We start from the raw sequence: 55,546 nt of genomic DNA on the forward strand, positions 1-55,546 counted from the left end.
GGCCCCAAAAAAGCTGGGAGCGCTGCGCACTCCAGCGGGAGCAAGCTCCCTCGCCACGGGCTCAGCGCGCCAGGAACTGGGTGATCAGCGTGGTTATCTGCTGCTGGATCACGGGCCGTGGCCGCGCGCCTTCGCCGTCCTGGCAAATGATGCTGTCACCGGGCACATCAGCGTCAAGCACCGCTGCCGCGCCCGGTTTGCACTGAGACATAAAACTGAAGTGGTTGGCGTCCTGGATCTCCACGTACTGAGTCGACATTTTTGGCAGCCGCTTGGCCATGTCAGCCGATTCCATTTGCGCCGGCAAATCCGCTGACGGCACACCGGCAGCGATTACCAACGCCGGCACCGGCAATGCCGCTAGGCTCGCATCGGTAAAGCCGCGCGACAGGCCCAAGTCCAGAGACACCACAGCGGTCACGCGCTTGTCACGCAAGTCCGCGGCCACTTGAGCCTTCCCGCTCGGCGTACCTTCAGGGTTCATCTCACGGTAGGCCTTGCACGCCACCAATGTCGGATGGGTCTCGCAGTCCCGGGCAAACAACGCCGGGTCAAAACGCGCCCCCGCGCTCTCCATGACCGTCCAGCCACCCAGGGAATGGCCTATCACCGCGATCCGCCCGCTATCCACCGCACCGAATGGCTCGGGCTGCGCCAACAGCGCATCGATGGCCCGGCTTAAATCCCTGGGCCGTTGCCACAACTGCGCAGCGGCTTGCGCGCTGCGATCCTGGCTGGTGGTGCCAGGGTGATTCACTGCCGCCACGATATACCCCTGCCGGGCCAGCGCACTGGCCAACCACGCCTGCTTGCCCCAATTGCCACCGTAGCCGTGGGAGAGCACCACCACCGGATGTTTACCGGGCGTCGGTGCGGCATCAGGCACCGCAAGCACACCGATGAACACCAGGTTGTCAGCGATCAGCTTGGGTTGGGCGGTGCTGGTGGAGGGGTACCACACGGCCATTTCCAGTGGGCGAATGTTGTGAGTGTCAGGGATGGTGGTGGTTTGGAAACCGATGGGGTCGTTGGCGAGTGCAGGCCCAGTCAGGCTGATCAGGAGCAGGGCGGCGAGGGGGGCTTTCATTGTTTTTATCGTCCTTGAAATGAAGGACGCAGCATGACCTGAAACGAGCGGTTCAGGTAGAGGGGAGGCGGTCACCCGCCCCCCCAATAATCAATCAGCTCCTTATAAACGCCAGCAAATCCGCATTAATCGTATCGGCATGGGTAGTAGGCATGCCATGCGGGAAGCCCGGGTAGATTTTCAGCGTGCTGTTTTTCAACAATTTGGCGGACAGCACCCCGGCATTTTCATGGGGGACGATCTGATCATCGTCGCCATGCATGACCAATACGGGAATCTGGATGCTCTTCAGGTCTTCGGTGAAATCGGTCTGGGAAAACGCCACGATCCCGTCATAGTGCGCCTTGGCACAGCCCATCATGCCTTGCCGCCACCAGTTCAGGATGATGCCCTCGGACGGCTTGGCGCCTGGGCGGTTATAGCCGTAGAAAGGTCCGGCGGGAACGTCCTGATAGAACTGTGCGCGGTTGGCTTTCAGTTGCGCCTGCAAGTCGTCGAACACTGACTTGGGCAGGCCACCAGGATTGCTCGGGGTCTGGACCATCAAAGGAGGGACGGCACTAATGATGGCGGCCTTCGAGACGCGCTCTTCACCGTGGCGGGCGATGTAATGAACCACTTCACCGCCGCCGGTGGAGTGACCGACATGCACCGCAGTTTGTATACCCAGGTGCTCGACCACCGCCGCAACGTCGTCGGCATAGTGGTCCATATCGTGCCCGTCCCAGACCTGGCTGGAACGCCCGTGGCCACGCCGGTCGTGGGCAACGACCCGGTAACCTTCGCCCAGGAAAAACAGCATTTGCGCGTCCCAATCATCTGCGCTCAGTGGCCAGCCATGATGGAAGAAAATGACCTGGGCATCGCGTGGGCCCCAGTCCTTGTAGAAAATTTCAACACCGTCTCGCGTGGTGACGTAGCCCATGTTCGCCTCTCCCAAATGAAATGATGGCCTGATCGAATCGCGATCATGGCGCTGGATTGACCCACTGCGGCCCATGCGTGTCTGGCAAGCGCGCCGCCTACCAATTGCCGCCTTGGCCGCCCAATGACTTTAGGTTTAAAGTCAACTTTAAGGTCAATGGTTTTTTGTGGGTGGTACATGAGAATAGGCGAGTTGGCAAAAATCAGCGGGTTGGCGGCCTCACGCATCCGCTTCTACGAGGCGAGCGGTCTGATCCAATCGGTTGAGCGTAAATCCAACGGCTATCGGGACTATACGCCCGGCACCGAGGCGGTGTTGGAGATCATCAAGGGTGCCCAGGCAGCCGGTTTCTCTCTGGAAGAAATCCGGCAGTTAATGCCCCGCAGTGCCGGTGGTTGGCAGCATGACGAGCTGCTCAGCGGGCTCAAGCACAAGGTCGAGGAAATCGAGGTTCTGCAACAACGGCTGGCCCAGAACAAGGCGCAGTTGCTGAACGTCATCAAGGGCATCGAAGGCAAGCCCGAGGGCATGGCCTGTGCCGAGAATGCGCAGATGCTGATAAACCGTCTGCGCGAGGAAGGGGGCGCTCCAGCCTCATCCACAAAAAAAAGCGCCCGCCGGGCCCCGAGGGCCTGACCGGCGCACGAGGTTCAGCGTTCGCCAATCAGGTTGACGAGCGGCTCTGGCGCATAGAGTGCGCTCTGGAACTCGGGTACGTATTCGTACTTCACCATTTTCCCCAGCTTGAGGTCGCGCAGGTAATCGGACAGGCTGCCATCGCCTAGCGTGAGGGTGGCTGAGTCTGCGTCACGGCTGGAGCCATGGCTGAGCTGGCGGGAAACCGCATACCCATAGGCCAGTTGGCCGTGGTGATCGAGATTGGTGAAACTGCTGGTGACCAGGTCCATATCACGGGACAGCTTCTCAAGCTTTTTAGCCTTGAACGACACGTCCAGTTTGCCGGTCTTGCTATCGGTAATGTCATACACCACCGAGTGCCCATCCTCTTTGCGATCAATGCCGGTCAGCCATTTCGGCAGGTTGTAACCGACCACCCCGCGCACCCGCGCCAGCTCGGTATTCACCGGCAGCTTGAGCACATAGCCCCAAAAGTCCTGCGACATCGACTGGCCCACCAGCGTAAAGGGGCCCAGGTTGGCTTTGCCAGGTTTGTTCGTGATGATCGACACGGCGACTTCGTTATAGGCGTCGTTATCGCAATGCTCATAGGTGTACGCAGTAAACGCGATCAGCCCGCGACCCGGCCAGACTTGCAAGGGCTGCACGGCGGCCAGTACCTGCGGTGGCATCAACGCCCGAAGCTTATCGATGTCGGCTGTATAGACTGCTGTTACCCGACTGTTCTGGTAGTAAAAATTGGGCGAGTAGGATTCAAAACCGATGTCGACCTTGTGCTTTTGCAACCCTTTGAACCAGCTTAAATCAACCCCGGGTAATTCTGCTGCAACCACCGACAACGGCGGGTTGGAGCGAAAGCGGTCGTACAAGCCACCCTTGACGACGGGCACCTGCTGGCCGGCGATATCGATGTGGGTTGTGTCGTTGGGGCTGGGCATCTCGGGCGTTCCGGCCAACGCAAGGTTGGCAAAAGGGGTGAGCAGCAATCCGGTTAAAATGGCGCTTGGAATGTTCAATCGGTTTTCTCCAGAGAGGGGCTAGGCGCTATCGTTCGTGGGACAGCTCGGTTATTACGGCGAGTGCGACGGCCTTGGGCGATTGCGGGTTCTGGCCCGTGATCAGGCGGCCATCGGTGATGACAAATGAGGTGAACGGCACCCAGCCCTTGCGGTAACGCGCCCCTTGGCTCAGCAGCCGGTCTTCAAGCAAGAACGGCACCTCACGCTTCATGCCCGATAGCAGTTCTTCGCGATTGGAGAAGCCGGTGATGTTTTTGCCCTTGATGATCGCGTTGCCCTGTTCATCCTTCAGATCCAGCAGGCCCGCCACACCGTGGCACACGGCCGAGACGATGCCGCCCTGGTTGTAAATGGTTTGGGCGACACGTTGCAGGTCGAGGTTGCCAGGGAAGTCCCACATGACACCGTGGCCGCCGGTGAAGTAGATCGCGCGAAATTGCGACGGATCGACATTGGCGATGGGCAGCGTGTTTTGCAGCCGGGCGCGAAAGGCCGGGGACTGCAACTGTTCACGCGCCGCCTTATCCATGTACAGCCAACCGAGGCTGCGCTCGTCCAGAGGCACAGCACCTCCTTTGGGGCTGGCAAATACCGTCGTGTAGCCAGCCGCTTCCACGACCTCGGTGAAATGCGTCAGCTCTGTCAGCCACAGGCCCGTGGTATCGGGTCTTGAGGGGTAGCTGGCGTGGTTGGTCATGATCACCAGGATCTGGCGATTGTTTGCAGCGGCCGTGGAAGGGCCGGGTTCAGCCTGTGCAAATGTCATAAGCGCGCCACCTATCGCTACCAACGCAAAAGAAATAAGGGTTTTGAGCATGATCCAGGGTCCAGTAATCCTGTCGGTTGGTGCATGCTCACCTTAAACCTCGCTTTAAGGTCAACCCCTGCTTTGGCAAAAAAAAACCGAGTCGTCTTGGGGCGCGACGGCTCGGCTTTTTTTGGGCGTGTTGAACGTTTAGCCAGCTGCTACAGCCGCCTCGCGCTCCATCAACTTATCGACCAACAACATTCCCAGCTCACTTAACTGATGAATCGCCAACGCGACGTCGCGCTGTTTACCGGTCAGTTCATCCGACAGGTCGAGCAGCAGGGCGGTTACTGAGGAAAAGGTTTCATAGCTATTGGCGACGAGCATTTCATTGCTGGCATCGTCGGCAACGCTGAACAGCGGTGTCGAGGGTGGAGGAGAGGGTTCGGCGTTGGGGTTGAGGGCGTGATCGATCGCACGACGGGCTGCCTGATCAAGCTTCAGGTTTGGATCGTTTGGAGGGTTTGGGGTGACTTTGTACATATGCGTAATTCCTGAATGGGGCCGACACCGTTTCGCTACTAAACGAAAGGGTGGCAGCTGTACGCAGGTTAGTAGACCGGGGAATTACACAAAGCCGGCGCGCCCGAAGGCGCCCTACGCACAGCCACCATCAGGCACAGACAGGAACGTCTGATAGATGAAGCTCATGCACTAAATGTAATTGACCCTCGGGCTACTAAACCCGATCACTGAGTTGTCAGCGACCGAGCCACCTTAGAGACGCCCATCCAAGCGCACAAGCCGGCGGATTCTGACGCAACTGTAGGCAATGGAGCAAGGTGGTGCAGCTTGCTGTAGGACGGGTCTACATCAACGCCGGCCCACTCACTCACTCCCTGTAGGAGCGAGCTTGCTCGCGAAAAACCATAGGCGCCGCGTTCATTCTGGATGAACACATTATCTTTACGTTCTTCGCGAGCAAGCTCGCTCCTACAGAGAGGATGCCTCAGTCGCGACGCAACGTTTCGGTCTTGAGGACACAAGCGCTAATAGTATTGCTCGGCTGCCTGCGCGGCGGCTGGACTAGGATTTTTTCTGGCGGTGCACACCGACATTAAAAATTCACTGGCATCTACAAGGAGTAGCCAGTAGGCTACATTTGAATCTGTGACCAATACGATCGGCAGGACGCCCGAGTTCGATACATGGCTCGACGGTATGAAGGATGTGTGGGGTAAGACGGCTGTACTGATCCGCCTGGATCGAGCCGAAGAAAACAATTTTGGCGATTGCCAGCCTGTAGGCGATGGCATGAGTGAAATGCGTGTGTTTGTCGGGCCCGGCTACAGGATTTACTTTGTGCGCACGGGCATCACCGCTTACCTGATGCTGTGGGGAGGCGATAAAACCGACCAGAAACGAGGAATCAAGCGGGCAAAAGAGATTCTCGATGCCCTGAGAGGTCAATGACATGAGTAAGTCGACATTCAAACCAGAGGACATGCCGATCCTCGAGCTGGATACATCAGGCACCAGCGCCTATGAGGCTTCACGTTTCCTTGATAGCCCGCAAACCATCAGTGCCTATCTTGCGCAAAGCATGGCGTGCCATGACCCGCAAGTCCTTATGAAGGCGCTGGCCGAGGTTGCCAAGGCCCAGGGAGTGAACAAGGTTGCCGAAGCGGCGGGGGTGAATCGGGAGAGTCTGTATAAAACCCTGAAAGGCGGCTCAAAGACGCGTTATGAGACGGTCCAGAAGCTGATGCTGGCATTGGGGGTGGAACTGACGGTGCGACCGATTACCGCGACTACCGCTAAAAAAACGGCTGTCATCGGCAAAACCTGATGGACCAAACAGAGGACGGTTTTGATGAAAATAGATACGTCCCTTTTTTTCGACAGAGCGCCCATCCCTTACGAAGGGGATAAAGCCATTTACGAGAGAAGCGTGTTGATATGCGCCTGGTCTTGTAGGAAATCGACCTCTAGTAGCGTAAGGCTTCCTCTATAATACTGGTTGTATATCCAGTATTTGCGGGTCTGCGCGCTCACGAAACGAAAATGAGTGAAAAATGGGCCTGTGGCAAAAAAAAGCAACTCCGTTAGGTTGAGGTCCTCTCCTTCAAGAAAGGAGAGTTCTTAATCAAGTGAATGGAGTCACAAAATGAACAAACCACAAACCCAGACACCTCTTCGCCATGGTCGTGTCACATCCCCTTCCAGCCGTGGCGCAGTCGCCGTGGATCTTGGCCTGCTGGAGACCTGGCAGGTCAACGAAATGGAAGGCGGCAAGAACTTCCCGGCACTGACGGCCGGTCCGTTCCCGGCGCCTTATCAAACCGACAGTGACAGCGTCACCCCGCCAGCCGACGGCTTTATTCTCAGCGGTGGCAAGACCGATGCCCGTGACTGCATCAACTTCACCCACGAGGAAATGGCCAAGAAACTCGGCCGTGCTTTCACTTGGCCGTTGCTCAATGTCGAGCCGGGCCAGACCTTCAAGGTCACCTGGGCATATACCGCGCCGCACACCACCCGTGGCTATCGCTGGCTGATCACCAAGGATGGTTGGGACCCGAAACAGCGCATCACCCGCGCACAACTGGAAACCCAGCCGTTCGCTGAAGACTTCTATGCCCAGGTGCCGTACTACAGCCATGCAGGCGAACTGAAGGCCAAGGTCAATCATGAAGTGAAACTGCCGGCCAACAAGAAGGGCCAGCATGTGATCGTATTGATGTGGATCGTCGCCAACACCGGCAACGCCTTCTATCAAGCCTTCGATGTGGACTTCAAATAAGCCCGCGCCGTTAAACCCACACGTTCTGAAGGATTAGAACATGTCAAAGATTGACTTTACCTCACTGCAATCGCCGCTCAACGATGCCGCTTCGCTGATGCCGAGCATTGCCGGCAAAAAGATCCTCATGGGCTTCTGGCACAACTGGCCTGCCGGCCCGAGCGATGGCTACCAGCGTGGCCAGTTCGCCAATATCAGCCTGGTGGATGTCCCAAAGGATTACAACGTGGTGGCCGTGGCCTTCATGAAGGGCAACGGTATCCCAACCTTCAAACCGTACAACCTGTCCGATGCCGAGTTTCGTCGCCAGGTGGGCGTGCTGAACAGCCAGGGCAGGGCGGTGCTGATTTCCCTTGGCGGCGCCGATGCACACATCGAACTGCATAAAGGCAACGAACAGCCACTGGCCAGCGAAATTATCCGCCTGGTGGAAACCTATGGCTTTGATGGCCTGGATATCGATCTTGAACAGAGCGCGATTGATTTCGCCGACAACAAGACTGTCCTGCCCGCCGCGTTGAAGCTGGTCAAGGACCACTACGCGGCTCAAGGCAAACACTTCATCATCAGCATGGCGCCGGAGTTTCCGTACCTCACCACCGCCGGCAAATACGTCGGTTACATCCAGGCGCTGGAAGGCTATTACGACTTCATCGCCCCGCAGTATTACAACCAGGGGGGCGACGGCATCTGGGTGCAGGAGGTCAACAATGGCAACGGCGCCTGGATTGCCCAGAACAACGACGCGATGAAGGAGGATTTCCTGTTTTACCTCACCGAAAGTCTGGTGAGCGGAACGCGCGGGTTTACCAAGATCCCGGCAGACAAGTTCGTCATTGGCCTGCCCGCCAACGTCGATGCGGCTGCCACCGGTTATGTAGTCAACCCGACAGCCGTGACCAATACATTCAAGCGTTTGCACGACAAAGGATTGTCGATCAAGGGCCTGATGACCTGGTCGGTGAATTGGGACAACGGGATCAACAAAGACCATGTGCCCTACAACTGGGAGTTCAGCCGCCGTTATGGGCCGATGATCAATGGCACTGATCTCGCTGGCCTGGAGCAGGAAGAGGCGGATCTGGAGATCGCCAATCGGCAGTAGCGCAAAAGGGGCCTCTGGCAGACGTGCCAGAGGTCAAACAGCTAAGCTTCTGATCTGACTAAAATCCGATGCCTGTTTGGGCATCGGATTTTTTGCGTCACGCTCAAATTGCGCTGAGCATTCCTAAAGCCGATTTACCGCACCAGACAAGGCCGCTTGTTATCAAAGCCCCAACCTGGGATCAGAAACTGCATCGCCACACTGTCATCCCGGGCTCCAAGGCCCATGCCTTTGTACAGTTCATGAGCCTTGGCCACCGCGTCCATATCGATATCCACACCCAGGCCAGGCTTGGCCGGCACCTTCACATAGCCCCCTTCAATCTTCAACGGCTCCCGCGTCAGGCGCTGGCCGTCCTGCCAGATCCAGTGGGTGTCGATGGCGGTGATCTCGCCCGGTGCGGCCGCCGCCACCTGGGTGAACATTGCCAGGGAAATATCAAAGTGGTTGTTGGAATGCGAGCCCCAGGTCAGGCCCCACTCGTTGCACATTTGCGCGACGCGCACCGAGCCCTGCATGGTCCAGAAGTGCGGGTCGGCGAGGGGAATGTCCACCGATTGCAACTGGATGGCGTGGCCCATTTCGCGCCAGTCGGTGGCGATCATGTTGGTGGCGGTTTTAAGGCCCGTGGCGCGGCGGAATTCGGCCATGACTTCGCGGCCAGAGTAGCCGTTTTCTGCGCCGCAAGGGTCTTCGGCGTAGGCCAGCACATGATGCTGGTCGCGACATAGGCGGATGGCTTCTTTCAACGACCATGCGCCGTTGGGATCAAGGGTGATGCGCGCATCGGGAAACTTTTCGGCCAGCGCAGTGACGGCTTCGATTTCTGCGTCGCCACTCAATACGCCGCCCTTGAGCTTGAAATCGTTGAACCCGTATCTGGCCTTGGCCGCTTCGGCCAGGCGCACTACCGCGTCGGCGGTCAGGGCTGTTTCATGGCGCAGGCGGAACCAGTCGTCATCGGCGTTGGCCTCGTTGCGGTAGGCCAGGTCGGTGGCGTTGCGATCCCCCACATAGAACAGGTAGCCGAGCATCTTCACCGCATCGCGTTGCTGGCCTTCGCCAAGCAAGGCGGCCACCGGCACTTCGAGAAACTGGCCCAGCAGGTCGAGCAGCGCGGCCTCCATGGCGGTGACGGCGTGGATGGTGATGCGCAGGTCGAAGGTTTGCAGGCCGCGACCCGCGCTGTCTCGGGACGCAAAGGTGCTGCGCATCTGGTTGAGGACGCGCTGGTACTGGCCAATCGGCTGGCCGATCACCAGGCCGCGTGCATCTTCAAGGGTTTGGCGTATGCGCTCGCCGCCGGGTACTTCGCCCACGCCGGTGTTGCCGCAGCTGTCCTTGAGAATGACGATATTGCGCGTGAAGTAGGGGCCGTGGGCGCCGCTGAGGTTCAGCAACATGCTGTCGTGGCCGGCGACGGGGATGACTTGGAAATGAGTAACGACAGGGGTATTCATGGCGCGTTCCTGGCTGAGTTCAAAGAGGTTTGCTGATGGCGGCGCCGCTGGGCACGGCCGGTACGGCAGAGGGTGAGGTCTTGGCAAAGAACACCAGGATGGCCGCGAGCACCGAGGTGCAGGCCAGGCCATACAGCCCGCCCTGAATCGAGCCGGTGGTTTGTTCCAGAAAGCCGAAGGTAGTCGGTGCCACAAAGCCGCCCAGATTGCCGATGGAGTTGATCAGCGCGATCACCGCGGCAGCGATGCGCACATCCAGATAGCCCTGGGGGATCGGCCAGAACAGCGACGACGCAGACTTGAACCCGATGGCCGCAAAACAGATCGCCACGAAAGCGAAGATCGGCCCGCCGGTGGTGGACATGAACATGCCGGCCGCCGCTATCAGCAGGGCCGCCGCGACCCAGGCCTGCTGGAACTTGAACTTGCCCGACAGCGACGCAAAGGCGTACATGGCAATGATCGAGATCAGCCAGGGGATCGAGTTGAAGAAACCGACCTGCACATCACTCAAGTCACCCATCTTCTTGATGATGCTCGGCAGCCAGAAGGTGGCGGCGTAGATCGTCAGTTGAATGCAGAAGTACAGAGCGCAGAACAGCAGGATCTGGCGGTCTTTGAGTAGCTTGCCGAGGGTGGGTTTCACCGTGGTCAGGGCTTCGCGATCACGCTGTTCCTGATCGATAGCGCCCACCAGCGCATCCTGCTCTTCGCGGCTCAGCCACTTGGCGTCATGGGGTTTGGAGTCGAGCCAGAACCACACGAAGAAGCCCAGCGCCACCGAGGCCAGGCCTTCGATGCCGAACATCCATTGCCAGCCATGCAAACCAAAGCCTTCGATCTGCAACAACGCACCCGACAACGGCCCGGAGATCAACGACGCCACCGCCGAGCCACTGAGAAAGATCGCGATGGCCTTGCCACGCTCCACACCGGGCAACCAGCGGGTGAAGTAATAGATCACGCCGGGGAAGAATCCTGCTTCCGCCACACCCAGCAGGAAACGCAGGATGTAGAAGTGGGTTTCGTTCTGGATAAACGCCATCAGCGTGGCGACGATGCCCCAGGTGAACATGATGCGGGTCAGCCAGATGCGGGCGCCGACTTTTTGCAGCAGCATATTGGAGGGCACTTCGAACAGTGCATAGCCAATGAAGAACAGCCCGGCGCCGAAGCCGTAGGCCGCTGCGCCGATTCCCAGGTCATGCTCCATGTGCGTGCGCACGAAGCCGATATTGACCCGGTCGATGTAGTTGAGGATGAACATGACCACGAACAGTGGGAGCACATGGCCCTTCACTTTGCTCACGGCGCGGGCGAGCGCTGAATCACTTTCGGGTACGGCAGATGCTGGGCTTGAATGCTTCACGAATGAAAACTCCCCCTGATTATTTTTATGCGGGTTTGGTGTTTTGTTGACAGACATCATACAAGTTGTTTTTTAAAGGCCGCAATCCTGTCAGGGCTGTTTTTGTTCTTATAAGCCGGTATTGAGGTTGGCTATTTTGGTTATTTGCCAGATTTTATTGGGTTTTGCCCCGCTAGTGACGGCTCGGGGTGTGCGCTTCTCTCGAAGCGAAGACAGGGTCGGGTGAGGTGGGATGAGTATGTTGTCATACAAGTTGGGTGTTTTTCGCCGCCACCCGTCGCCCCGTGCGTTCAGGGTGATAAGCTCCCCCAGCCCAACCCCGTGGACCCGTCTCGATGCCGATTAAAAGCACACCGCCTGTGCGCAAACGTTCCGCCAACCTGGCCCAAGGTGTGGTCGAGGCACTGACCCAGCGCATCCAGTTGGGGCAACTCAAGCCGGGTGAAAAACTGCCGTCCGAATCCACCATCGTGCTTGAGCATGGGGTGAGCCGTACCGTGGTGCGTGAAGCCTTGTCCAAGCTGCAGGCGTCGGGGCTGGTGGAGACGCGTCACGGCATCGGCACCTTTGTGCTGGAGCAGCACACGCAGCCGGGCCTGCGCCTGCATGTGGACACGGTCGCCAGCGTGCGCAACATGCTCGAATTGCGCCTGGGCCTGGAAGTGCAAGCGGTGGCCCTGGCCGCGCTGCGCAGAAGTGACGCGCAATTGGCCCACATGCGCCAGGCACTGGACGACTACCAAGCCTCCCTGGCCAACAACGACAGCTGTGTGGAGGAGGACAAGCGCTTTCACCAACTGATCGCCGAAGCCACCGGCAATACGTTTTTCACCGACATCATGCAGCACCTGGGCACGGCGATGATTCCGCGCACCCAGGTGAATGCCGTCGAGCGCGGCGGCGCGGACTTTGCCCAACTGGGGCAGTTGGCGAACCTGGAACACGAGGCCATCTACAACGCTATCAAGCGCCAGGACCCGGACGCCGCACGGGCGGCCATGGTGCTGCACTTGACTAACAGCCGGGATCGATTTTCCGGGCACTCTTAAGGAATCACCGTTGAACGAACACACCTTGTCCCAGCGCCTGGAGCGCGTTGCCGCGCACATACCGACGGGTGCCCGCCTGGCCGATATCGGCTCCGACCACGCCTACCTGCCGGTGGCGTTGATGCGCCGTGGCGCTATTGCGGCGGCCGTGGCGGGGGAAGTGGCCGCGACACCGTTTCAGGCGGCCAACCGTACCGTGGCCGACAACGGCCTGAGGCAGCACATCACCGTGCGCCTGGCCGATGGTTTGGCGGCGATCCAAGCCGGCGATGACATTACCGCCATCAGCCTGTGCGGCATGGGCGGCGAGACGATCCGCGACATTCTCGAAAGCGGCAAGGCGCACCTCAATGGCCGGGAACGCCTGATCCTGCAACCCAACGGCGGCGAGCAGCCCCTGCGCCTATGGTTGATGGACAACGGCTACCGGATCCTGCACGAGGAGCTGCTGCTGGAAAACCGCTTCTACTACGAAATCATCGTTGCCGAACGCGCCGAGGCGGTCACCTATACCGCCGAGCAACTGTACTTCGGCCCGCTGCAAATGCAGGCCCGCAGCCCGGTGTTTGTGGCGAAATGGCAACGGATGTTGCGCCAGAAGCGCAAGACATTGGCCAGCCTCGAACAGGCGCGGCAGGCGGTGCCCGAGCAGAAAGTGCAGGAGATCGTGCAGCAGGTGAAGTGGATCGATCAGTTGCTCGCCTGACCGCCACCGGTCCAGTGTGGGAGATGTGGAGCCTTAGCGAGGCTTCGAGCGGTGTATCAGGCAACATCCATGTCGTGAATGCCGCAGCCTTCGAAGCCTCGCTAAAGCTGGACATCTCCCACATTCGATCGTGCAGGCCGGTGCTGCCTGGCCACATTCGCGGCACTTCACCGCTACGCTGTAGTCTTCTCCTAAATCCCCCCAAGGTGTTGCCTCGATGATCACTGTTCACCACCTCAACAATTCCCGCTCACAACGTATCCTGTGGGCGCTTGAAGAGTTGGGCCTGCCCTACGACATCAAATGCTACCAGCGCGACGCCAAGACCAACCTGGCGCCGCCTGAACTCAAGGCCATTCACCCCCTGGGCAAATCCCCGGTGATCGAAGACGGCTCGCGTGTGCTGATCGAGTCCGCCGCGATCATCGACTACCTCATCCGCCGCCACGGTAACGGCCAACTGCAACCCGACCCGGCCACCGATGCCTACGACAGCTATGTGCAATGGCTGCATTTTGCTGAAGGCTCGGCCATGCTGCCGCTGATGCTCAACCTCTACGTCGGACGCCTGGGTGACGCAGGTGCACCGCTGCATCCTCGGATTGAGTCGGAGCTGGCCAACTACCTGGGCTACCTGAATGACGTGCTGGGCCAAACGCCGTACCTGGTGGGCGACGCACTCAGCGGCGCGGATATCCAGATGAGCTTTATCGGCGAAGTCGCCCAGGCCCAGGGCAAATTGCAGGCCTACCCGAACTTGGCCGCATGGCTGCAAAAGCTCCAGGCGCGCCCGGCATACCGCAAGGCGGTGGAGCGGGGCGGGGAATACGCGTTCGCCAAATAGCGGGCCCACCGACACCGCCTCCTGTAGGAGCGAGCGTGCTCGCGAAAAACGTAAACGATAACGCGTGTTTCCTGGATGAACGCGGCGCCTTTGGGTTTTTCGCGAGCAAGCTCGCTCCTACAGAACCCGTTTCGGCAGGTGAACCTTCGAGTCTCCCAGCGCTCACTTAAAGGTGGCACTGGCTTTTCTCGAAAGGAATCTGCATGCACTCCACCTCGTCAGTCGCGCCCGTAGAGCGCGAACTGAGCCTGCGGGCAGTTATCACCGGGATCGTGCTGGGCATCCTGCTGACCCCTTCCAATGTCTACGCAGGCTTGAAGATCGGCTGGTCGTTCAATATGTCGATCATCGCCTTGCTGATCGGTTATGGCCTCTGGCAAGGCCTGGCCCGGCGTTCCGCTGAACACCTGCCGTGGACCCTGCACGAGAGCAATATCAACCAGACCGTGGCCTCTGCCGCAGCGTCGATCATTTCCGGCGGGCTGGTCGCGCCCATCCCGGCTTATACCTTGCTCACCGGCAACCAACTGGCAGCGCTGCCGATGATCGCCTGGGTGTTCTCGGTAAGTTTCCTGGGGATCTGGATCGCGTGGTACCTGCGGCCTTCATTGCTCAATGACAAGGCGCTGAAGTTTCCCGAAGGCATGGCCACCCTGGAGACCCTGCTGCACATCTACAACCATGGTCGCGAAGCCGCCACGCGCTTGAAAGTGCTGCTCGGCGCAGCGTTGTTGTCCGGGTTGGTCAAGTGGGTGGATACCTTTATGTGGGCCTTCCCACGCTGGTCGCCGAGCCCCGCGTTGGAGCGCCTGACCTTCACCGCCGACCCCTCTCTCCTGTTGCTGGGGTTCGGCGGCATCATCGGCATCCGCGTGGGCCTGACCCTGCTGCTCGGCGCCTTGCTGGCATGGGGCGGGCTGGGGCCGTGGCTGTTGGCCAACGGCCTGGTGAGCCTGCCCGCCGACAGCAGCGGCCCGCAGTTTGCCGCGCTGGTGGAATGGCTGCTGTGGCCTGGGGTGAGCCTGATGGTGTGTTCCACCCTGGCGTCCCTGGCGATTCGCCTGTGGGCGTTGCATCGCTCAACCCGAGCGGCTGGCGGCACGCCTTGGGCGGTTCCCAAGCCTGGGCCTGCCGTGGGGTTTGCCTTGGCGATTGCGTTGGTGGTGAGCCTGCAAGCGCTGTTGTTCGGTATCAACCTTGGGATGGCGCTGCTGACCATTCCCCTGGCGATCTGCCTGGCCGCCGTGGCGGCGCGGGTGGTGGGGGCGACCGGTATTCCGCCGATTGGCGCCATCGGGCAACTGTCTCAGCTGAGTTTTGGCATCGTTGCGCCGGGCCAGGTGCCGATCAACCTGATGAGCGCCAACACCGCCGGCGGTTCGGCGGGGCAGTGCACAGACCTGATGAATGACTTCAAGGTGGGCAAAGCGATTGGCGCGACGCCGCACAAACAGGTTATCGCCCAGATTCTCGGGATTTTTGTCGGCAGCGTCGTCGGCGTATTCGCGTACCTGGCGTTGATCCCCGACCCGCAAACCATGCTGCTCACCGAACAATGGCCAGCCCCGGCCGTCGCCACTTGGAAAGCCGTGGCCCAAACCCTGACCCACGGGCTGGATTCGTTGTCACCCAGCATCCGCTCGGCCATTGCTGTTGCAAGCCTGTGCGGCGTACTGCTGGGCATACTCGATAGCACGCTGCCCACCCATCGCGCCCGCTATCTGCCAAGTGCGGCAGCCTTGGGACTGGCGTTTGTCTTGCCTGCGTCGGTGTCGCTGATGATGGCCCTTGGCGCGATCATGACCTGGGCCGTGAGCTGTCGCTGGCCAAGTGTGACGCAGCGCTTTGCGATCACAGCAGCGGCGGGGCTGATCGCCGGTGAGAGCATTACTGGCGTGGGCGCGTCGTTATGGCAGATGCTGGGAAGTGGATAAATGGCCCTCGTGGATTTACAACTCTTCACGAATTCAAAAGGCTCATCGTTATAGGCTTGGCGCTGCCACGTCTGGATCAAACCCATTCAACTGACCGTTGAGCCTAGCCCATGAAACTGCCTGCCATCGCTGCCACGTTTCTCGCCGTTGCTACGCTGCATCCTTTACCCGTACACGGCGCAGGCCCCGTCACCCATGTCGCCATCTACCGAGGCCCGGCAGGCTGCCCCGACTGCTCGGAAAACGTGAAAACCGCCCTGCAGCGCCTGGACCCCAATTACCAGATCGACTTCGTCGGTGCCGACGAACCCATCGACATCACCCCGCAAACCCTGGCGCGCTACGATCTATACGTGCAACCCGGCGGTGGCCAGGACATCCCGGCCGCCCTCGACAGCCTGGGCGATGCGCGTGCCGAAGCCATCCGCGATTACGTCGCCAAAGGCGGCCGCTACCTGGGCCTGTGCATGGGCGCCTACCTGGCCGACGACAACAACCTCGGCCTGATCCCCCAGGCGCTTGATACCGAAGCTGGCCGTCCCGGTTTTGAAGTGTCCGGTATTGACGACGCCGCCGTGCGGGTGACGTGGGACGGGCAACCCGACTCTGTGTTCTATCAGGATGGCCCTTACTTCCCCAAAGCCAGCGCCGCGGCGCCCTACAAGGTCATCGCCACCTACCACAATGGTGACGTGGCGGCGGCGCGCTACACCTACGAACATGGCGTGGTGGTGCTGAGCGGGCCGCACCCGGAAGCCGGGCGGGAATGGTTTGAAAATGCCGATATCGAGCTGAGCAAGATGCCGCGTGGCGAGCTGTTCGGGTCGTTGATACGTAGCGCGCAAGAGTAGGGCGCGCCGCCCGTTACTTCAGGATGCCACTATTCCCCATGTCGATATCAGGCACGATGGTGGCGTAACCAGGCTACTTGTGCCTGGCCTCGGGCACTTAAGGTGAAGGTCATTGGCCGCCCGAGAACAACAAAAACAATGACTAGCCTCAACTGCAACGATTCCAACGGTCAGCTTGCGCAGGGCTTCAAGCCGCGCCATGTGACCATGTTGTCCATCGCTGGCATCATCGGCGCGGGGTTGTTTGTCGGCTCCGGACACGCCATCGCCGCCGCCGGGCCAGCGGTGTTGCTGGCTTATCTGTTTTCCGGCCTGTTGGTGGTGCTGGTCATGCGCATGCTGGGGGAAATGGCGGTGGCACGCCCGGACACTGGCTCGTTTTCCACCTACGCCGACCAGGCCATCGGCCCTTGGGCGGGGTTCACCATCGGCTGGTTGTATTGGTGGTTCTGGGTGCTGGTCATTCCCATCGAAGCCTTGGCCGCCGGGCATGTGCTCAATCAGTGGTTCCCTCAGGTTGATGCGTGGCTCTTTGCCTTGGTTTCAATCGTTCTGCTGGTGATCACCAATCTGTTCAGCGTGGCCAAATACGGCGAATTCGAATTCTGGTTCGCCATGGCCAAGGTGATTGCCATCGTCGGCTTTATCGGCCTGGGCTTCAGCGTCCTCATGGGCTGGATCCCGGATCGCGAAGCCAGCGGCTTGAGCCGCTTGATGGAGGAACACGGCGGGTTTGCTCCCAACGGCCTGTCGGCGGTGGTGGGCGCGTTCATTACCATCATGTTCAGCTTCATCGGCACTGAGGCGGTGACCATCGCTGCAGCCGAATCGAGCAACCCGGCGCAGAACATCGCCAAGGCCACCCGTTCGGTGATCTGGCGCATTGGCGTGTTCTACCTGTTGTCGATCTTCGTCGTGATTTCCGTGGTGCCCTGGAACGATCCGCTGTTGGCCTCCGTGGGTTCCTATCAGCGCGCACTGGAAATTATGAACATCCCCAACGCCAAATTCATGGTCGATGTGGTGGTGTTGATCGCGGTAGCCAGTTGCATGAACTCCTCGATCTACATTTCTTCGCGCATGCTGTTTTCCCTGGGCAAACGCGGCGATGCGCCGCCGGCGCTTAAAATCACCTCGAAGGCGGGCGTGCCCAGGGCGGCGGTGATCGCCAGCACCATCATCGGTGCGGGCGTTACGTTGCTGAGCTACTTCATGCCGGCCGGTCTGTTCCAGTTCTTGCTCGCCAGCTCCGGCGCCATCGCGTTGTTGGTGTACCTGGTGATCGCTATCTCGCAACTGCGTATGCGTCGCTTGCTGCTTCGGCAAAATGTCGAGCTGACCTTTCGCATGTGGCTGTTTCCCTGGCTGACTTACCTGGTAATCGTGTTCATCTGCCTGGCCCTGGGGGTGATGATGGTGACGCCGGAACACCGCACCGAAGTGTCCTCGACCATTGGCCTGGCGTTGGTGATTTCCTTCATCGGCCTGGTCACGTCGCGCCAGCACAACCGGGCACCCAAGCCGGTGGCGCTGGAACATTCCTGATCACGCCTGTGGGGTAGCGGTGATGGAAACCGAGGCACCTGTTTGCCAGACCATCGGCTTTTTGCTGCTGGACCAATTCACGCTGATATCGCTGTCATGTGCGGTCGAGCCGCTGCGCATGGCCAACCAATTGGCGGGCGAAGAACTCTACCGTTGGCAAACCCTCAGCCTGGACGGCCAGCCGGTGTGGGCCAGCGATGGCGTGTCGGTGACCCCGGACGCGTGCGCGCAGGACCAGCGCGGCTTCGATGCGGTGATCGTGTGCGGCGGCGTGGGCATTCAACAGGCTATCAGCCCTGCGCTCATCGCCTGGTTGCGCAGCCAGGCGCGCCTGTACTGCAAACGTCTCGGCGCGGTGTGCACCGGCAGTTGGGCACTGGCCCAGGCGGGGTTGCTCGATGGCTTCCAGTGCAGCGTGCATTGGGAGCTGATGGCGTCGATGCAGGAGGCGTTTACCCGCGTCAAAGTCAGCTCCAGCGTATTCACGCTCGATGGCAACCGCTTTACCAGCTCTGGCGGCACTGCGCCGCTGGACATGATGCTGCACCTGATCGGCCGCGATCACGGGCACACGCTGTCGGCGGCGATTTCCCAGATGTTCGTGTACGAGCGCATTCGCAACGAGCGCGACCACCAACGCGTGCCGCTCAAACACCTGCTCGGCACGCAACAGCCCAAGCTGCAAGAAGTGGTCGCCCTGATGGAGTCCAACCTGGAAGAACCCATCGACCTCGACGAACTGGCCGCCTACGTGCACGTGTCCCGCCGCCAGTTGGAGCGCATGTTCCAGAAGCACCTGTACTGCACGCCATCGCGCTATTACCTCAAGCTGCGCCTGACCCGTGCGCGCCAGTTGCTGATGCAGACGCCCATTTCGATTGTCGAGCTGGCGGTGATTTGCGGCTTTGTGTCCACGCCGCATTTTTCCAAGTGCTACCGGGATTTCTTCGGCGTTGCGCCCAGCGATGAGCGCTCGGACATGCGCCTGCATCCGCCGCCAGCGTTACGGCCAGAGGGGCAATCCCGGGCCCCGCAACAGCCCAGGAATACACTGGAGCAGGCGCGCGACGAGCCGACGTTTGCTACGGTGCAGATTCAAAGGCGATAGGACTTGCCCTCTTGCCCCCTGTAGGAGCGAGCTTGCTCGCGAAAAATTCACAGGCGCCGCGTTCATTCAGGAAGCACGCGTTATCGTTGACGTTTTTCGCGAGCAAGCTCGCTCCTACAGGGGCCAGCGGCATACTCAAATCCACTGGTCATTCAACGCGGTGCGCTCACCGCCTTCATGCCCGGTATTCAGAATGCCCCTAGGCTCGATCATCATCAGCCTGGCTTCACCTTCGGCCGCCGTCCTGTGCTCAATGCCACGCGGCACCACATACAACTCACCCGGCTTCACATACACCGGGCCCTCCGGCAGGTCGATACGCAGCGTGCCTTCAAGCACCAGGAACGCTTCATCGGTTTCGGGGTGCGAATGCCAAATGAATTCACCCTCGATACGCACCACCTTGAACTGGTAGTCGTTCATTTCGGCAACCACTCTTGGGCTCCATTGCTGATCGATGAGCGAGGCTTTGTGCGCGAGGTTTATCGGTTGGGCGGGTTGCTGTAGGTGAGTCATGCTGAGCCTTCCTGTCGGTGAGAAGGCCAGATTATCCGGGCCGACAGGTCATAGGCTTGTACGATCCTGCAACCCCCTCCACTCCTACGCCCCCGCATTCCCCACGGGAATGCAGCGCATAAAATTAATGCATTTTTCTTACTGCGACGGTTAACGTAATTTGCGTCAAGGCCACGGAGAACCGCCTTGAACTCATCCTCATCCAACCCTGCTGACAAATTCGATACCTCAAGAGCCAACGAGTACGCGCGACAAAGCCGTATCGCGTTGGCGGGCTATGACGCGTGCCAGGATCTGGCAGCCTGCATGCTCGCGGCGAGCCTTGGCGATGCCCCTTCGGCCAAGATACTGGTGGTCGGCGCCGGCGGTACGGCGCAGGAGATCATCGCCATGGCCAACCTTGAACCAAGCTGGCGCTTCATGGCGGTTGATCCCTCGCAGCCGATGCTGGACGCGGCAAGGCAGCAGTTGGAAGCCAACCACTTGCTTGACAGAACCACCCTGCATCTCGGGACGCTTGAAGACCTGGCAGCAGACGCGTCATACGACGCCGCCACCTTGATCGGTGTGCTTCACCATCTGGAGGGGGATGACGCCAAGGACCGGATGCTGCGGTCGATTCGGGCGCACCTGAAACCGGGGGCACCGCTGATCGTCGCGGGCAATCATTACGCGTATGCCAGCCAGCCGTTGCTGCTGGCGGCATGGGGCCAACGCTGGCGTCAGCATGGCGCCACCCCGGACGAAGTGAAGGCCAAGCTCGGCAAAATCCTTCAAGGCGCTGACCCGCCCCATTCCGAGGCCGCGGTTCAGAAGCTGTTGCATGACGCTGGCTTCGGCGACGCGACGCGTTTCTTCAGCAGCCTTTTCTGGGGGGCTTGGTTGACGTGCAAGGTGGGGTAGCGAGGTCTCCCGTTGCTCAGTGAGCCGTGGCGCGATTCAGTTCGCCCGGAGAGTAGCCAGCCGCCGACGCCAATCGCCGCCATGCCGAAGGTGGCATTCCTCTTCGGAGTCGAAACTGACGCAGCGGCCGATGTTCGGGACGTGCACGTCAGCGTCATCCAGCGCGGCGGTGGTCAGCTCGCGCATACGGGCGTCCGCGCCGGTCGCAAGGGCGCGAGCCTTGCTCGCAACGCTGTCGAACACCCAGATCACCCGCAGGCTTTGGGGAAACGCGTGGTAGTCGACGGTGTGGGTCAACCATTCAAAGCCTGGCATTTCGGTCTTTGCGATCTCGCAGGCGTCGGTCAGGGCCGCGATGAGACGGCGTTCGATACGGGCGTGGTCGCGTGAGGCAGGCGGCATAAAGGAAATCCGTGAATCCTGGGAGTGGGTTGGGGCATCAGGCGATAGGCTGATCAGAGCGGGCGTTATTGAAGCGCGGGGCGCAAGCGTTGCCACTCATTCAAGCAATCCTCGGCAACGATATCCAGGTATCCCCGTTTGTGTTCCATCGCTAACGCGGTGGAGAAGGGTACCGCAATGCAAGTGGCTTGGTCATTGCAGCGAAGTGTCATCGACCATCGGCCTGGTCACGGCGCGCCAGCATGGGCGGGCGATCAAGCCGGTGGTGTGGGAGCAATCCTGACAGCGCGGCCCTACCTGTGGGCCGCGTCACTTCAGTGCTGGCGCACCCCTCTTGTCATACGCCGCAGCACCTGCTTATCGCCCTGCCTATAGTGCATGACCACCGCCCCGACATGCCCGAGGATAAGCACCAGCATTGTCCAACCCAGCAAGCTATGAAAGTTGCTGCCCAGATCAACCATCCACTGGATTTTTTCCCCCTCGAACCCCTCCATGACCTGCACGCCAAACGCAGAAAAAGCCCGGCCGGAGCCGTACTGGCGGATCATCCCGATCAGCGGGATCAGGAACATCAGTGCATACAGCATGCCGTGCCCGGCGGCGGCGAAACGGCTGATGCTGAGTGGGCGCCGGTGTTGGTTCAGCAGACTCCAGCTGGCACGTAGGATCAGCAACACCAGTAATAACAACCCTACGGGTTTGTGAAAGGGCCACAGCCATTTATCCAGCGTTGAGTCTGACGCCAGGTAATGGGTTATGGCTGAGCAATAGATCCACGCAAACAACAAGAACATCAGCCAATGCACTGCTCGGCTTACCGAGTCGTAGTGTTCACGTGACCCAGCAGGGGGGGCGCAAGTCGTCATTGTCGTATCCTTCTGGCGAGTCGCCTTGCGTTCTTTTTCAAGCGCATTGAGGCGACAGATGATAAGCGGCCAGAATGAATCTGGCGGTGACCAGATCATATACAAGGAGACACAGGCAGCGGTCGTGTCGAAACATCAAGAAAACATGCATCCCTCAGGGTGTGATCTGGATGCCCAACGGCATGGGCGTAGCCTGTTCAAATCCACCGAGTATTTTCAGCCGTACGCTCCCCACCTTCATGCCCGGTATTCAAAATGCCCCGTGGCGAGCCTTCGAGCATCAGGAATGCTTCGGGCGCGTGTTCGTTCTTGCGCAGGGCGTGGAACGATCAAAAGCTGTGGCGAGGGAGCTTGCTCCCGTGACGGTCTAAAGCTGACGCGTTTATGGTCGATAACCCGTATGAACCCGCTAATCAAGGACCGATTAAATGGCACTTTCCGTTAGCCCTGCCTATATTCCACCGGCCAATCTCAACCTCACGCCTTCTGAGCAGAAGCTGGTACCCCAGGCGTCGACGGACCCCGCCAAGCAAGCCCTGGCAAACGCCAGCCCCGCGGCCATTTACCATCCCAGTGAAGCCGCGACAACCACCGCACAACCCCCGGAGGCCGTTGATACCTGGGTCGGTCGCTCCGAATCGCCGCACTTTCCTCGTTTCGTCGACATGTTCAATGGCGCGCAAAGTGCGCTGAAAGCTTCCTTCCAGACATTCGAAGCGAACCTGGCAGCCACTGCGCCCGACCTGGCCAGCACCGGGTACGGTTTTACCGTTGAGGCTGACGGACGGCTGAAAGTGCTCGATACGGCTGGCCAGCTCAGCCGTGAGGCGACCGAGAGGCTGACGGTTCTGCTCAATCAATCCGTTGAGCTGAAAGCCACAGCCGTGGCCTACCGCAACGCCGCCATCGACATGGTAGACGCAGGTTCACCCTGGTCGGGAAGCACCCTGGGCTACTACAGCCTGACCAATGAAAACTTCGCCAGCACTATTGATCTGGCGCCCTTGTTCAGAACGCATGACCCGTCGGATATTAAAGCGGGCAGAAACCAGTTTTTCATAAACCAATTGTCTTCCAACGGCGAGCGCGCGACGCAAGAGACTGAGCGGGCGATGTTGGAGCGGCGTGCCGCCCAGGGGTTCAGCACCCAGGCTTGATCGGCGCAGCCTGCGGCTGTCGTCGAGGACCGATCGGCGGCAGTCAGCTCGCGCATGCGTGCGTCTGCCTCAGTGGCAGGGGCGCTTATTGTTCAGGGTTGATCAACGATCTCAACGTATGGTCCTCCCAGATGCCACCGATTTTCAGATAGGCTCGCGCATGTCCTTCCTTCTCAAACCCCAGCGACTCCAGAAGGCGTTCACTTCGCACATTGCGAGGCAAATGATTGGCCATGATCCGATGAAGACCCAACTGCTCAAAGCAGTGTTGATTAGTGACCTGAAGCGTTCTTTTCATCAGGCCACGGCCTTGGGCTGATTCCGCCAGCGAGAAGCCGAGATGACAGGCCTGAAAAACGCCCCTCACAATATTCGTGTAGTTACACCGCGCTAGGACCTCTCCGCTCTCCGGTTCAAGCAAGAGGAAGCACAGAGCGTTGCCAGCGTGCATATTGTTGACCTGTTGCTCGACCCTGGCCTTTGCGTTGCCCGTGGTGAAATACTCCTCGTCCCTGAGCGGCTCCCAGGGTTGCAGATGCCTGCGATTGACGCGTTCGTAACGGCTGATCCTCTCGAAATCGTCGCCCCACAATGGCCGAAGGCAGTAGCCCTCAACGTAATACTCCATAAGCCCCTCCAGATTGATCAATGCCCCAATCTGACTGCGTAACCGCAAAGAATAGCGCCGCTGCGCGTAAAGCGACCCCTTTCATGACAAACAGGTCTACCATGCCAGCCCCGGCAGTGGTTCCACTCGCTCCCGAACTCCATTTTTCAAGGTAGCGATAATGTCCATCGACCAGATCTCCCTCCCCAAAGGCGTCGGCCCCCACGCCGCCAAGCTGCTTGACGCTATTACTGGCGCCTCCACCCATGAAGAACTCAACCGAGCCGGCGGTAAAGCCGAGGGTTTTGTGTTGGGTTTGGAGGCCACCAAGGCGATCAAAAGCCAAATTGCAGAGTCGCTGTATGTGGCGTATGACGACGCGGCGAGCAATCGGGCCAGTGAGCTGAAGGGCTAGTGCACGTCAGCCCATGGTTCCGGAATGAGCGCCAATCGCCGGAATAGGCTCACGAACATAATAATTGTCGAATTCACTGCTTTCGATGAACTGGAAGCCATGGCGGGTATAAAAGCGATTCGAAGCGCTTTCTTTGAGAGCCCCCACTTTGATAGGCAGCGCAGCCGCATCCGCCGCTTTGAAAATCTGAGTGAGAACAACAGACCCTACCCCTGAACCTTGCGCGCTCGGCCTTACATACAAATGGTCGAGCAAGAGTTCATTGGGGTGATGTTTGACCACTACGAAACCCACCCTCTCTCCAGCTGCCTCGATGTAGCGTGTGTTGCGAGCTTCAAAGCCGCCAACAAACCGCTCCCGCACACGCACTGGGTCAAATCGCCCAACACGCTCCAGACTGTCGCGCATGGCCTCGATTCGAATGGCTACAAGATTATCCAAGTCGCTTTGTTGAACTGGGGCCAAAGTGATGGGGGAATTTTGATTGGGTGCGACGGGCATATTGGGTGCTCTAGCTACCATCCTGGGGGCTCAGTATAGAGAGCCTGATACTGATGAAGCGACCCGCATGGTATGTTCACGGCATACATGGAGTAACGAACCTCAGGAAGGAAATTGCAATGCCAGTGGACACCCACGCGATCCGCATTCTCTCGCAACGCCTTTGCATCGAGCCCTTCTGCGAGCAGGACGCTGTTGAGTCTTTCTCTTGTATCTCACCGTCTCTGACTCGCTACATGTCCTGGGAACCGCCTGGCTCGCTGGAAGAGTACGCGCAAGTCTGGGGGCAGTGGCTGCCTACGATAGCGGATGGCAGCGATATCGTGTTCACGGTCAGGGAGCGGGTAGGTGCTCGTTTTACCGGCTTGGTCGGGCTGCACCATACCGGCAGTGAAACACCGGAGTTGGGTATCTGGATCCGTGAAGATAAACATGGGCTGGGGTTTGGTGGTGAAGCGGTGCGGGCGGTTGTTCAGTGGGCTAGCGAGTGGGTGGTGGCGAAGCACTTTATCTATCCTGTTGCGACGCAGAATCGTGCGAGTCGACGTATTGCCGAAGCTTTGGGGGGAGTGGTCATCGAGAGGCGGATGGCGGAGAAATATGAGTCGGTTGTGTATCAGATACCTGTGGTTTAGCTCTGGGTGTCAGGTTGGCCGATTGCTGTCCTTCACGAACGGCAGGAGTGTGCCAGAAGCGGACGTTTTCAAATGCCTCCTTCGACCCATAGCGAAGGAGTGGAGTTCCTTTGGTATTTCTTTTTTTCTACGATCCGCATCGTTTAGGGTACAACGCACACTTCAGAAATATCATTACTGCAACCTATGAAGTGATGTTCTGCGATCATCACAATTTGTTCGACCAAGGACCAGCTCTCACGTCACTGGTCATCAAAGCCATTTAGTAGCCGGAGTTTGAAATGCACTACAGAGACTCTCCAGGAGGGCGATTTGAGCAGCTTGTGGCTGATCTGATACAGGCGCTTGGATATGCCAATGTCCGTTCCAACGTTCGTGTCCCAGGAGCAAAAGGAGTATGGGAAGAAGTGGACGTCGTGTATGAGCAGGAAGGTTTGCTTCGTGCTGTGGAGGTGAAACATTACCGTTATTTATCTCCGCCTCGTGCTGAGCTTTTCGTAAACGCTATGCAACAAGCCTCACGCAAACAAAGTATGTTTGAGGCAAGTTCCGCGTTATTGGTGATCTCGTGCCCAATGAATGCAGCATTGAATTTGGCGGCGAAAGCATTCCCAAACGTTGAGATCTGGGACGCAAATGAGTTATTCCGGAGGGCTTCTGAGTTCCCCGATTTATCCAGAGAGCTTGAGAATTTTTTCGAGGTGTCTGCGCCAGCCCGCAGTCAGCCTGCAATCGCGATTGGATTGGCTCAAGAGTCCGATTTTAGCCTGAAACTGAAGACAGGTCGGTTGCTAGCGGATGCGCTATTATCTGTACCCCCTGGGAAGCAAAGTGCTTCAGATTTTGAAACTGCATGTATCAATGCCTTGAAATATTTGTTCGAACTTGATCTTCATGGCTGGCATGAACAGCTCAATACGGATGACGAACTGCATAGACGTGACTTGATTTGCCGGATTCTGCCCAAAGCTGAAGTCTGGAATCTGATGCTCACCGACGTCGGAAGTAGATACGTGATTTTTGAGTTCAAAAACTACACTAAAGAAATTACACAGAAAGAAGTCGTCACTACGGAACGATATTTATATCCCTCGGCGCTTAGGAATGTCGCTATTTTGATATCGCCAAAAGGATGCGCAGCTTCTGCTAAAAAGGTAATTCAAGGCGCCATGCGTGAAAGCGGGAAAATGATCCTCTCCCTGTCAGTGCCGGAGGTTGAAGAACTATTGCTCGCTAAAGACGATGGTGGAGACCCAAATACCTATCTTTTTGAGAAAGTTGATCAGTTTCTCATGCGCCTCGGTAGGTAGTGGGGAAAACGGGGCGGATTTATTTCTAGGAAAAGAAATCTGTCCCTTTTTCAGAGTGCGCGGTTGGCTCAGAGCATATTGAGATCGACCTCAAGTCCGGCCCCCTTAAGCTCCTTCGCGAGCGAGTAGCGCCAAGCTCCGCCATTGTCTAGCTCGATGTAAACGACTCCATAGTAGTCTGAAGGCAGTTCCACCCCTTTCTCATAGAGAACGCAGACGCGCCTGCGATTGATCTTGCCCATGAAGTACCCCAGTTCGAGGACGACGTTCTGTCTCGCACGATCTTTCAGCGTTTGGTCCGCTACATTCTTCTTACCGCCTACGTCGTCAGCCGTCATGAGCACCACGGCGAAATGGACATTGGCATATCGTTCCAACTTCTCAATGACGGTGTCGCTAGCGCTAGCCTGCTCATTGAGAATAATAACCTTCAGGCCCAGCTTTTCAAGCAACCGGGCCGACATCTCGCGGATAGCCTCGTTGTGCCCGTGAACCAAGAATACTGTGCTTGGACCTTGAGCGTGCTGGGCCGACGCCCCTGCTGAGAGGTCATCGCGAATGACGTTTTTTAGAACTTCGATCTCAATAATCGGAGAATTGGGTGGTGACCTTGTCACCGATCTTTACGAACATCTTCACTACGCGGCCAGATAGCAGTGACGGCAGCTCGATTGAAGCCTTGTCGCACTCAAGCGTGACGTACGTATCTCCCTGCAATAGAAAGTCCCCAGCACTGATGGGTTTCGATTACCACGAGGTCACCGATGCCTAAATCTGTTCCAGGCGAACAATCGGCCTCCAAGTCAGGACACAACACAATCTGCGTCTTATCGCTCACAATTCGCCCTCCTTGATTTAAAGCTAGCTCTGCATCTTCACAAGGGCTGTACGCGTTCAGAGAGACTGGACACAATCCACTGCTGTGCGTAAACACAGGTACGATTGGGAAGTTGTGCACCACTTGCCCACCCGTTCCACTGATCTGGTACCTCTCACGTCAGTCCTCAGCTGCACAGGGTGGTAATTGCACGGCCTGGCCGGCTTTTGGCATTCGCCCTGATCGGCCATCCTCATCTGATTCAATCATGATGATCGACCTCATGACCGGCCGAAATCGGCCAAGTGCAGACATTCACAACCGTTAGCCCAGCAACTAATCATCGTTTGAACTTAAAATAAAAACCCCGTTGGAACAATCCCGGCGGGACACTTTGGAAAAATCTCACAACCTGTGAGACTTACCGGCGATATAGCGTTCTTCATCGAAGACTATACTATTCGATGTGCCCTCTAGCTTTGGAATGGAGTGAACTCTGCTACAGGAGTTAGAATAGGTACAGTGGCAGGAGGTGGCGGCGCAGTAGGGGCCGAGGGAGTTTCAATGATAGTGGTTTTGTCGTCGGAATTAATTATAGATGTTTTCGAGCTATCAAGCACAGACTTATTTACTACGCCGACATTGTAAATTGAGTTACCAAAAATCCCAATCCATATCGTCTGCGCACCTACCGAACTACTGTTGTAGGTTGAGCCATCGAAACCAAAACCAGTACCTTTAACATCAAAGCCATTTGATACTTTCGAGTATCTTGAGGTGGTTACAGAAATTATATTTGCAGACTGAATCCAAATAACTTTTTTATAATTTCCAGGGCCGAAATTTTTTAAAATACAAGCCTTGATGCCGCCTATTCCAGGAAAGCCGTTTCCGTCGTCCGTTCCGGCGGTGCTAATAGAGGCAGTAGCCGATATAGATGCTTTAACCTCATCAATATAATCGGCACTTGATGGGGCCGATATGAAAGGAGTCGTAAGGCTACGGTTGTAGTTTTTGGTTATTATTGAATGGTATGCTGGTGACGGGTCAGTTACTGCTTTTACTTGTACGGCGGTACCCTTGGCCAAGCATTGGTTTGGTAACAGATTTTCAGTTTTGCATAGCCCGGTTTCCTCGTCCGCTAAACATATGGAGCCTGGAACTTTATTTAGCCCCTCTGACAATAAGCCATTATTAGACTCTATTATTGTTCTCGCACTGAAGTTTGAGGGTAGGTCCGGAACAACATCAGTTCTATCTGGTAGTTGGCAAGCCGACAAGGAAGCTCCGATTGCCACAATCATTAATTGCTTGATCATCTCAATGTCGCCTTGTTATTGAATTGTAATTGCTCGCGCATAATTTTCTGAGCTTAAAATCAGCCTTATACGCTAAGGTTTATGTGGCATGGCGTAATGCTAGTATTGGTTTGATATTTTGTCCAATCAGAAGTGATGCTTTTGCACGACACTTTGCGATTGGCAATTTCTCCGTACGAGAAGGGCCGCATCGTTGTACCTATGAGAGCCTGCTATGGGTCGATTTCCGCCCCTTACGACGGACAGCAATCGGCCAATCGCTGCCACTTGAGTTTGTCTAAGAAATCAGTGGCCGGCCACGGCAGAAAGGGGGAGCTTGCATAAAATCCCTTAGTTTGATCTATTAGATAAATCAACTGCATCTTTAGGAGGAAAAGTGCCAGCGACTATAGTGGGCGATTTGTCGGATGAAGAGACCATCTGGCGCTACATGACTCTGGATAGGCTTATTAATATATTGGATGATAAAGCGCTATTTATGACTGGCTTGGGTGCTTACAGCAAAAGTGATCCATATGAGGGGTACCCGCCGCCCGTCGTACTCAAGCAAGTCAAGGATCATTGTCCACCCGCTATGTATTTCTCCCATGATACCAGCAAATCGCAAGATCTAAATAACTTCAAGTTATTTGCTGAAAGACTTTTTCACTCGCGAGTAGTGTCGTGCTGGTTTCAAGGTGATGAAGAATCAGAAGCAATGTGGAAGATATATGGTGATGCCGGAAAAGCGATAGCAATCCGCACAACTGTCGGCAAACTCGCAAGCGCACTAGGTAACGCATTCGATGGAAAAATAGCAAAAGTGCTATACGTAAATTATACTAAGGTTACGCATGAGGACTATGAGGCCGTAATGGGCGCCCATGCTCAAAGTGTACTACTTGACCCCATTTACAAGAGGCATTCATACGCGCATGAAAGAGAAGTCAGAGCATATATGCAAATCAGAGATGCTAGAATAAACGAACCTGACACCTATAAATCGCATTTAGCCCCCATAGATTACTCTTCCATGATCGATGAAATTGTTGTCTCACCATTCTGTGGTGGGTCGTATGTCAAGGCGACTAAAGCGATTGCTACACAATTTGGCGTTGGAGATAGGATTAGGCAGTCAACATTGCTTTCTGATCTAGCGCCACTTTATTCAAAAATAGAAGGTGCCACTTAAAGTTGGCTGGTTAGTCTTTCTCAACGATGTTTAAAAATCAATATATTAAAACTCGAAAAGCATATGAAAACTTAATCTTAGGATACAGGAAATCATAGGTATGTTGACGAACGTTGATGAATGACTGCTTCTGGCCGATTCTGTTGAAAAAGTCGGCTTCGAATTCCACGCCGAAAAGGTACGCGCCTGAGATTGAAATCTGAACTTTTAGCAGAGGGTTCAGGCCCCGGATTTCTCGTAGCAGCGTGCAACAGAGGTGTTTTCATCCATCAATATTCGAGTGTCTTAGGAAAATCGAATTTTTCAACACAATCGGCCTGTTCCTGCTTCCCGCGAAAAGGGGACAGATTTATTTACGCGAAAAGGGTGCTTTGTCCGCGATAGTCACCTTGGATGATACGTTTCATAGGCAATCCTGCGTTATCACTTTGGGCAACCGTAGCAACGTTGGAAGACTCTTGATGTACTCTGATGCAAGAAAGTAATGCTAGTAAATTTGAAGCTTAAGGACCTGCCCATGGATGTGATTTCAGCGCACCTATTTTCTACAAATCACCGTACTCAAATTCAAGCAAGCGATCACTGTGGCTGTTTTTACTGTTTAAGTGTGTTTTCGCCCTCAGAAATCACTGAGTGGGTTGATCTAGATAGCACCGCTCTGTGTCCGAAGTGCGGGATCGACTCGGTCATCGGTTCAGCATCCAGTCTGCCGATTACCCCTGCATTTCTTTCGAAAATGCACGAACACTGGTTCTAGAAGATCCCGTCATTCGAGGGCATCCCTTCGGTTTGAGATCTAAAGACTAGCTTTACCTCAGTGCCGCACGTTCCTGCTAAGTATTTACATACTCTGGGCCGAAAGCAGTCGTCGCTCTCGTCATCGCAGATGGCTTTGTGCCGAGGCTGAATCCCCCAATGCCATCAAGCGCCAAATTGCCGAGTCGTTGTATGTGACTTACAACGACGCGACGAGTCATCGGGCTAATGAGTTGAAGAGCTGATCATCAGCCTGGGCAGGGCGCTTCGCGGTCAAGGAGTCTGGCGGTGAGGAGTACGCCCAGTTCGCTCAGTTGGTGGATGGCGAGGGCGATGTCGCGGTGTTTGCCGTTGAGGTCTTCGGACAGGTCGAGCAGCAGGGTGCTGACGCTGGTGAAGGTTTCGTAGCTGTTGGTGATGAGGGTTTCGTTGCTGGCGTTGGGGGCGACGGTGAAGAGCGTGGTTGAGTCTGGTTTGAGCATGTTTGAATTCCTGTTTAGGGCCATCATCCTTTAGCTACTAAACATAAGGGTGGCGGCTGTGCGCAGGTTAGTAGACCGGGGAATCCAAACAAAGCCGGCGCACCCGAAGGTGCCCTGCGCACAGCCACCATCAAACACAGACGCAATGTCTGATCGATGAAGCTTGTGCACGTTGTCTGGATTAACCTTCAGGCTACTAAACCCGATCACTGAACAATTCAGCGACCGAGCCACCTTAGAGACGGCCACCTCAGCGCACAAGCCGGCGGATTCTGACGCAGGCGTAGGCAATGGAGCAAGGTGCAGCAGGGGAATCGGATTTTGCCTTCAGGCGCTGCGTTATCGTTTGGGATTATCGCGAGCAAGCTCGCTCCTACAGGCGTGTTCGTCACCTCAGACGAAATTGTCAGCATTGAACGAGTTTCATATTGGAGGCAGGAATGGATGAACGATATGAGGTTCAACGGATCACCCACCTTCCGCGCCAGATACTGGCGCTGGAAAAGGAAGCGATTGGCGAGGGTTTCAGGTTTCTCACGCGTCTGATTAACGAATGGCACTCTGGAGCAAACCGCTTTGATGCACCAGGCGAGTGTCTGATGGCGGCCTATTTGAATCAGCAACTGATAGGCATCGGCGGTCTTTCAGTTGATCCCTATGCTGACAATAACGTGGCCAGACTGCGACGGGTGTACATCGCACCTTCGTCAAGGGGGCAACGCGTCGGACAGATGCTGGTAAAGGCGCTTGTTGAACGCGCCGCTCTCAGGTTTCAGGTCGTGCGTCTTTTCACGGATACGGTTGAAGGAAGCGCCTTTTATGAGCGCTGTGGCTTCAAGCGGACAGATGAGGCTCAGGCGACTCATATCATGCTGCTTGGCGGTTTCTGAGGCATTGGCTGCAATGGCAATGGCTCACGGCGTTAGGCGTGGCCGATAGCTTGTAAGTGACGGGATTAAGAGAGCAACCCCACAACACTGCAACATCGCCGCAGCACTGTGGGGTTGCTATGACAACGCCTACACCGACCCGAAACGTACCTCCACTGACAGACTGCCCTGGTTATCGCTCAGGCCAGCCCCGTAACGCCCGGCCAGGTCGTCATTGATGCACAACTGCAACTCCCCCTGCTGGCCACGCGGCAATTGCGCCTGGTTGCCGACCAGGAACGGCGCGCCGCTGGTGCCGATACGCCCGATCAATGCGCCTTCCGCTTGACCGGGCAAGGTATAGCCGGGCTTGGCGGTCAGGCCTGGGTGGCCCGCCGCACCAACCATGCCGGTGCCCGGGTTGGCCGTCCACTGCCCACCGGTGCACACCGCCAGTTGCCAGCTCTGTCCGTTGATCTGCACGCCGGTGCCCTGCCAGGGGTCTCTGGCCTGCACCTGCACGGTACGCTTGAGCAGATCGCTGGCGACCACGTCGGCGGCCTGGAAGGTCAGCGCGGTGATGGTCAAGGTCGGGTTGGCGGTGCCGGTGGAGGGGAACACGCCGTCGCCCACCAGGAACAGGTTGGGGTGGTCCCAACTGCGTTGGTCCTTGTCCACCACTGAATATCTGCGGTCCGAGCCCATGCGGTAGGTGCCCATCAGGTGGCCAGCGCCGTAGAAGGCGTAGTTCTGACCGTCGTACTCGAACACGGTTTGCGAGCCGGGCTTGAGCTTGGGCTTCAGGTCGGTCAGCTCGGTGGCGCCCATCAGTTTGGTGATGATATGCGTGGCGGCCAGGCGCGCCTGCTTGAAGCCCTTCATGGTGTATTCGGACAGTTCGTAGGCGATCTCTGGCCGAGGCAGGCCCAAGCCGTCGGTGAAATGCTTGCTACTCTCCACCCGGCACTGCGCATGCTCGGGGTCTTTCTCCACCTGCTCGATCAAGAAGGCCAAGCGGAACTGGCGGGTCAGCACGCTGTTGAGCTTCTGCACCAGCGCCACGCCGGACAATGCCTCGCTCTTGTGGTCGGCGCCGCCATTGTTGGTGCCGCCATTGTTGTCGCCGTCGATAAAATCGCAGACCGTGGTATACGGATCATTCGCCGACCAATTCCAGCCCTCGTTGCCGATCTCGATACGCCACGCGGCACGCTCGCAGCGGAACGGGCCATCGCGCATGTCTTCGATCCCCGAGGTGGACAGTGGCCCACGGAACGGGAACAACGGCTTGCCTTCAGGCATCAGGCCCCAGGCCAGGTACACCGGGTGGTCGGCCAACGACTTGCCGACCTGGCCGCTGCTGTTGGCGACCCCTTTTAGGCTGTGCGGGCCGATGGAGTTGAGCAGCAGCTTGGGCGTTTCGATCGCGTGGGCGGCGATCACGTAGCGCTTGCCCTGGGCCGTGCCGTTCTGTTGCGTGCCGTTGTTCTGGTACTGGATGAAATCGATACCCGTGACCCCATTGGCATCGACCTGCACCTTGCTCGCCACACACTGGTAAAGAATACGCACGTTGCCGGTATCCAACGCCTTGGCCATGGTCACGGTGGCGTCGTATTTGGCCTGGATCGGGCAGATCGGCGTGCAGCTGGTGTTGCCGGCGCATACCCGGCGGCCGTTGTCGTTCTGCGAGTTACGCCCGGCTGGCGTTTGCCGCACGTTGAGGGTGAAGCCCTGGTACTGCGTGCCATTGATGGCCTTGCCCACGCCCTGGTCGACCAACGATGGAGGAATGCCGCGCATGCTGTATTGGTAGCCTTGGGGGAAGGTCACGCCCAGGTAGCTCTGCGACGCCACATCGGCGGACACGCACATCTCTTCCTCGGCGCGGCAGTAGGCGGTTTGCAGGTCGTCGTAGCTGATCGGCCAGTCGACCCCGACCTTGTACTTGGTCTGCATACGAAAGTCGTTGGGCAACAGGCGCAGGGCCGTGCCCATCCAGTGCCACATAGTGCCGCCGCCTACCCGCTCGTAGGTGCTGGCGAACAGTCGCGGCCCGTTCTGTACCAGGTAGCTCTTCTGCACCTTGTCCTTGTCGTCGCTGCCGGCGGTGATCAAGTCCTGGATAGTCGCTCGCGGGGCGAACTGTTTGGCCGGGGTCTGCTCGCTCTGCTCCGGTGGGTAGGGGGACTCGGGCGCCTTGAGCACGGCGGTGTAGAAACGCTCCAGGTACTCGCTGCGGTTAGGCGGTATCGCCGGGCCCGACTCGAGCACCAGCACTTTCAAGCCGGCCAGGCCCAGCTGGTAGGCCATGACGCTGCCGGCCATGCCGGCGCCCACGACGATCACGTCGGCGGTTTCGATGTTCTGGGTGTTTAGAGTGCTCATGGCTGCTGCCCTTCCTTGGCGTCGACACCGGTGAATTGCTTGAGGGTCGGTGGCTGCTCGGCCCAGTAGCCGAAGTGGTACTCGCTGTAGCCCATGGGGTGGGATTGGGCGATTTTCCACGCCCAGCTTTCCTTGTAAGCCTGGTCGGAGACTACGCGGATGTCATGCTCTTTGGCGGTGCCCTGGTCATAAGGCTGGTACCAGCTGCCAAGCAGCCACAGCTTCATGATCGAGCGGGCGCCTTTGGCGATCTGCGGGTCCGAACTGCCGAGTATGGCGCTGGCGATCTGCTCATGGGGTTGGCCTTTGATAGGGACGTACAGGTTCAGCAGTTTGCTGAACGCTTCGGTGCCCATGCCTTGCTGGGCGGTGTCGAAGAACACCGGAGGCAGGTTGATCGGGTCGACGGCAGGCGCCAGCAGCTTGGCTGACAGGCCAGTGAGCTCGGCAGACAGGTCGATGAAGTCTTGCAGGTTCGGGTCGCTCATGGCATCACTCCTTGGCACCGGTGGATTGGGCACGTTCAAGCAGAAAGGTGAAATCGGCGAAGCTGGTGCGCGGTGACTGGGTCACCCGGGTGGTCGCGTTGTTGTGGCATTCCATGCAACTGGATGAAGCCTGCGGCGTAGTGCCCTGGTTGTAGGTTTCCAGCGTGGCGTTGGCCAGGAAGTTCGGCGCAGGCGTGCCCAGCGGGTTGGTTGGCGACGGCACCTGGCAGTCATCGGCGGGGGCGGTTGGCCATTGGGTGCTGATCAACTGGTAGTTGGCCCACACCGTGCCCTTGAGCGCGCCTTGCCACTGCGCGTTGAGCTGGTGGGTCGCGGCGGTGAGCGGAATTTCCCGCACGATCTGCGAGGGTGTGGCTTTCTTCGACGGGTCCCACGGCTGCGCGGGCGGCTCGTTCACCGGGAGGTTGCTGGCCTGGGCGTTGTAGAAGAGGTAGGGGCCCTTGCGCTCGTTCATGGGGGTGGTCTTTTCCGGTACGTTGCGCACGTGCTCGAAGCTTGACCACACCCACTGCGGCGCATCTTTGGTCTTGTGCACGATGTGCAGGCCGACCAGCCCGACCTTCTGCACGTTGCACGATTCGGGGATCACCGCGCCCTTGTTCGTGTCGGCGTTGCCGGGGGTATAGACCAGGGCATTGATGGCATGGAATTCCTGTGGGTTGTCGTTGCCGCCGAGCACCTTCCAGGCCGATTTGACCATGATCGCGCCGACATGCTTGTCTTGCTGCGAGCCGCAGGAGAAGGCGATGCGGTTCTCGGCCTTGGTGAAGAAAGCCTGTTGGCCTTCCTTGCTGTAGAGACCCTTATTAACGATGTCGTCGAACATCGGCTGGTTGACCATGATCGCGTTGCGCGTGTAAGTGCCGTTCTGGTCCACCAGTGGGCCGGTCTTGAACGGCTGGATGGTCTCGTCGAGCACACCAGCAACCTTACCCATCTGCTGCAGCACGGGCAGGTCACCCTTGCCTTGGCAGGCCGGGGGTAGCGGCGCCTTCTGGTTCCAGGCGACAGGCTTCTGGCCTTGGGGCAGGAAAATCTCGTAGCTCTCCTTCCACGACTCCCACACCGTCTGCCCCGGCGCGCCGATCTGCGCCGAGGTATTGGCGCTGCCGTCGGCGTTGGCGGGCCAGTTCAGCGCGACGAAGGTCTGCCACGACAGCACGTCGAAATCGTGTTGCAGGTTGTCCAGGGTGAAGGGGGCATTGGCGGTGACGTCGAAGGGAATCGCAGGTGACAGCGGCGGCGGGCTGGCCGCATCGGCCATGGCGAGCACGCTGGTGAAGCTTGCACCCAGGCACGCCAACCGTTTCAAGGTTATTTTCATTATCGTCTCCTCAGCAGATAAAGCGTCGGGACGACGAGGCGTACTGGCCCTTCATGGACCGATAGTTCAGCGTTATCCCTTACGCTAGGCTGAAGGCTAGCCGTTGCGCTTGAACCGCCAGAAATATCCGACTAAAGGTAGGGATAAGCAGGATCGCGCATAAAGTGCGGGCCTTACTCTGAATATCTCCCCACCTGTTTTTTCCAAGGCAAGTACTCCACAAAAACGACGCGGTGGGCTACTCCATCTTCCCTTACACGAAACCCTGACATTTGTTGCAGATCGAGTTGCAAGCATTGAGTTGCAAGTGCCTTTTGTAACGCCGGATCCGGGTGGAAATGTTCAGGGCGCAGATAGTTTTTTTTCAACGTCACATCGCAACGTGCGACTTGGCCCTTTGCGTTGGCAGTGAATTCGAAGCGTGCTTGGCCGAACGCATTTATTGATTGCTTGGCCACCACGTTGTCCCAGAAAAAACGGCTTTCAACAGCAGCCCTCTGGTGTCTGCGTTCGTAATCAGAAATGGGTGAGGTATTACCAGAAGCTATCAAAGGCGCGGTGACCTCAAAGGTGCCATCAACTGGATTCCGAAGACCTTCCGGAACGCTCTCCCAGATACTGCTCCAGCACACATCCGTGACGAGATTCGTAAAGCCTGGTGGACTTCCAGCGTCCATTGGCTGCGCCTCGCAGCGCAATACGTCGCCCTGTCGATCAAGCTTCATACGTAGCTTCACGCTGCCTCGCAGTCCCTCGCCATTCGCCCAGAACACATTTTGAGCCAAGGTAGTGCCTAAAACCCTGCCATAACGCCTCTCTTCTATGCGCTTGATTTCTTCTGAGGTGAGATAAGTTGGAGCGGACTTACCACCGCTATCAACCCAGGCATTCACTCGCTGCTCGGGTGTCAACCGATGGCAACCAGAGAGGGGCACTGAACCTGCCAATAACAGCAGCATGGAGATGAGCCGACAATCGGCCCGTGATTTCATTTTAATGATGGACACTCTTGCCTTCCTTGAAATGACACAAATCGATATTTTGCCTTGAGTGCTAATGAGCGTCTTGTGCTGGTCGAGACTGTGTAAAGCGCTCTGTATCGTTTGCTGCCTACCGTAACTAACTGAATTGAGACTGAAAGCAACTTCAGCGTAACCGTCCCACTCCAGTCAGTCGACCGATAGCTGCTGGTCGATGACGCTCGTGCACATGGTGTGGACAAACCCTCAGGCTACTAAACCCGATCACTGAACAATTCAGCGCCCGAGCCACCTTAGGGGCGGCCACCCCAGGGCACATGCCGGCACAATGGCGCAAGGCGCGGAAGGGGAATCGGATTTTGCCTTCAGGCGCTGCGTTATCGTTTGGGTTTTTCGCGAGCAAGCTCGCTCCTACAGGAGTGGGTTGTTATCAAGGTGCGGGTAGCTGGACAATAGAGGCCGACGAGCCAGCAACGAAGCAACAGATGTGCGAACGTTTGGTTCGCTCGGCTGGGCTCTACGAACTGCAAGATTACTGATCGGAAAAAAACCAATGCTAGGGAAAGTCAGCAGTAAACATCTTGTCTGGGCCGCAGTCGCACTTTGCGCGACGCTTCTATCCGGGTGCGCGACGTCACGCTACGACGGCAAGCACGCACCGGACCCGAGTAAGGCGATCATCGTGGGTTCGGTTGGTGAGAGCTTTCCGATGATGCAGCCCCATGGGCTGGTGGTTGAGATCAAGCAACAGGGAGCCCCGGGCACCGTATTACGGCTGACGACGCTGGGCAATGAAGATGATCAGCCATCCCCCTCTGTGCTGGGCCATTACTTCATGTATGAAGTGCCACCGGGTGAGTATGAGTACACGCAGTGGCATTACGTGTATTACGCGGGTAAGTCGATGCCGCGCCCGGTGCCTGCGGTTTTCTCGGTGAAGGCCGGGGAAACTCTCTATATCGGTGATCTGCGCGTCGATGCCCTGCGCTTTTGCCTGTCCAACGTGAACAATGCCGATGACACGGTGCAGGCGCTCAAGCGCAAGTACCCGATGCTCAAGGACCGGAACATCGTGAATCTGACGCCGAAGAGCGGTTTTGCGCCTTGGCCGAGTTCTGATGCCACTGACTTCGGTAAAGGGCTGTGCACGATTTGAAGCCGGTACCGGTGACAGTCATCGACCCCGACGCCCATTGATCCACGTTCAAGGAATTCATGCATGAAGCGCTCTACGCTACTCTGGGCCAGCCTGTTCGCAGGCTTGGTCTCACTGACCGGTTGCATCAGCGGTCCGGACCTCAAAGGCCAACCGTTCTTCACGTCACCGGCGGAACCTCGTGCGGATGAGGCCTCGGTTTACTTTTATCGCACGGCGGCGAGCATCGGTGGCGGGGTCGCCCCGACTATTCAGGTCGATGGCCGCACTATCGGCAGCTTGCCTTCCGGTAGTTTTTTCAAGGCCGGCATTCCCGCCGGCAAGCACAGCGTTGCCTCCACCTCGCCACCGATCATCAGCGGTATGGTTAACCAGCGTTTCGATATCACCGTCGAGAATGGCAAGGTGTATTACATCGCCGATCAACTCAGCACTTCTGACTACAAGGATGGGCAGACCTTGGGTGAAGTCGACGGCCGTCGTTTCAGCGGAACAATGTTTTACTCGCGCTACGCGCTTGTGCCTGCCGAGGAAGCGCTGCGTTCTATCAAGTGGTGCCAGGAGCTGCCGGCAACCGCACGGTAACCACCCGCCCAACATCATCCAAAGCCAACTTGCCAACAGAGAAGAACCCCACAATACCGCGGCATTGTGGGGTTGTTAGCCGTCGCGCTTGAACCCCTAGAAAAAGCTAGGGGTAAGCAGGAACGCTCAGTGGGTGATGGTCCGGGGCGATGTCGAGGAGAAGGGGGCGGGGCCTTCATCAAGCGCCAGGTTGGCCCCCGGAGGCATCAGTAAGCGCGTGCCTCTTCTCGGCTGGATGGGGCACCGCTGCGCTCGAATAATCTATGCGAAAACTCCAGCACCGCCAGCAACAATTGAACGGCACCCAGCACCAGCAGGAAAGGTGAAGCGCCACTGCTGACGGCCACTCCCTGCACTACCACTACGATCACGCGTAGCAGGGCGCTGAGACGGGCATGTTCGCGGGTAGGGGCTCGCCAACGTACAACGCCCCATACAAGGTATGCCCAGGCGCCGATGTTGAGCAGGAACATGGCGGTGGGGTCGAGCGCCGAGAAGTGGCTGTCGAAGCCCAGTTGCAAATCAACCCATTGGATCAGTGCATAGGCCCAGACGGACACGATCGGCAAGGCGAAGGGAGCCATCGCGAGAATGTCGTATGCAGCGCCGACACGTACGATTTTTTCATGGGTGGATTGGGTCATTGCGGGTCTCCTCCTGGAGTGGCTGGGTCAACAAGTCGCGGATTTCCTGGAACTCACCCGATTTCAGTCCAAGATGATGGCGCTCGGCCAAGACCTGAACGATATGCGCAGCGCGGGATTCTGCGTCGACGATGTAGCCGGGCACTGCCGCCCGTTGGCGGAGTGCGATAAGATCACTGAAGCGTTCATCCGCCGCCATGATGGTCTTCGCCACCGTCGTCTGGACGTTGCAGAGCCCCAGCACGGCAAAGAATGTGTGTGGGTTTTCCAGGTGATAGATCTTTGCCAGAGCGTTCAGCGCCGCCTTGGAGACCGAATATGAGAGCATCCCGGCCCGTTGGCGCAGTGCCGAAATCGATGATGAAAACACCACGGTGCCGGGAGGTTGCGTCGCACTCAGCAGGATATCCAGGACCATTTTCACCGCGCCCAGGTTAAGCGCCAGGACGCTGTTGAACTCCTGCATCGAAGTTTGCGTGGCCAGTTGTGGAGGGCTGCCGAACCGACCCGCATTCAGGTAGACGGTGTCTACCGGGGCAGGGGAGCGCGACAGCAACGCCTGCAGGATTGCCGGGGCGCGGTCGATATCGGTCAAGTCGCACCTGAGGAAGTGAAAGCGCTCCTGTGACGGGATATTGGCCGCAGGATTGCGTGATACCGCGAGCACCTCGTCGCCCCTGGCCAAGTGGTAACGTGCCAGAGCGTTGCCGATACCGGTGCTCACACCGGTGATCAATATGCTAGCCATGATTGCCCCTAGAATTTGCCGATGTGATAGCCGCCATCGGCACTGAGCACCGAGCCGGTGATGTAGCTGGATCTGCGGCTCAACAAAAACACGATCGCGTCGGCGATTTCCTCTGGATGGGCAAAGCGTTTCATGGCGGTCACGTCACGCTTGCGCTGGGTGTTTTCCGGATGGGCCGCCAGCCGTTCCGCAGAGTTCATACCGCCCAGTGTCGGCCCGGGCGCTACGGCGTTGACGCGTACGGCAAAACCGGATTCGCTGTCGCAGGCATTCTCCATCGCGGCGACCTGCGTCAAGGCATTGAGCGCGGTCTTGCTGGCGACGTAGGCGGCCTGATTGGCCATAGGCATCACGCCCGCGCACGAAGACACATTGACGATCGCTCCATCGGGGTACCGGCTGATCAGTTCCAGTTCTTTTTGCAGGCAGTAAAAGGGGCCGTTCAGGTTGGTGTGGATGACCCTGTCCCAATCCTGCGGTGCGCTGGTCGCGATCGGTGCGTAGGGGGCGGTAATGCCGGCGTTGTTAATTGCAAAGTGCAACTGATCCACCTCGCCAGCCACCGTCGCGAATGCCTCGGCTACCGACGTGTGCGACGCCACATCGCAAAAGATGAACTGCGCCGAAGCCCCCAGTATCTCCAGCGCGGCGTCGGCCTTTTGCTGGTTCCTGCTCATCAGGAACAGGCGTGCGCCCGCTTTGGCCAGTTGTTTTGCCACCGCCAGGCCGATGCCGCTGGCACCGCCGGTAATGACGATGTTCTTGTCTTGAAATTCCATGTTATTGATTTCCGTAGTGGATGTGAGCGGGACGCTTGTAGTGCTCATTCACGCAGCAATACACCCGGTCGAGTTGCGGGTTGCTCTTGTCCCGAAAGCAGTTACCGTCAAACCGGCATTGCTGAACCTTGTCTTCATGGCCGGCGAGCGATTTGTTGATCAGGTCGTTGTCGGCAAAAAGGGCTCGGCTCATACCGATCAGGTCACAGTGACCCAGCCGCAGTTGATTTTCTGCTTCCTGCAGGGAGCCAATGAAACCGGCATAGCCGACCGGCAGCGAGGTGAATGACTTGATCAGGCGTACCCCTTCGACGAACTGTTGCTGAATCGTCGGATGGGCAGACAGCATGTAGCGGAAGGTTTCCTTGATGGTGATCGAGCACATGATTGCCGAGGTCCCGGCGTTTTCCAGGGCAGCCACCACATCCTGGAGCAGTTCCGGTTGCTGCCCGTCGGCGCCTACGCAATCATCAATGCCCAGGCGCACGGAAACCTCCAGCTCTCCTGCGGTAACCCTGTGAATGCGGTCGATGACTTCCAACAGAAACCGCGCTCGCTTGAGCGGGCTGCCGCCGTAAGCGTCATTGCGATGGTTGGTCCAGGGCGATAGAAAACTGCTCAGCAGGTAGCCATTGGAGGCCTGAAGCTGGACCATCCTGGCGCCGGCCTGTCTGGCTCGCAGAGCCGCTTGAGCAAACTGATCGCAAACGGCGTCGATGTCCTCGACACTCATCTCCAATGCCTCGGCGCCGCGGCTGCCGGATAACGCACTGCGGCTCGGGCAAAGCAGCGGTTGGCCGCTGATCTGAGTGCCACCTTGGGCGCCGTAATGCTGAAGCTGCACCACCACTGGACAGTCCCGCTGGCGACCGTACTCCACCAGCGGCGCGAGCTTTTCCACGTTGGCATGGCTGTGCAGGCACAGGCCACGCGCATGCAGGCGCGTGGAGGGCGCTATGGAGGAGTTGCCCAGCACCACCATGGCGCAGCCACCGTCGATCACATGGTGATAGAAACTGAGCATTTCCTCGGACAGAGAACCGTCCGAGGTGGCCAGGTCGATGCCCATCGGCGCGAAGTACACGCGGTTTTTCAGCGAAACGCCCTGACCGATCATCAGTGGGCGTTGTGATAACTCATAGCTCATGGGCGCAGGATCCTCATGCCACGATTTGCTCGGGGGCCAGAGGGTCAGTTGAAGAGCCAGCGTTCCATTGCATCTGCCCGGCAAAGAAGCAGTGGCACTTGATCGTTTCACGCAGTTCGCTGGCCTGGCTCTTGGACAGCTTGTCGAACACCAGCACGCGCTGGTCGGGTTCGCCGGTGGAGCAAGTCGAAGCAACGGGCAGGCTGAGGAAGCCGCCCCCTTCGATATACAGCGATACGGTCGTGACCGTGCTCCAATTGATGCCTTCGGCCTGGTGAGTCACCAGCACGCCCAGTACCGAGAGCAGGCTCAGCCTGGCTTGCAGCGCACTGTCGGCGTGATGCACGAGGATGTTCTTGGGCAAGCGATCGGAAGGGGTGAACCAGTGATCCTGAGGGTAGTTCAACGAACGCATGCGTTTGAACAGCGGTAATTTGATCACTGCGCCTTGCAGCCAGAGACGCGATACCAGCCGGCCGTTCTGATAGAAGTTTGCGCACTTGTCGATGGACTTGGGTTGCGATCGCTTCAGGCCGTGGGTCTGTTGCACCACGACTTCGACCTCGTAAGCCGATTCGGTGTAGGCGTTGAAGGAAATGCGCAAGTCTTCGATGGAAATGGAAACCGCACCGCGCTGATGGCCCAAGTAGTTGTAGACGTAGTGGTACATGGCTTGCCTGGCCACTTCGATCAACATCAGGCCCGGTACATGTTCGTGCTGTTTGTTGTAGAAGTAGTAATTCTTGGTGTCGTTGATCAACAGGTAAGAGCCCTGCCTGGCCTTGTCCCACTGCGCGAGCGACTCAAGGCATTCGATCATGCGCATTACCTGGTCGGGCGGTATGTGGGCATCACCGCCTTGAAAATGCTGGGCCAGGTAGCGTTGGGCCTGGTGGGGGATGAATTCAGCCGTGAGGATGAAGTGGTCGTCGCACTCGGTATAGAAGTCAGCCAGGCGGATCTCGAAGGTGGAGAGTGTGCCGGCCTGTTCCGCACTGAGGGTCAGGGGCAGATGGCGCAGCACATACCGGCCGTCTTGGGCACGGTACAGCTGTTTGAAGAGGTCCTGATCCTGGGGGTTGCCAGCCAGTATGTCGGCACCGATCGAAGCACTGAGAAAGCTGGGCAGAATCAGCCTGGGTCGACCGATCAATACATCCCTGGGTGTGTCTTTGTGCAACAGATGAGGGTCAATTGAGTCTGCGCTGTTCATGAGTTGCGATCTCCAAGTGAGCGAGTTGGGGAATGTAGGGGGAGACGGGACAGCAAACGCTTGATGATGAGCCCATGTACCGGCGCCACCGGCAGCATGTACAGGCGGCCGAACGTGTTGTAGGTCTTGACGGAGGTGGTGATATGCAGGCAGCGCGGTTGCGTGAGAGGTGTATCGATCGAGACCATGACCGCCAGGTGGGTATCGCGTGAGGTCAGTACCAGCTTCTGTGCGCTGATGGCTTCGATGGTGAAGAAGTCGAGCTTTTCGCCGACCACCGGGGCGCACTGGGGTGTGACACCCGAGAACCCGCCGATCCGCTCGACGTGAAAGTGCTGTGAGATGCTGTCGCGCAACCTGAACGCGCCTTTGAGCCAGGCGGGCGTCGCGGCAGTCATCTGGCAGTACAGTTCCAGTGGCGTGGCTTGGGTGTCGATGAGTGCGCTGGCAGAGTGCAGAAAACCCAGCTCGTTGCGCGCGGCCACCAGGCTGGCGCACGGTGGGATCTGGTTATTTGACGTCTTCATGCGTGAGGGCACCTTATTGCAGCAGCGCGATTTGTGCCTGCTCGGCCTGCAACAGCATGTTCTCGTAGAGTTGGTCGGCGCTGGCCTGGTCCTCAATCACTTGTGCGGCGACATTCCGAGCGGTGACGTCGATTGATTCGTCATCGATGAACACCGATTCGTAAATCCCGACTACAGGCAGGTAGATGCCTTTGACGTACGCCACCGTCTGCTGCAACGGCCTGAGCAATTCATCCAGGGTGTAACGGTTGAACCCGCCAGCGCGGTAGCCGGTGGAGGGCGCACCCACCGTGGTGATGATCATGAATTCCTTGTCTTTGAGCTTGTCGCCGCCGCGTGCGTAGGCATAGCCGGGGGTGAAGACTTCATCGATCCACTGTTTCATGATTGCCGGGCAGGAATACCAGTACAACGGAAACAGCAACACGATGCGGTCATGGGCATTGAGCAATGCCTGCTCTGCACCCATATCGAACCCGGTGGGCGTCACCGCGCTGGCCAGACTATGGACCTTGACGCCACGCTGGCTGATCTTGCCCATGATCGCGGTATTGACGCGGGAAACCGAAAGATCAGGATGGCCAGAAATGACAATGACTTTTTTCATGTAGATCGTGTGTCCCATTTATAGTCGGTTGGAATGCCGATGCAGCGTTATTTAAGAGCAGGCGCCTGAGGTTGTAACCTAACCTTTTGGGGAGTCGGCTCGGCCGACTTGCCCGCAGCGGCAGGCCATTTGCGCTGCTTCAGGCCACTTCTCGATCAGCCAGGCAGGGCGGCACACTGATCCAGTTGGCCATGATCTTGTGCCCGTCGATCACGGTCAGCTTGCCCTCGCAATGAGCGTCGAAACCCGCGTTGCGCAACAAGCGGGTAATTCCCGGCGGCGATACCGTGATCAATTGGCGAACCTTGTGGCAAGCGGCGACCTTGAGCACTTCATGCAGCAGCGCCACGGCGTTGGGCGATGACAGGGAGTGGCCCGTGAAGGTCTGTTGTTGCAGGTCGACGGCGGCAAACCGGGAAATTTCCCAGATGTGCGCAGAATGAGGGAGTGCCTGGCCACCCAGCACCTGGGGGAACACTTCCTTGAGCAGATAGGGCTTGTGCGTGGGCAGCAGCCGCGCCACACCGACGATGTGCGGGCCTTGACGGGCGATTACGTACACCGTGTCGTCGCGGTCAAATTGGTCCAGTTCCTCACCGACCGCACAGTCCAGATGCCACCCAAGTTTTTCGACAAATACGCGATAGCGATACAGCAACAGGGCCTGCCACAGTTCGGTCGGTAATGTCAGGCGCGTACCCGTGGTTATATACATGAGGAACCCTCGGCAAAAAAACGAGGGGCCATTCGGCAGAATAATCGAACACTTAGGTACTGCTCTTTTGGGCAGGTGTGTCGTGAGGGTGCGCGTATTATTGTTGTTGTTCACACTGAGCGGCATTAACGCATCAGGGGTGCGCCAATCAGGTATGTGTCAGACGAGCAAGCCCAGTGAAGTGGCGCGCACGACGGTAGCGGTGCAGTTATGCACGCCCAGTTTCGAGCCTGCATTGCGCAGGTGAAATTTGATGGTTTCCCGCGATAGCGAGAGGATCAAACCGATCTCGTGGGCGGTCTTGCCGTCGGCTGCCCACTTGAGCACTTCACATTCACGCTGCGACAGGGTTTTTTCCTGCGGTAACTGCCAGTGCGGCGTCAGCACGCGCAAGAACCCCTGATGAGCCACATGCACCAAAAACCGCATGTATTTTTGATTGGCGGCAAGCTCTTGGGCCGTAATAGGGTCATTGGAGCGCGCCAGTGTCAGCATGCCGCCGCTGCCGCGGCCGTCCAGGCAGGATTGCGCCCAACCATGGGCCAGCCCGGCGCCACGGGCTTCTTCCCACATCTGCGGGTTTTGCCGGGTCATTTGCTCGTCCCAGACAATCGGTATCGTCGATTTTGTGCAGTGCTGTACCGTCGGGTCCACGGCGATGTATTTGCAGTGGGCGTAGCGTTGTCGCCATGAAGGCAAAAAATTATTGCTCATCACGATTTTAGGGCGGGTGACGGGGATAGGGATTCGGATTCCATAGGCGCAATAGTCGAACCCCAGGTGTTTTGCCGTGCTGACGATCCGAGCCAACAATTCAGCTTCGGTTCGGGCATTGTCGATCGTGTCCAGCACATCATCCATCCACTTCACTGTCATTCTCCTTGAATTGACCTTTACGCTCTATCTGCGCCGAAAACGATGACGGCACTACGCCGGTGTCATCAACGGTGTGGGTTTAGATGCTCGGCGTTAAAGTTAGACACATTTATGCAGCGCTCTCGGCCTTCATACTTTTGGCGCGAAAAGGCGTTGCAGGTATTGCGATACGCACCTTTGGGAGCGTGCAAGGGGCGAACTCCATTTAGCCGGTGTCCTGATCAATTTCAGCGGGGGCAGCTGAGGTAGGGCGTGTAAGGGTAGTGCTGCGTAAAGTTGCTTTACAAGCAAGTGGGGGCATTCTTCATGTTGGTTTCATTTGTTCGGCTTCGCGCCGAGTTGTGCGCAGGGCGCGAGGTGATTTCGTCAAACTTCTGATTCGTTTCGGTGTTAAAAGCCCGCGCCTACAGAAGTGACATGTTGGGGTGGTATTGTTGCGCCAGATTATGGAGGACTGAACATGACATTGACGGTCGACACCCTGCTCGAATTGGCCATGGCCAACCCTATCAATGCGCAACTCACCGCGCGCTTGCCGGATCTGGGTGTGCAGCAGTGCATGCTCACGGCGGGCTGTTTGTTCCAGGCGGTGTGGAACCATCAGGCGAATCTGCCGGCGGCTCAGGGCGTGAAGGATTACGACGTTTTTTACTTTGACGAGGACCTGTCCTACGAGGCGGAAGACGCGGTAATTCGTGCGGCGCAGGGGCTGTTCCAAGACCTGGGGGTGAATGTGGAGGTCAGGAATCAGGCGCGGGTGCACCTTTGGTATGGTCAGCGGTTTGGCCGACCTTACCCGCAGTTGCATTCGGCTCGGCAGGGGGTTGACCGTTACCTGGTGGCGGGTACGTGCATTGCGCTGGATATCGCTTGCGGTGAGGTGTATGCGCCTTATGGATTGGAGGATGTGGAGCAAGGGGTGTTGCGTATCAACCCTTTGCATCCGGAGCCGGAGCTGTTTTTGCACAAGGCCCGGAGTTATCAGGCGCGTTGGCCATGGCTCAAGATAGTCGAGCCGGGCTGAGCCCCAATGCTGTAGGAGCGAGCTTGCTCGCGAAAATCGTTAACGATAACGCGTGCCTTCAGATTAAACGCGGCGCCTGTGAGTTTTTCGCGAGCAAGCTCGCTCCTACAGTAACGTGCCGAGTAGGCCGCAACTTATCACTACCAGCCATGGCGGCAGTTTCCACACCATCAGCGCGACCAGTGCTAGTAGCGCCAACGCCACGTCATACCCGTTGAAAATCGCGCTGGTCCACACCGGCTGGTACAGCGCCGCCAACAACAGGCCAACCACCGCCGCGTTCACCCCGACGAGCGCGGCCTGGGTGCGCGGGCTGCTGCGCAGGTTGGCCCAGAAGGGCAAGGCGCCGAAGATCAGCAGGAACGACGGGGCGAAGATCGCCAGCAGCGCGATCACTCCGCCAAGCCAACCGCTCGGGGCGTGGGTCATGGAGGCGCCGAGGAAGGCGGCGAAGGTGAACAGCGGGCCGGGCACGGCCTGGGTGGCGCCGTAACCGGCGAGGAAGACGTCATTGCTTACCCATTGTCTGGGCACCACTTCGGCTTGCAGCAACGGCAGCACCACGTGGCCGCCGCCGAATACCAGCGCACCGGTGCGGTAGAAGGCGTCCACCAGCGCCAGTGTGGGGTTGAGCGCCCATGTGGCGAGGAGTGGCAAACCCACCAGCAACAACAAAAACAGCATCAACCACAGGGCTCCGGCGCGGCGGCTGATGGCGATGGGCAGGGCGTCGGGCTCGGCACTGCTCTCGGGCTTGAACAACAGCAGGCCAGCCACGCCTGCGACCACCATGACCCCGACCTGAGCCCAGGCGGAGGGTTGCACCACCACCACGCAGGCGGCGATCAACATCAACGCCACCCGTAAAACGCCTCGGCACAGGTTGCGCGCCATGCCCCACACGGCCTGGGCCACCACGGCTACGGCGACCACCTTAAGGCCGTGCAGCGCGCCAGGGGGCAGGGCGCTGCCGTAGTGGGCCAGCCCCAGGGCAAACAGGATCAGGGCGATGGCCGACGGCAAGGTGAACCCGGCCCAGGCTGCCGCCGCGCCCCGGTAACCTGCGCGGGACAGGCCCAACGCGATACCGACCTGGCTGCTGGCCGGGCCTGGGAGGAACTGGCACAGCGCGACCAGTTCGGCATAGCTGCGCTCGCTGAGCCAGCGGCGGCGGGTGACGAACTCTTGGCGAAAATAACCCAGGTGCGCAATCGGCCCGCCGAAGGAGGTGAGGCCCAGGCGCAGGAAGATCAGGAACACTGACCAGGGGCGGCTGCGGTGATCGGCAAGCTGGGGCAAGGGGATGTCTCGGGCAACGGTGCTGGATGTTGCCGACCATAACCAATTTTCATGACGCGTAGAAGCGCGGGTATTTTGCCGCCCCCATTGAATTTATCCGCGGTTGTTCGAGTCACTTAAAAGCAGTGTACTGTTTTCCATCCACTGGACCTCAAGGACCGACCATGATCTTTTTCATCTTCCTGCTCGCCTGCGGCGCCGCCGCCAGCACTGGCGTGATCTTCAAACCCGGCGCCTGGTACGAATCCCTGGTCAAGCCCAGCTTCACCCCGCCTAATTGGCTGTTCCCGGTGGCATGGACGATCATCTACCTGCTGTTGGCCTGGGCCGGTTACCGCTTGACCCTGATCCCCGGCAGCGAAATGGTGTTGGCCCTGTGGGCGGCGCAGATTGCGTTGAATACCCTGTGGACGCCGGTGTTCTTTGGTGCCCATCGCTTGTTCGCCGGGATGGTGATTATCGTGCTCTTGTGGCTCACCGTGGCAGCGATGGTGGTGCTGGCCGTGCGTCTGGATTTGATCACCGGCCTGATCCTGTTCCCTTATCTGGCATGGCTGTGCGTGGCCGCGGCGTTGAACTTCTCGATCCTGCGTAATAATCGCTGATGGCCTACCAGCATTGGCCTGCCAGCGAGCCCGAACTGGCCCAGATGCGCCGCTTCAATCGCAAACTGGCGTGGATGCCGCGCTTCAAGGTCCGCAACCGCATGATGCCGCGTCTGATCCAGGCGCTGCTGCGTGCCAGTCAGACCTTCAAGAAGGCGCCGCTGGCGGAACGCAAAATGCTCGGGGCGATCCCCTTGCGCATCCTGCGGCCCGCTGGCCCGCCAAGAGGCGTGGTGCTGGATATCCACGGCGGTGGCTGGGTGATCGGTAATGCGCAAATGGATGACGACCTTAACCTTGGCATGGTCAACGCGTGCGATGTGGCGGTGGTGTCGGTGGATTATCGGCTGGCGGTGGATACGCCGATCGAAGGGCTGCTGGATGACTGCCTGACGGCTGCGCGCTGGCTGTTGGCGGACTGCCCGGAGTTTGCCGGCCTGCCGGTGTTTTTTGTCGGTGAGTCGGCCGGCGGGCACCTGGCGGCGGCCACTTTGTTGGCGCTCAAGCAATGGCCCGAGTTGCTCCAGCGGGTAAGCGGTGCGGTGTTGTATTACGGCGTCTACGATTTGACCGGCACCCCCAGCGTGCGCACGGCCGGGCCGGACACCTTGTTGCTGGACGGGCCGGGCATGGTTCAGGCGCTGCGCCTGCTGACGCCGGGGATCAGCGACGAGACGCGCCGACAGCCACCGTTGTCGCCCTTGTATGGGGATTTTGAGGGGCTGCCGCCAGCGTTGATGTTCGTGGGCGAACTGGACCCGCTCAAGGATGACACCCTGCTGATTGCCGAGCGATGGCCAACGGTGGAGGCTCATTTGCTGCCGGAAGCGGCCCATGGGTTTATTCACTTTCCGGTGGCGATGGCTGATCGCGTGTTGGCTTACGCTCGCCAGTGGATAACGGGCCGGATCCTTGGCGATGAGCGTTAGCATTGATGCGGTGCAGGCCGCTGACATTCCCCAGGTGCTGAGCTTTGCTTTGCAGGCGCGTGATGAACTGTTTCCCACGCTCAGTGCCACCGGTGTCCCCCACGATCTGGCGCAGTTTGAAGCCATCTACCTTGAGGGCGGCGGGCGGTTTTTGATTGCTCGTGCCGAAGGCCGGATCGTTGCCTCGGTGGCTTATCGGCCCTACGACGGCCGCTTCCCGCAGTTGAACTACCAGGGGCGCAAGACAGTGGAAGTGGTGCGCCTGTATGTGCTCACGGCTGTGCGACGCTTGGGCCTGGCGGGCCGGTTATACCGCTCGCTGCAAGCGCTGGCGCGGGCGGATGGCGTAGAGGTGATGTACCTGCACACCCATCCGTTTCTGCCCGGTGCGATTGATTTCTGGCAGCGGCAGGGGTTCGAGGTGGTGGATGCCGAGGCTGACCCGATCTGGCAGACAACCCATATGCACCAACTTCTGTAGGAGCGAGCTTGCTCGCGAAAAACGTCAACGATAACGCGTGTTTTCTGGATGAACGCGGCGCCTGGAAGTTTTTCGCGAGCAAGCTCGCTCCTACAGGTTCAGTTGGAGCGCAGGCGCAGGATTTGCGCGCCGTCGAACGGGTCCGTCAGGTAATGCCCCTGCACCCCGAATGTCTCCTGCAAGCGCTGTGGCGTCAGCACCTCTAGCGGCGCGCCCAGCGCCACCAGTTGCCCGCGATCCAGCACGGCCAGGCGATCACAGGTCAACGCCTGGTTCAGATCATGCAGCGCAATCAAGGTGGTCACGGGCAAGCCTTGCACGCCTTTGAGAATTGCCAGTTGATGCTGGATATCCAGGTGGTTGGTCGGCTCATCCAGCAACAAAATCTGTGGGCGTTGCGCCAGGGCGCGGGCGATGTGCACGCGCTGGCGTTCGCCACCCGAGAGGCTGCGCCAGGCGCGTTGGCTCAGGTGGGTGGCGTCTACGTCATGCAGGGCCTGGTGCACGATGGCATCGTCTTCACGCGACCACGGGCTCAATGCCGACAGCCACGGTGTGCGGCCCAGGGCCACGGCGTCGAACACGCGGATGGCGTCGTCGGTGTCGGCCTGTTGCTCCACCACCGCCAGCTTTTGCGCGATGGTGCGGCGCGACAATTCACCGAGCCGCTTGCCACCCAGGCGAACTTCGCCGCTGGCCGGCACACGTAATCCGGCCAGCAATTTGAGCAGGGTGGATTTGCCTGAACCATTGGGCCCGACGATACCGAGGGTTTCACCCAACTGCACGTCGAGGTCAATGTCACGCAGCAACTGCGCGTCACGCACTTTGAAGCCCAGGCCGCGGCAACTGAGTACGCTCATCGCGCATTCCTCCGGCCGATCAGGATCAGCGCAAACACTGGCGCGCCCACCAATGCGGTGACCACACCCACCGGAATCACCTGGCCCTTGATCAAGGTGCGCGACAGCACGTCCGCAGCGATCAAAAACAGCGCGCCCCCCAAGGCGCTGGCCGGCAGCAAGCGCGAATGCCCGGTGCCAAGCAACAGGCGCACCGCATGGGGAATCACCAAGCCGACAAACCCGATGGAGCCGACGATGGATACCATCACCGCCGTCACCAGCGCGGCGCAGGCCACCAGCACAAATTGCACGCGGCGCACCGGGATGCCGAGGGAGGCTGCCGAGTCGCTGCCGAAGGTGAACGCATCCAGTGCACGCCGGTGCCACAGGCACACCGCGAGCCCCACGACCGCCACCGGCACCGCCAACCACACCGACGGCCAGCGCACGCCGCTGAGGTTGCCCAGCAGCCAGAACATAATGCCGCGGGCTTGTTCGGAGCTGGCCGACTTGGTGATCAGGAAGGCCGTCAGGGCATTGAACAACTGTGAACCGGCGATGCCCGCGAGGATGATCTGCCCGGTACCGCTGGACGATCCGCTGGCCCGTGCGAGCAGCGTCACCAGCGCAAAGGCCGCCATCGCCCCCACAAACGCGCCCGCCGATAACGACACCAGGCCACCGCCCACGCCGATCAAGGCAACGAGCACCGCGCCGGTTGACGCGCCGGCGCTGATGCCCAGCAAGTACGGGTCGGCCAGCGGGTTACGCAGCAGCGATTGCAGGATCACGCCGCACGTTGCCAACCCTGCGCCGCAAGCTGCGGCCACCAATGCACGGGTGAGGCGGTAGTTCCATACCACGCCTTCGTCGATGGGGTCCAGTACGTAGCCGGCGCTCCAGAGTTTATTGGCGAGCACCTGCAGCACCACCTGCGGTTCTATGGCGGTTTCACCGATGGCGACGCCAGCGAGCAGGGCGAGCAGCAGCAACGCCAGGGCGAGTAGGGTGCGCATCATTGGCCCAGGTGGTAGCCGTCAATGGCGGCCGCCAGTTGTTCAAGGCCCTCGAAGGTGCGCAGGCTCGCCTGCAAGGCCAGAGCGTCGAGGATGATGATGCGGTTGTTCTTCACCGCGTCCATGTTGCGGGTCACGGGGTCGCTGCGCAGGAAGGCGAGTTTCTTTTCATGGTCGTCGGCCGGGTAGCGACGGCGATCCATGCGTGCGATCACCAGGAAGGTGGGATTGGCCTTGGCGATGGTTTCCCAGCCGACGGCAGGCCACTCCTCATCGGACTGCACCACGTTACGCAAGCCAAGGGTTTGCAGCATGAATTGCGGCACGCCTTTGTGGCCGGCTACGTAAGGGTCGCTGGCCATTTCGGCGCTGGAAAACCACACCAGTGCGCTGGCTTGCTGCAAGCCCTTGCCCTGGGCCGTGGCGACGGACTTGGCCAGGCGCGCCTTGAGTTCGTCGGTCAGTTGTTGGCCGCGATCCTGCACGTCGAAAATCTGCGCCAGTTGCTGGAGGCTCTGGTAGATCGTCTCGATGCGAAAGGGCTCCAATCGCGTGCCGTCGGCGCCGACCAGGTTGTCCTTGCCTTCGCAATCGGACGGCAACAGGTAGGTGGGGATCTTCAGTTCATGAAACTGCTCACGGGTACCGACCACGCCTTGGGGGCCCACCACCCATTCCAGCTCGGCGGCCACCAGTTGCGGGCGCTTGGCGAGTACGGCTTCGAAGCTGGGCTCGTTGTTGGCCAGGCGCTCGATGTGATCGTCCTGGGCCTTGTACTGCGCCGCCACGTTGTTGAACCACAGCGAAGTGCCGACCACCTTGTCGCCCACGCCCAGGGCATACAGCATCTCGGTGGCGGCCTGGCCGATGGTAACGCTGCGGGCGGGGGCGTGCTGGAAGGTCAGGGTGCTGCCGCAGTTTTGCAGGGTCAGCGGGTACTGAGTGGGCGCGGCTTGCGCCAGGGCACACATACCCAAGCCTGCGATCAGGGCGGTAACGCGTGGCAGCATGAGGCGATCTCCTTGTGAACCGTAGGTGCAGCAGGGGAGGTACGGCTCGGAAATACGCCCATGGAGGCTGCTGATGCGCAGGGCCAGGATGTCCTTCCCGGACACCCCGCCGGTTAGTGAGTTAGCTGGGCCGGCAGGTCTCCTGACTGATGCGTCGTCGCCATGCCCCGCCTTCCCGGACGTGGTCCAGTGGCATTCAAGGGCAGGCTCGGCATCTACAGTTGCGGGGGCAGTTTCGGTTCACGTCGCGTGCGGCGTTTCGAATTCCCTGTTAGTCCCATACGGGAACCGGCGGCGGTATGGTAAGCGATCACCCCCTGTAGGAGCGAGCTTGCTCGCGAAGGTCGCTAACGATAACGCGGGGAGCCTGATGCGCCGCGGCGTTCTCAGGTGCTTCGCGAGCAAGCTCGCTCCTACAAAAGAAGCGTCAGAGCCGAATATCCTGGGGGCCGCGGATCAGCGCTTCGATCCGGGTGCCTGTGGCGCGCTCTTCGTTGCTGAAGCCGTCGTAGTCGGCCAGGTTGGCGAAGCGGATGCCGGTCAGTTGTTCGATCGCAATCACACTGCGCTGGTAGGTTCGAAGCGGGCCGAATACCAGGTCGAGTTGGCCCAGCTCGCGGCTCTGGTCAATCATGTAGGCGCTGGCGGACGGCTTGCCCTCGTCGCTGAGGTAGGCCACTACTTTCCAGAACGCCTTGGGGATTTTTACGCCACGGTACAGTCGGTCGTCATCGGCGAACACTGGTCCGGTAAATACCGTGGCGCGAGCTTTCCAGCGCTGGGTGTTGTCGAGAATGTAGTCTTCGAGCTCCAGCCAGGTCTTCTGGTTGAAGCCGCTCATCTGTGGCGAGCAGTTGGTGAAGTGAAAGGTGTCGAAGTTGGCGGTGTTGGCCTCATCGCCCCAGTTGGGGTCCTGGCGCCGCACCAGGTGGCCGCGGTCCAGGCCATTGCCGGCATAAAGGTCTTCACCTACCTGCGCATCCAGGGGCAGGCGACCATCGTAGGCCCAGGTGTCGTTGCTGCGCGTGATGTCCACATGCTTGGCGCCATCGATATTCACCCCCACGTACAGCGCCAGTCGTCGAGCGCGCGACATTGTGATGGAGAAGTGCGTGTAGTCCAGGCGCTTGGGTTGCACATCGCCCGCCAGTGGCTGGTCAACCGTGGGCCATGGCACCACGAAGTCGCTGAGGAAGTCGTCGGCATAGCCAGCGCGGTTTTTGAGGTCCTTGGCCGCGGTGACGCGCGGCGTCGCGGCTCTGGCTTCCAGCAGGGTGGGGCTGGCCGCGACCAATGGGCGCAGGTCGGCAAGCCTTGGGCGGTGGGAAAGGTCGATGTTGGCTGCGCGGGCGGGCATGGGCATGTTCCTTATGGGCCTGGGATAAACACCACTGAAACACAAAACCATGACAATTTGGCCCAGGTGGCTAACTCAGGACTATCCTGAAAACCGTTACCCGGACGTTCATCACACGCCAAAAAGGAGCCAGCTCATGTGTGTTCGCCAACCGCGCAACCCGATTTTTTGCCTGATCCCGCCGTACATGCTCGACCAGATCGCCCGCCACGGCGACAAAGCCCAACGGGAAGTCGCATTACGCACGCGTGCCAAGGACAGCACGTTCCGCTCGTTGCGCATGGTCGCGGTACCCGCCAAGGGCCCGGCCCGCATGGCACTGGCCGTGGGCGCCGAGAAGCAACGCTCGATCTACAGCGCCGAAAACACCGACAGCCTGCCCGGCAAGCTGATTCGCGGTGAAGGGCAGCCCGCCAGTGGCGATGCCGCAGTAGACGAAGCCTATGACGGCCTGGGCGCCACCTTCGATTTTTTTGACCAGGTATTCGACCGCAACTCTATCGACGATGCGGGCATGGCGCTGGACGCCACGGTGCACTTCGGCCAGGACTACAACAATGCCTTCTGGAATTCGACCCAGATGGTGTTCGGCGATGGTGACCAGCAGTTGTTCAACCGCTTCACCGTGGCACTCGACGTTATTGGACATGAGTTGGCCCATGGCGTGACCGAGGATGAGGCCAAGCTGATGTACTTCAACCAGTCCGGTGCGCTGAACGAGTCGTTGTCGGATGTGTTTGGCTCGTTGATCAAGCAGTACGCGCTGAAGCAAACGGCCGAGGACGCCGACTGGTTGATCGGCAAGGGGCTGTTTACCAAAAAGATCAAGGGCACGGCGCTGCGCTCGATGAAGGCGCCAGG

General features: G+C 58.7%; 59 protein-coding genes, 1 pseudogene and 1 riboswitch (1 of these 61 cut by a window edge). Of the genes and pseudogenes, 26 read left to right on the plus strand and 34 right to left on the minus strand.

Features of this window, described 5'->3' with window-relative positions; all coding sequences use genetic code 11:
* Positions 1–61: 61 nt before the first annotated feature.
* Both APH41_RS22385 and APH41_RS22390 read right to left on the minus strand, forming a co-directional pair.
* Positions 62–1,087 carry an alpha/beta fold hydrolase gene (locus APH41_RS22385; RefSeq protein ID WP_054921581.1) on the minus strand — a complete coding sequence of 342 codons (1,026 nt, stop codon included), beginning with the start codon at positions 1,085–1,087 and terminating at the stop codon, positions 62–64.
* Between the two features lie 94 nt (positions 1,088–1,181).
* A complete protein-coding gene (locus tag APH41_RS22390) occupies positions 1,182–2,012 on the minus strand; it encodes an alpha/beta fold hydrolase (protein WP_032896079.1) in 831 nt (276 codons plus the stop codon).
* Between the two features lie 177 nt (positions 2,013–2,189).
* Between APH41_RS22390 and APH41_RS22395 the strand changes: the two genes are divergently transcribed.
* Positions 2,190–2,648: a MerR family transcriptional regulator gene (locus APH41_RS22395; protein WP_034126375.1), complete on the plus strand. Its 459-nt coding sequence runs from the start codon at positions 2,190–2,192 to the stop codon at positions 2,646–2,648.
* Positions 2,649–2,662: 14 nt separating this feature from the next.
* Here APH41_RS22395 and APH41_RS22400 read toward each other — a convergent pair whose 3' ends face one another.
* The 3 genes from APH41_RS22400 to APH41_RS22410 all read right to left on the minus strand — a co-directional run bounded on the left by APH41_RS22400 (position 2,663) and on the right by APH41_RS22410 (position 4,961).
* The gene (locus APH41_RS22400) at positions 2,663–3,589 is read right to left on the minus strand and encodes an acetoacetate decarboxylase family protein (protein ID WP_034126376.1); all 927 of its coding nucleotides are present in this window, start codon (positions 3,587–3,589) and stop codon (positions 2,663–2,665) included.
* 106 nt (positions 3,590–3,695) lie between these two features.
* Positions 3,696–4,436, minus strand: coding sequence for a type 1 glutamine amidotransferase domain-containing protein (locus tag APH41_RS22405; protein WP_034126180.1), 741 nt, complete (start codon positions 4,434–4,436; stop codon positions 3,696–3,698).
* 189 nt (positions 4,437–4,625) lie between these two features.
* The gene (locus APH41_RS22410; protein ID WP_032902107.1) at positions 4,626–4,961 is read right to left on the minus strand and encodes a DUF6124 family protein; all 336 of its coding nucleotides are present in this window, start codon (positions 4,959–4,961) and stop codon (positions 4,626–4,628) included.
* A 627-nt stretch (positions 4,962–5,588) separates the two neighbouring features.
* Here APH41_RS22410 and APH41_RS22415 point away from each other — a divergent pair.
* The 4 genes and pseudogenes from APH41_RS22415 to APH41_RS22430 all read left to right on the plus strand — a co-directional run.
* Positions 5,589–5,891 (plus strand): type II toxin-antitoxin system RelE/ParE family toxin, encoded by a 303-nt coding sequence (locus APH41_RS22415; RefSeq protein ID WP_054896297.1) that lies wholly within the window; start codon positions 5,589–5,591, stop codon positions 5,889–5,891.
* Position 5,892: 1 nt separating this feature from the next.
* Positions 5,893–6,267 (plus strand): addiction module antidote protein, encoded by a 375-nt coding sequence (locus tag APH41_RS22420; protein WP_054896296.1) that lies wholly within the window; start codon positions 5,893–5,895, stop codon positions 6,265–6,267.
* A gap of 318 nt (positions 6,268–6,585) precedes the next feature.
* Entirely contained in the window at positions 6,586–7,221 is a 636-nt protein-coding gene (locus APH41_RS22425) for a lytic polysaccharide monooxygenase auxiliary activity family 9 protein (protein WP_054921583.1), read from the plus strand.
* Positions 7,222–7,261: 40 nt separating this feature from the next.
* Positions 7,262–8,263 (plus strand): annotated as a pseudogene (locus APH41_RS22430) (chitinase); the annotation flags it as partial.
* Between the two features lie 197 nt (positions 8,264–8,460).
* Here APH41_RS22430 and gudD read toward each other — a convergent pair.
* The gene (gene gudD, locus APH41_RS22435) at positions 8,461–9,786 is read right to left on the minus strand and encodes a glucarate dehydratase (protein ID WP_054921587.1); all 1,326 of its coding nucleotides are present in this window, start codon (positions 9,784–9,786) and stop codon (positions 8,461–8,463) included.
* Positions 9,787–9,805: 19 nt separating this feature from the next.
* Positions 9,806–11,155, minus strand: coding sequence for an MFS transporter (locus APH41_RS22440; RefSeq protein WP_054921658.1), 1,350 nt, complete (start codon positions 11,153–11,155; stop codon positions 9,806–9,808).
* A 335-nt stretch (positions 11,156–11,490) separates the two neighbouring features.
* Here APH41_RS22440 and APH41_RS22445 point away from each other — a divergent pair, with 335 nt between their 5' ends.
* The 7 genes from APH41_RS22445 to APH41_RS22475 all read left to right on the plus strand — a co-directional run bounded on the left by APH41_RS22445 (position 11,491) and on the right by APH41_RS22475 (position 19,192).
* Positions 11,491–12,204 (plus strand): FadR/GntR family transcriptional regulator, encoded by a 714-nt coding sequence (locus tag APH41_RS22445; RefSeq protein WP_034126185.1) that lies wholly within the window; start codon positions 11,491–11,493, stop codon positions 12,202–12,204.
* Between the two features lie 10 nt (positions 12,205–12,214).
* Positions 12,215–12,910: a tRNA (adenine(22)-N(1))-methyltransferase TrmK gene (locus tag APH41_RS22450; RefSeq protein WP_054921589.1), complete on the plus strand. Its 696-nt coding sequence runs from the start codon at positions 12,215–12,217 to the stop codon at positions 12,908–12,910.
* A gap of 217 nt (positions 12,911–13,127) precedes the next feature.
* Complete coding sequence (locus APH41_RS22455; protein WP_054921592.1) at positions 13,128–13,754, plus strand: glutathione S-transferase family protein; 627 nt, start codon at positions 13,128–13,130, stop codon at positions 13,752–13,754.
* Between the two features lie 203 nt (positions 13,755–13,957).
* Positions 13,958–15,688, plus strand: a complete 1,731-nt coding sequence (locus tag APH41_RS22460) for an OPT family oligopeptide transporter (RefSeq protein WP_054921594.1) — start codon at positions 13,958–13,960, stop codon at positions 15,686–15,688.
* Positions 15,689–15,798: 110 nt separating this feature from the next.
* Positions 15,799–16,539 (plus strand): BPL-N domain-containing protein, encoded by a 741-nt coding sequence (locus APH41_RS22465; protein WP_054921596.1) that lies wholly within the window; start codon positions 15,799–15,801, stop codon positions 16,537–16,539.
* A 138-nt stretch (positions 16,540–16,677) separates the two neighbouring features.
* A complete protein-coding gene (locus tag APH41_RS22470) occupies positions 16,678–18,084 on the plus strand; it encodes an amino acid permease (protein ID WP_054921598.1) in 1,407 nt (468 codons plus the stop codon).
* Between the two features lie 22 nt (positions 18,085–18,106).
* On the plus strand, positions 18,107–19,192 hold the full coding sequence (locus APH41_RS22475; RefSeq protein WP_054896289.1) for a GlxA family transcriptional regulator: 1,086 nt from the start codon (positions 18,107–18,109) through the stop codon (positions 19,190–19,192).
* Between the two features lie 135 nt (positions 19,193–19,327).
* Here the strand turns inward: APH41_RS22475 and APH41_RS22480 are convergent, their stop codons facing one another.
* Entirely contained in the window at positions 19,328–19,708 is a 381-nt protein-coding gene (locus APH41_RS22480; protein WP_034126192.1) for a cupin domain-containing protein, read from the minus strand.
* 186 nt (positions 19,709–19,894) lie between these two features.
* Here APH41_RS22480 and APH41_RS22485 point away from each other — a divergent pair, with 186 nt between their 5' ends.
* Positions 19,895–20,611, plus strand: coding sequence for a class I SAM-dependent methyltransferase (locus tag APH41_RS22485; RefSeq protein ID WP_054921600.1), 717 nt, complete (start codon positions 19,895–19,897; stop codon positions 20,609–20,611).
* Positions 20,612–20,647: 36 nt separating this feature from the next.
* On the opposite strand, the gene APH41_RS22490 is transcribed toward APH41_RS22485, so the two are convergent.
* Together APH41_RS22490 and APH41_RS22495 are read right to left on the minus strand one after the other, a co-directional pair.
* Positions 20,648–21,013, minus strand: coding sequence for a hypothetical protein (locus tag APH41_RS22490; protein WP_054921603.1), 366 nt, complete (start codon positions 21,011–21,013; stop codon positions 20,648–20,650).
* A gap of 314 nt (positions 21,014–21,327) precedes the next feature.
* Entirely contained in the window at positions 21,328–21,981 is a 654-nt protein-coding gene (locus APH41_RS22495; protein ID WP_233097304.1) for a cytochrome b, read from the minus strand.
* A gap of 329 nt (positions 21,982–22,310) precedes the next feature.
* Here APH41_RS22495 and APH41_RS22500 point away from each other — a divergent pair, with 329 nt between their 5' ends.
* Positions 22,311–23,039: a hypothetical protein gene (locus APH41_RS22500; protein WP_054921607.1), complete on the plus strand. Its 729-nt coding sequence runs from the start codon at positions 22,311–22,313 to the stop codon at positions 23,037–23,039.
* 85 nt (positions 23,040–23,124) lie between these two features.
* Here APH41_RS22500 and APH41_RS22505 read toward each other — a convergent pair whose 3' ends face one another.
* Positions 23,125–23,667: a GNAT family N-acetyltransferase gene (locus APH41_RS22505; protein ID WP_054921609.1), complete on the minus strand. Its 543-nt coding sequence runs from the start codon at positions 23,665–23,667 to the stop codon at positions 23,125–23,127.
* 160 nt (positions 23,668–23,827) lie between these two features.
* On the opposite strand from APH41_RS22505, the gene APH41_RS22510 reads away from it, so the two are divergent.
* Positions 23,828–24,061, plus strand: coding sequence for a hypothetical protein (locus tag APH41_RS22510; RefSeq protein ID WP_020302473.1), 234 nt, complete (start codon positions 23,828–23,830; stop codon positions 24,059–24,061).
* Positions 24,062–24,067: 6 nt separating this feature from the next.
* On the opposite strand, the gene APH41_RS22515 is transcribed toward APH41_RS22510, so the two are convergent.
* The gene (locus APH41_RS22515) at positions 24,068–24,562 is read right to left on the minus strand and encodes a GNAT family N-acetyltransferase (protein ID WP_054921612.1); all 495 of its coding nucleotides are present in this window, start codon (positions 24,560–24,562) and stop codon (positions 24,068–24,070) included.
* A 119-nt stretch (positions 24,563–24,681) separates the two neighbouring features.
* Here APH41_RS22515 and APH41_RS22520 point away from each other — a divergent pair, with 119 nt between their 5' ends.
* The gene (locus APH41_RS22520) at positions 24,682–25,197 is read left to right on the plus strand and encodes a GNAT family N-acetyltransferase (protein ID WP_054921615.1); all 516 of its coding nucleotides are present in this window, start codon (positions 24,682–24,684) and stop codon (positions 25,195–25,197) included.
* 281 nt (positions 25,198–25,478) lie between these two features.
* Positions 25,479–26,507 (plus strand): restriction endonuclease, encoded by a 1,029-nt coding sequence (locus APH41_RS22530; protein WP_082430492.1) that lies wholly within the window; start codon positions 25,479–25,481, stop codon positions 26,505–26,507.
* 68 nt (positions 26,508–26,575) lie between these two features.
* On the opposite strand, the gene APH41_RS22535 is transcribed toward APH41_RS22530, so the two are convergent.
* The 3 genes from APH41_RS22535 to APH41_RS28905 form a co-directional block, all read right to left on the minus strand.
* Positions 26,576–27,124 (minus strand): TIR domain-containing protein, encoded by a 549-nt coding sequence (locus APH41_RS22535; RefSeq protein WP_256220338.1) that lies wholly within the window; start codon positions 27,122–27,124, stop codon positions 26,576–26,578.
* Complete coding sequence (locus APH41_RS29715; protein WP_080757737.1) at positions 27,090–27,245, minus strand: biotin/lipoyl-containing protein; 156 nt, start codon at positions 27,243–27,245, stop codon at positions 27,090–27,092. Before APH41_RS29715 ends, APH41_RS22535 begins: the two co-directional genes overlap by 35 nt.
* A gap of 552 nt (positions 27,246–27,797) precedes the next feature.
* A complete protein-coding gene (locus APH41_RS28905; RefSeq protein WP_138763681.1) occupies positions 27,798–28,643 on the minus strand; it encodes a hypothetical protein in 846 nt (281 codons plus the stop codon).
* 376 nt (positions 28,644–29,019) lie between these two features.
* Between APH41_RS28905 and APH41_RS22540 the strand changes: the two genes are divergently transcribed.
* On the plus strand, positions 29,020–29,814 hold the full coding sequence (locus tag APH41_RS22540; protein ID WP_034126202.1) for a hypothetical protein: 795 nt from the start codon (positions 29,020–29,022) through the stop codon (positions 29,812–29,814).
* A 1,004-nt stretch (positions 29,815–30,818) separates the two neighbouring features.
* On the opposite strand, the gene APH41_RS22545 is transcribed toward APH41_RS22540, so the two are convergent.
* Complete coding sequence (locus APH41_RS22545; protein WP_032903826.1) at positions 30,819–31,052, minus strand: DUF6124 family protein; 234 nt, start codon at positions 31,050–31,052, stop codon at positions 30,819–30,821.
* Positions 31,053–31,492: 440 nt separating this feature from the next.
* Here APH41_RS22545 and APH41_RS22550 point away from each other — a divergent pair, with 440 nt between their 5' ends.
* Positions 31,493–31,942 (plus strand): GNAT family N-acetyltransferase, encoded by a 450-nt coding sequence (locus tag APH41_RS22550; protein WP_054921619.1) that lies wholly within the window; start codon positions 31,493–31,495, stop codon positions 31,940–31,942.
* Positions 31,943–32,071: 129 nt separating this feature from the next.
* On the opposite strand, the gene APH41_RS22555 is transcribed toward APH41_RS22550, so the two are convergent.
* The 4 genes from APH41_RS22555 to APH41_RS22570 all read right to left on the minus strand — a co-directional run bounded on the left by APH41_RS22555 (position 32,072) and on the right by APH41_RS22570 (position 37,149).
* Complete coding sequence (locus tag APH41_RS22555) at positions 32,072–34,309, minus strand: GMC oxidoreductase (RefSeq protein ID WP_054921622.1); 2,238 nt, start codon at positions 34,307–34,309, stop codon at positions 32,072–32,074.
* Positions 34,306–34,797, minus strand: coding sequence for a sorbitol dehydrogenase (locus APH41_RS22560; RefSeq protein ID WP_054921624.1), 492 nt, complete (start codon positions 34,795–34,797; stop codon positions 34,306–34,308). The genes APH41_RS22555 and APH41_RS22560 overlap by 4 nt, the downstream gene beginning before the upstream one ends.
* Before the next feature lie 4 nt (positions 34,798–34,801).
* Positions 34,802–36,142 (minus strand): hypothetical protein, encoded by a 1,341-nt coding sequence (locus APH41_RS22565; protein ID WP_054921626.1) that lies wholly within the window; start codon positions 36,140–36,142, stop codon positions 34,802–34,804.
* Positions 36,143–36,315: 173 nt separating this feature from the next.
* Positions 36,316–37,149 carry a hypothetical protein gene (locus tag APH41_RS22570; RefSeq protein ID WP_054921628.1) on the minus strand — a complete coding sequence of 278 codons (834 nt, stop codon included), beginning with the start codon at positions 37,147–37,149 and terminating at the stop codon, positions 36,316–36,318.
* A 526-nt stretch (positions 37,150–37,675) separates the two neighbouring features.
* On the opposite strand from APH41_RS22570, the gene APH41_RS22575 reads away from it, so the two are divergent.
* Together APH41_RS22575 and APH41_RS22580 are read left to right on the plus strand one after the other, a co-directional pair.
* Positions 37,676–38,278, plus strand: a complete 603-nt coding sequence (locus APH41_RS22575; protein ID WP_034126209.1) for a hypothetical protein — start codon at positions 37,676–37,678, stop codon at positions 38,276–38,278.
* Between the two features lie 63 nt (positions 38,279–38,341).
* Entirely contained in the window at positions 38,342–38,863 is a 522-nt protein-coding gene (locus APH41_RS22580) for a DUF2846 domain-containing protein (RefSeq protein WP_054921630.1), read from the plus strand.
* Between the two features lie 206 nt (positions 38,864–39,069).
* Here the strand turns inward: APH41_RS22580 and APH41_RS22585 are convergent, their stop codons facing one another.
* The 9 genes from APH41_RS22585 to APH41_RS22625 all read right to left on the minus strand — a co-directional run bounded on the left by APH41_RS22585 (position 39,070) and on the right by APH41_RS22625 (position 46,119).
* Positions 39,070–39,507, minus strand: a complete 438-nt coding sequence (locus APH41_RS22585; protein ID WP_054921632.1) for a hypothetical protein — start codon at positions 39,505–39,507, stop codon at positions 39,070–39,072.
* A complete protein-coding gene (locus APH41_RS22590; RefSeq protein WP_054921634.1) occupies positions 39,488–40,255 on the minus strand; it encodes an SDR family oxidoreductase in 768 nt (255 codons plus the stop codon). The genes APH41_RS22585 and APH41_RS22590 overlap by 20 nt, the downstream gene beginning before the upstream one ends.
* A gap of 8 nt (positions 40,256–40,263) precedes the next feature.
* On the minus strand, positions 40,264–41,034 hold the full coding sequence (locus APH41_RS22595) for an SDR family NAD(P)-dependent oxidoreductase (RefSeq protein ID WP_054921636.1): 771 nt from the start codon (positions 41,032–41,034) through the stop codon (positions 40,264–40,266).
* Between the two features lies 1 nt (position 41,035).
* Positions 41,036–42,181: an NADPH dehydrogenase gene (locus tag APH41_RS22600; RefSeq protein WP_054898589.1), complete on the minus strand. Its 1,146-nt coding sequence runs from the start codon at positions 42,179–42,181 to the stop codon at positions 41,036–41,038.
* 13 nt (positions 42,182–42,194) lie between these two features.
* Positions 42,195–43,394, minus strand: coding sequence for an AfsA-related hotdog domain-containing protein (locus APH41_RS22605; RefSeq protein ID WP_054898588.1), 1,200 nt, complete (start codon positions 43,392–43,394; stop codon positions 42,195–42,197).
* Entirely contained in the window at positions 43,391–43,921 is a 531-nt protein-coding gene (locus tag APH41_RS22610) for a DUF2867 domain-containing protein (RefSeq protein ID WP_054898587.1), read from the minus strand. The genes APH41_RS22605 and APH41_RS22610 overlap by 4 nt, the downstream gene beginning before the upstream one ends.
* A 13-nt stretch (positions 43,922–43,934) precedes the next feature.
* Positions 43,935–44,528 carry an NAD(P)H-dependent oxidoreductase gene (locus tag APH41_RS22615; RefSeq protein ID WP_052199940.1) on the minus strand — a complete coding sequence of 198 codons (594 nt, stop codon included), beginning with the start codon at positions 44,526–44,528 and terminating at the stop codon, positions 43,935–43,937.
* A 139-nt stretch (positions 44,529–44,667) separates the two neighbouring features.
* On the minus strand, positions 44,668–45,243 hold the full coding sequence (locus APH41_RS22620; protein ID WP_034126215.1) for an acyl-homoserine-lactone synthase: 576 nt from the start codon (positions 45,241–45,243) through the stop codon (positions 44,668–44,670).
* 159 nt (positions 45,244–45,402) lie between these two features.
* Complete coding sequence (locus APH41_RS22625; RefSeq protein ID WP_054898586.1) at positions 45,403–46,119, minus strand: LuxR family transcriptional regulator; 717 nt, start codon at positions 46,117–46,119, stop codon at positions 45,403–45,405.
* Positions 46,120–46,579: 460 nt separating this feature from the next.
* On the opposite strand from APH41_RS22625, the gene APH41_RS22630 reads away from it, so the two are divergent.
* Positions 46,580–47,143 (plus strand): nucleotidyltransferase family protein, encoded by a 564-nt coding sequence (locus APH41_RS22630; protein WP_034126216.1) that lies wholly within the window; start codon positions 46,580–46,582, stop codon positions 47,141–47,143.
* A gap of 105 nt (positions 47,144–47,248) precedes the next feature.
* Here the strand turns inward: APH41_RS22630 and chrA are convergent, their stop codons facing one another.
* Positions 47,249–48,442 (minus strand): chromate efflux transporter, encoded by a 1,194-nt coding sequence (gene chrA, locus APH41_RS22635; RefSeq protein ID WP_054898585.1) that lies wholly within the window; start codon positions 48,440–48,442, stop codon positions 47,249–47,251.
* Positions 48,443–48,606: 164 nt separating this feature from the next.
* Between chrA and APH41_RS22640 the strand changes: the two genes are divergently transcribed.
* From APH41_RS22640 to APH41_RS22650, 3 genes are read left to right on the plus strand one after another with little or no spacing between them, the layout of a single operon-like run.
* Entirely contained in the window at positions 48,607–49,047 is a 441-nt protein-coding gene (locus APH41_RS22640; RefSeq protein WP_054898584.1) for a TspO/MBR family protein, read from the plus strand.
* On the plus strand, positions 49,047–49,976 hold the full coding sequence (locus APH41_RS22645) for an alpha/beta hydrolase (RefSeq protein ID WP_054921639.1): 930 nt from the start codon (positions 49,047–49,049) through the stop codon (positions 49,974–49,976). Before APH41_RS22640 ends, APH41_RS22645 begins: the two co-directional genes overlap by 1 nt.
* Entirely contained in the window at positions 49,966–50,457 is a 492-nt protein-coding gene (locus APH41_RS22650) for a GNAT family N-acetyltransferase (RefSeq protein WP_054921641.1), read from the plus strand. Before APH41_RS22645 ends, APH41_RS22650 begins: the two co-directional genes overlap by 11 nt.
* 98 nt (positions 50,458–50,555) lie before the next feature.
* Here APH41_RS22650 and APH41_RS22655 read toward each other — a convergent pair whose 3' ends face one another.
* The 4 genes from APH41_RS22655 to APH41_RS22670 form a co-directional block, all read right to left on the minus strand.
* A complete protein-coding gene (locus APH41_RS22655) occupies positions 50,556–51,320 on the minus strand; it encodes an ABC transporter ATP-binding protein (RefSeq protein ID WP_054921643.1) in 765 nt (254 codons plus the stop codon).
* Positions 51,317–52,321: an iron ABC transporter permease gene (locus APH41_RS22660; RefSeq protein WP_054921644.1), complete on the minus strand. Its 1,005-nt coding sequence runs from the start codon at positions 52,319–52,321 to the stop codon at positions 51,317–51,319. The genes APH41_RS22655 and APH41_RS22660 overlap by 4 nt, the downstream gene beginning before the upstream one ends.
* Entirely contained in the window at positions 52,318–53,328 is a 1,011-nt protein-coding gene (locus APH41_RS22665) for an ABC transporter substrate-binding protein (protein ID WP_034126223.1), read from the minus strand. Before APH41_RS22665 ends, APH41_RS22660 begins: the two co-directional genes overlap by 4 nt.
* Positions 53,329–53,442: 114 nt before the next feature.
* Positions 53,443–53,636: riboswitch (cobalamin riboswitch) on the minus strand.
* 119 nt (positions 53,637–53,755) lie between these two features.
* The gene (locus APH41_RS22670) at positions 53,756–54,685 is read right to left on the minus strand and encodes a DNA/RNA non-specific endonuclease (RefSeq protein WP_054921646.1); all 930 of its coding nucleotides are present in this window, start codon (positions 54,683–54,685) and stop codon (positions 53,756–53,758) included.
* A gap of 136 nt (positions 54,686–54,821) precedes the next feature.
* Here APH41_RS22670 and APH41_RS22675 point away from each other — a divergent pair, with 136 nt between their 5' ends.
* A protein-coding gene (locus APH41_RS22675) for a M4 family metallopeptidase (protein ID WP_054898578.1) crosses the window boundary here: on the plus strand, positions 54,822–55,546 show its 5' portion. The gene runs 337 nt beyond the window's last position; 725 of the gene's 1,062 nt are visible here — the first part of the coding sequence; it begins with the start codon at positions 54,822–54,824; the stop codon falls past the right edge of the window.

The sequence above is a fragment of the Pseudomonas sp. NBRC 111138 genome, from assembly GCF_001320835.1.
Classification (GTDB): domain Bacteria; phylum Pseudomonadota; class Gammaproteobacteria; order Pseudomonadales; family Pseudomonadaceae; genus Aquipseudomonas; species Aquipseudomonas paracarnis.

Bases quoted from the DNA above. Each gene is read 5' to 3' on its own strand.
- APH41_RS22500 (WP_054921607.1), top strand. From the start codon at position 22,311: ATGGCACTTTCCGTTAGCCCTGCCTATATTCCACCGGCCAATCTCAAC.
- APH41_RS22605 (WP_054898588.1), bottom strand. From the start codon at position 43,394: ATGAACAGCGCAGACTCAATTGACCCTCATCTGTTGCACAAAGACACA.
- APH41_RS22645 (WP_054921639.1), top strand. From the start codon at position 49,047: ATGGCCTACCAGCATTGGCCTGCCAGCGAGCCCGAACTGGCCCAGATG.
- APH41_RS22590 (WP_054921634.1), bottom strand. From the start codon at position 40,255: ATGGCTAGCATATTGATCACCGGTGTGAGCACCGGTATCGGCAACGCT.
- APH41_RS22665 (WP_034126223.1), bottom strand. From the start codon at position 53,328: ATGCTGCCACGCGTTACCGCCCTGATCGCAGGCTTGGGTATGTGTGCC.
- APH41_RS22655 (WP_054921643.1), bottom strand. From the start codon at position 51,320: ATGAGCGTACTCAGTTGCCGCGGCCTGGGCTTCAAAGTGCGTGACGCG.
- APH41_RS22585 (WP_054921632.1), bottom strand. From the start codon at position 39,507: ATGACCCAATCCACCCATGAAAAAATCGTACGTGTCGGCGCTGCATAC.
- APH41_RS22465 (WP_054921596.1), top strand. From the start codon at position 15,799: ATGAAACTGCCTGCCATCGCTGCCACGTTTCTCGCCGTTGCTACGCTG.
- APH41_RS22510 (WP_020302473.1), top strand. From the start codon at position 23,828: ATGTCCATCGACCAGATCTCCCTCCCCAAAGGCGTCGGCCCCCACGCC.
- APH41_RS22580 (WP_054921630.1), top strand. From the start codon at position 38,342: ATGAAGCGCTCTACGCTACTCTGGGCCAGCCTGTTCGCAGGCTTGGTC.
- APH41_RS22550 (WP_054921619.1), top strand. From the start codon at position 31,493: ATGGATGAACGATATGAGGTTCAACGGATCACCCACCTTCCGCGCCAG.
- APH41_RS22620 (WP_034126215.1), bottom strand. From the start codon at position 45,243: ATGTATATAACCACGGGTACGCGCCTGACATTACCGACCGAACTGTGG.
- APH41_RS22610 (WP_054898587.1), bottom strand. From the start codon at position 43,921: ATGAAGACGTCAAATAACCAGATCCCACCGTGCGCCAGCCTGGTGGCC.
- APH41_RS22670 (WP_054921646.1), bottom strand. From the start codon at position 54,685: ATGCCCGCCCGCGCAGCCAACATCGACCTTTCCCACCGCCCAAGGCTT.
- APH41_RS22405 (WP_034126180.1), bottom strand. From the start codon at position 4,436: ATGACATTTGCACAGGCTGAACCCGGCCCTTCCACGGCCGCTGCAAAC.
- APH41_RS22575 (WP_034126209.1), top strand. From the start codon at position 37,676: ATGCTAGGGAAAGTCAGCAGTAAACATCTTGTCTGGGCCGCAGTCGCA.
- APH41_RS22460 (WP_054921594.1), top strand. From the start codon at position 13,958: ATGCACTCCACCTCGTCAGTCGCGCCCGTAGAGCGCGAACTGAGCCTG.
- APH41_RS22385 (WP_054921581.1), bottom strand. From the start codon at position 1,087: ATGAAAGCCCCCCTCGCCGCCCTGCTCCTGATCAGCCTGACTGGGCCT.
- APH41_RS22520 (WP_054921615.1), top strand. From the start codon at position 24,682: ATGCCAGTGGACACCCACGCGATCCGCATTCTCTCGCAACGCCTTTGC.
- APH41_RS22490 (WP_054921603.1), bottom strand. From the start codon at position 21,013: ATGCCGCCTGCCTCACGCGACCACGCCCGTATCGAACGCCGTCTCATC.
- APH41_RS22530 (WP_082430492.1), top strand. From the start codon at position 25,479: ATGCACTACAGAGACTCTCCAGGAGGGCGATTTGAGCAGCTTGTGGCT.
- APH41_RS22455 (WP_054921592.1), top strand. From the start codon at position 13,128: ATGATCACTGTTCACCACCTCAACAATTCCCGCTCACAACGTATCCTG.
- APH41_RS22480 (WP_034126192.1), bottom strand. From the start codon at position 19,708: ATGACTCACCTACAGCAACCCGCCCAACCGATAAACCTCGCGCACAAA.
- APH41_RS22630 (WP_034126216.1), top strand. From the start codon at position 46,580: ATGACATTGACGGTCGACACCCTGCTCGAATTGGCCATGGCCAACCCT.
- APH41_RS22565 (WP_054921626.1), bottom strand. From the start codon at position 36,142: ATGAAAATAACCTTGAAACGGTTGGCGTGCCTGGGTGCAAGCTTCACC.
- APH41_RS22560 (WP_054921624.1), bottom strand. From the start codon at position 34,797: ATGAGCGACCCGAACCTGCAAGACTTCATCGACCTGTCTGCCGAGCTC.
- APH41_RS22425 (WP_054921583.1), top strand. From the start codon at position 6,586: ATGAACAAACCACAAACCCAGACACCTCTTCGCCATGGTCGTGTCACA.
- APH41_RS22595 (WP_054921636.1), bottom strand. From the start codon at position 41,034: ATGGAATTTCAAGACAAGAACATCGTCATTACCGGCGGTGCCAGCGGC.
- APH41_RS22400 (WP_034126376.1), bottom strand. From the start codon at position 3,589: ATGCCCAGCCCCAACGACACAACCCACATCGATATCGCCGGCCAGCAG.
- APH41_RS22505 (WP_054921609.1), bottom strand. From the start codon at position 23,667: ATGGAGTATTACGTTGAGGGCTACTGCCTTCGGCCATTGTGGGGCGAC.
- APH41_RS22410 (WP_032902107.1), bottom strand. From the start codon at position 4,961: ATGTACAAAGTCACCCCAAACCCTCCAAACGATCCAAACCTGAAGCTT.
- APH41_RS22420 (WP_054896296.1), top strand. From the start codon at position 5,893: ATGAGTAAGTCGACATTCAAACCAGAGGACATGCCGATCCTCGAGCTG.
- APH41_RS22495 (WP_233097304.1), bottom strand. From the start codon at position 21,981: ATGATCTGGTCACCGCCAGATTCATTCTGGCCGCTTATCATCTGTCGC.
- APH41_RS22545 (WP_032903826.1), bottom strand. From the start codon at position 31,052: ATGCTCAAACCAGACTCAACCACGCTCTTCACCGTCGCCCCCAACGCC.
- APH41_RS22650 (WP_054921641.1), top strand. From the start codon at position 49,966: ATGAGCGTTAGCATTGATGCGGTGCAGGCCGCTGACATTCCCCAGGTG.
- APH41_RS28905 (WP_138763681.1), bottom strand. From the start codon at position 28,643: ATGATCAAGCAATTAATGATTGTGGCAATCGGAGCTTCCTTGTCGGCT.
- APH41_RS22470 (WP_054921598.1), top strand. From the start codon at position 16,678: ATGACTAGCCTCAACTGCAACGATTCCAACGGTCAGCTTGCGCAGGGC.
- APH41_RS22475 (WP_054896289.1), top strand. From the start codon at position 18,107: ATGGAAACCGAGGCACCTGTTTGCCAGACCATCGGCTTTTTGCTGCTG.
- APH41_RS22555 (WP_054921622.1), bottom strand. From the start codon at position 34,309: ATGAGCACTCTAAACACCCAGAACATCGAAACCGCCGACGTGATCGTC.
- APH41_RS22395 (WP_034126375.1), top strand. From the start codon at position 2,190: ATGAGAATAGGCGAGTTGGCAAAAATCAGCGGGTTGGCGGCCTCACGC.
- APH41_RS22625 (WP_054898586.1), bottom strand. From the start codon at position 46,119: ATGACAGTGAAGTGGATGGATGATGTGCTGGACACGATCGACAATGCC.
- APH41_RS22445 (WP_034126185.1), top strand. From the start codon at position 11,491: ATGCCGATTAAAAGCACACCGCCTGTGCGCAAACGTTCCGCCAACCTG.
- gudD (WP_054921587.1), bottom strand. From the start codon at position 9,786: ATGAATACCCCTGTCGTTACTCATTTCCAAGTCATCCCCGTCGCCGGC.
- APH41_RS22660 (WP_054921644.1), bottom strand. From the start codon at position 52,321: ATGATGCGCACCCTACTCGCCCTGGCGTTGCTGCTGCTCGCCCTGCTC.
- APH41_RS22515 (WP_054921612.1), bottom strand. From the start codon at position 24,562: ATGCCCGTCGCACCCAATCAAAATTCCCCCATCACTTTGGCCCCAGTT.
- APH41_RS22615 (WP_052199940.1), bottom strand. From the start codon at position 44,528: ATGAAAAAAGTCATTGTCATTTCTGGCCATCCTGATCTTTCGGTTTCC.
- APH41_RS22640 (WP_054898584.1), top strand. From the start codon at position 48,607: ATGATCTTTTTCATCTTCCTGCTCGCCTGCGGCGCCGCCGCCAGCACT.
- APH41_RS22390 (WP_032896079.1), bottom strand. From the start codon at position 2,012: ATGGGCTACGTCACCACGCGAGACGGTGTTGAAATTTTCTACAAGGAC.
- APH41_RS22600 (WP_054898589.1), bottom strand. From the start codon at position 42,181: ATGAGCTATGAGTTATCACAACGCCCACTGATGATCGGTCAGGGCGTT.